Source organism: Bradyrhizobium zhanjiangense (genome assembly GCF_004114935.1).
Lineage (GTDB): Bacteria > Pseudomonadota > Alphaproteobacteria > Rhizobiales > Xanthobacteraceae > Bradyrhizobium > Bradyrhizobium zhanjiangense.
Map to the genome: position 1 here is coordinate 907,743 of NZ_CP022221.1, position 57,671 is coordinate 965,413.

51 protein-coding genes, 1 tRNA gene and 1 pseudogene (2 of these 53 cut by a window edge) are annotated in these 57,671 nt (G+C 62.6%); 19 read left to right on the forward strand and 34 right to left on the reverse strand.

The features are described 5' to 3' along the window. Together XH85_RS04255 and XH85_RS04260 are read right to left on the reverse strand one after the other, a co-directional pair. Positions 1–996, reverse strand: partial view of an AmpG family muropeptide MFS transporter gene (locus XH85_RS04255; protein ID WP_128930884.1) — the 5' portion only. Its footprint begins 363 nt before the window's first position; the window shows 996 of its 1,359 coding nt (coding positions 1–996); the start codon lies at positions 994–996; its stop codon lies off the left edge, out of view. 202 nt (positions 997–1,198) lie between these two features. Next, positions 1,199–2,398, reverse strand: a complete 1,200-nt coding sequence (locus XH85_RS04260; RefSeq protein ID WP_128930885.1) for a DNA recombination protein RmuC — start codon at positions 2,396–2,398, stop codon at positions 1,199–1,201. A 171-nt stretch (positions 2,399–2,569) separates the two neighbouring features. Here XH85_RS04260 and def point away from each other — a divergent pair, with 171 nt between their 5' ends. The 3 genes from def (at position 2,570) to truA (ending at position 5,081) form a co-directional block, all read left to right on the forward strand. Next, a complete protein-coding gene (gene def / locus XH85_RS04265; protein WP_091887295.1) occupies positions 2,570–3,097 on the forward strand; it encodes a peptide deformylase in 528 nt (175 codons plus the stop codon). A gap of 192 nt (positions 3,098–3,289) precedes the next feature. After that, positions 3,290–4,225 (forward strand): methionyl-tRNA formyltransferase, encoded by a 936-nt coding sequence (gene fmt, locus XH85_RS04270; protein WP_128930886.1) that lies wholly within the window; start codon positions 3,290–3,292, stop codon positions 4,223–4,225. Positions 4,226–4,343: 118 nt separating this feature from the next. Beyond that, positions 4,344–5,081, forward strand: a complete 738-nt coding sequence (gene truA, locus XH85_RS04275) for a tRNA pseudouridine(38-40) synthase TruA (RefSeq protein WP_128930887.1) — start codon at positions 4,344–4,346, stop codon at positions 5,079–5,081. Between the two features lie 136 nt (positions 5,082–5,217). On the opposite strand, the gene dapE is transcribed toward truA, so the two are convergent. The 13 genes from dapE to rpmH all read right to left on the reverse strand — a co-directional run bounded on the left by dapE (position 5,218) and on the right by rpmH (position 16,006). Further along, the gene (dapE, locus tag XH85_RS04280; RefSeq protein ID WP_128930888.1) at positions 5,218–6,396 is read right to left on the reverse strand and encodes a succinyl-diaminopimelate desuccinylase; all 1,179 of its coding nucleotides are present in this window, start codon (positions 6,394–6,396) and stop codon (positions 5,218–5,220) included. A 10-nt stretch (positions 6,397–6,406) separates the two neighbouring features. Next, positions 6,407–7,252, reverse strand: a complete 846-nt coding sequence (gene dapD / locus XH85_RS04285) for a 2,3,4,5-tetrahydropyridine-2,6-dicarboxylate N-succinyltransferase (protein ID WP_128930889.1) — start codon at positions 7,250–7,252, stop codon at positions 6,407–6,409. 140 nt (positions 7,253–7,392) lie between these two features. Further along, positions 7,393–7,836, reverse strand: coding sequence for a DUF302 domain-containing protein (locus XH85_RS04290; RefSeq protein WP_128930890.1), 444 nt, complete (start codon positions 7,834–7,836; stop codon positions 7,393–7,395). Beyond that, on the reverse strand, positions 7,833–8,192 hold the full coding sequence (locus XH85_RS04295; protein WP_128930891.1) for a carboxymuconolactone decarboxylase family protein: 360 nt from the start codon (positions 8,190–8,192) through the stop codon (positions 7,833–7,835). Before XH85_RS04295 ends, XH85_RS04290 begins: the two co-directional genes overlap by 4 nt. Before the next feature lie 105 nt (positions 8,193–8,297). After that, the gene (locus XH85_RS04300; RefSeq protein ID WP_206734370.1) at positions 8,298–9,203 is read right to left on the reverse strand and encodes a LysR family transcriptional regulator; all 906 of its coding nucleotides are present in this window, start codon (positions 9,201–9,203) and stop codon (positions 8,298–8,300) included. A gap of 23 nt (positions 9,204–9,226) precedes the next feature. Beyond that, positions 9,227–9,919: a pyrimidine 5'-nucleotidase gene (locus XH85_RS04305; RefSeq protein WP_128930893.1), complete on the reverse strand. Its 693-nt coding sequence runs from the start codon at positions 9,917–9,919 to the stop codon at positions 9,227–9,229. A 189-nt stretch (positions 9,920–10,108) separates the two neighbouring features. Next, a complete protein-coding gene (locus XH85_RS04310) occupies positions 10,109–11,095 on the reverse strand; it encodes a DUF1036 domain-containing protein (RefSeq protein ID WP_164934882.1) in 987 nt (328 codons plus the stop codon). A gap of 182 nt (positions 11,096–11,277) precedes the next feature. Then, complete coding sequence (gene argB, locus XH85_RS04315) at positions 11,278–12,165, reverse strand: acetylglutamate kinase (protein WP_128930895.1); 888 nt, start codon at positions 12,163–12,165, stop codon at positions 11,278–11,280. 250 nt (positions 12,166–12,415) lie between these two features. Next, entirely contained in the window at positions 12,416–12,781 is a 366-nt protein-coding gene (locus XH85_RS04320; protein ID WP_164939772.1) for a DUF423 domain-containing protein, read from the reverse strand. Next, positions 12,781–13,434 (reverse strand): ribosome biogenesis GTP-binding protein YihA/YsxC, encoded by a 654-nt coding sequence (gene yihA, locus XH85_RS04325; protein WP_128930897.1) that lies wholly within the window; start codon positions 13,432–13,434, stop codon positions 12,781–12,783. Before yihA ends, XH85_RS04320 begins: the two co-directional genes overlap by 1 nt. Before the next feature lie 141 nt (positions 13,435–13,575). Continuing rightward, on the reverse strand, positions 13,576–15,429 hold the full coding sequence (gene yidC / locus XH85_RS04330; protein ID WP_128930898.1) for a membrane protein insertase YidC: 1,854 nt from the start codon (positions 15,427–15,429) through the stop codon (positions 13,576–13,578). A 16-nt stretch (positions 15,430–15,445) separates the two neighbouring features. Next, a complete protein-coding gene (gene rnpA, locus XH85_RS04335) occupies positions 15,446–15,844 on the reverse strand; it encodes a ribonuclease P protein component (RefSeq protein WP_128930899.1) in 399 nt (132 codons plus the stop codon). Positions 15,845–15,871: 27 nt separating this feature from the next. Next, positions 15,872–16,006, reverse strand: a complete 135-nt coding sequence (rpmH, locus tag XH85_RS04340; protein WP_008542748.1) for a 50S ribosomal protein L34 — start codon at positions 16,004–16,006, stop codon at positions 15,872–15,874. A gap of 349 nt (positions 16,007–16,355) precedes the next feature. Here rpmH and XH85_RS04345 point away from each other — a divergent pair, with 349 nt between their 5' ends. Both XH85_RS04345 and XH85_RS04350 read left to right on the forward strand, forming a co-directional pair. Further along, positions 16,356–17,858, forward strand: coding sequence for a sensor histidine kinase (locus XH85_RS04345; RefSeq protein ID WP_128930900.1), 1,503 nt, complete (start codon positions 16,356–16,358; stop codon positions 17,856–17,858). 271 nt (positions 17,859–18,129) lie between these two features. After that, a tRNA-Arg gene (locus XH85_RS04350) sits at positions 18,130–18,206 on the forward strand. Between the two features lie 255 nt (positions 18,207–18,461). On the opposite strand, the gene XH85_RS44695 is transcribed toward XH85_RS04350, so the two are convergent. The 17 genes and pseudogenes from XH85_RS44695 to XH85_RS04430 all read right to left on the reverse strand — a co-directional run bounded on the left by XH85_RS44695 (position 18,462) and on the right by XH85_RS04430 (position 37,185). Then, a complete protein-coding gene (locus XH85_RS44695; RefSeq protein ID WP_164940678.1) occupies positions 18,462–18,629 on the reverse strand; it encodes a hypothetical protein in 168 nt (55 codons plus the stop codon). A 127-nt stretch (positions 18,630–18,756) separates the two neighbouring features. After that, positions 18,757–18,867 (reverse strand): annotated as a pseudogene (locus XH85_RS47770) (SEC-C metal-binding domain-containing protein); the annotation flags it as partial. A 691-nt stretch (positions 18,868–19,558) separates the two neighbouring features. Next, complete coding sequence (locus XH85_RS04360; RefSeq protein WP_128930902.1) at positions 19,559–19,891, reverse strand: hypothetical protein; 333 nt, start codon at positions 19,889–19,891, stop codon at positions 19,559–19,561. Positions 19,892–19,970: 79 nt separating this feature from the next. Next, the gene (locus XH85_RS04365; protein WP_128930903.1) at positions 19,971–20,183 is read right to left on the reverse strand and encodes a hypothetical protein; all 213 of its coding nucleotides are present in this window, start codon (positions 20,181–20,183) and stop codon (positions 19,971–19,973) included. Between the two features lie 8 nt (positions 20,184–20,191). Beyond that, positions 20,192–21,496, reverse strand: a complete 1,305-nt coding sequence (locus XH85_RS44700; protein WP_164940680.1) for a hypothetical protein — start codon at positions 21,494–21,496, stop codon at positions 20,192–20,194. Positions 21,497–21,619: 123 nt separating this feature from the next. Beyond that, positions 21,620–22,324: a competence protein CoiA gene (locus XH85_RS04375; protein WP_128930904.1), complete on the reverse strand. Its 705-nt coding sequence runs from the start codon at positions 22,322–22,324 to the stop codon at positions 21,620–21,622. Positions 22,325–22,435: 111 nt separating this feature from the next. After that, positions 22,436–22,873 carry a hypothetical protein gene (locus tag XH85_RS04380; protein ID WP_128930905.1) on the reverse strand — a complete coding sequence of 146 codons (438 nt, stop codon included), beginning with the start codon at positions 22,871–22,873 and terminating at the stop codon, positions 22,436–22,438. A 3-nt stretch (positions 22,874–22,876) separates the two neighbouring features. Then, entirely contained in the window at positions 22,877–23,428 is a 552-nt protein-coding gene (locus tag XH85_RS04385; RefSeq protein WP_128930906.1) for a hypothetical protein, read from the reverse strand. Between the two features lie 47 nt (positions 23,429–23,475). Further along, positions 23,476–27,261: an AAA family ATPase gene (locus XH85_RS04390; RefSeq protein ID WP_128930907.1), complete on the reverse strand. Its 3,786-nt coding sequence runs from the start codon at positions 27,259–27,261 to the stop codon at positions 23,476–23,478. A 2-nt stretch (positions 27,262–27,263) separates the two neighbouring features. After that, on the reverse strand, positions 27,264–28,496 hold the full coding sequence (locus XH85_RS04395; RefSeq protein ID WP_128930908.1) for an exonuclease SbcCD subunit D: 1,233 nt from the start codon (positions 28,494–28,496) through the stop codon (positions 27,264–27,266). 5 nt (positions 28,497–28,501) lie between these two features. Further along, on the reverse strand, positions 28,502–30,628 hold the full coding sequence (locus tag XH85_RS04400) for an ATP-binding protein (RefSeq protein ID WP_128930909.1): 2,127 nt from the start codon (positions 30,626–30,628) through the stop codon (positions 28,502–28,504). A gap of 7 nt (positions 30,629–30,635) precedes the next feature. Then, complete coding sequence (locus XH85_RS04405) at positions 30,636–31,940, reverse strand: SIR2 family protein (RefSeq protein ID WP_128930910.1); 1,305 nt, start codon at positions 31,938–31,940, stop codon at positions 30,636–30,638. Positions 31,941–32,017: 77 nt separating this feature from the next. Beyond that, positions 32,018–32,938 (reverse strand): nucleotidyl transferase AbiEii/AbiGii toxin family protein, encoded by a 921-nt coding sequence (locus XH85_RS04410; RefSeq protein ID WP_128930911.1) that lies wholly within the window; start codon positions 32,936–32,938, stop codon positions 32,018–32,020. Further along, a complete protein-coding gene (locus XH85_RS04415; RefSeq protein WP_164940681.1) occupies positions 32,928–33,548 on the reverse strand; it encodes a type IV toxin-antitoxin system AbiEi family antitoxin domain-containing protein in 621 nt (206 codons plus the stop codon). Before XH85_RS04415 ends, XH85_RS04410 begins: the two co-directional genes overlap by 11 nt. A gap of 213 nt (positions 33,549–33,761) precedes the next feature. Next, complete coding sequence (locus XH85_RS04420) at positions 33,762–34,481, reverse strand: DCL family protein (protein WP_128930913.1); 720 nt, start codon at positions 34,479–34,481, stop codon at positions 33,762–33,764. Then, positions 34,482–36,965 carry an AAA family ATPase gene (locus XH85_RS04425; RefSeq protein ID WP_245473881.1) on the reverse strand — a complete coding sequence of 828 codons (2,484 nt, stop codon included), beginning with the start codon at positions 36,963–36,965 and terminating at the stop codon, positions 34,482–34,484. Then, positions 36,958–37,185, reverse strand: a complete 228-nt coding sequence (locus XH85_RS04430; RefSeq protein WP_128930915.1) for a hypothetical protein — start codon at positions 37,183–37,185, stop codon at positions 36,958–36,960. Before XH85_RS04430 ends, XH85_RS04425 begins: the two co-directional genes overlap by 8 nt. Before the next feature lie 247 nt (positions 37,186–37,432). On the opposite strand from XH85_RS04430, the gene XH85_RS04435 reads away from it, so the two are divergent. The 6 genes from XH85_RS04435 to XH85_RS04460 all read left to right on the forward strand — a co-directional run bounded on the left by XH85_RS04435 (position 37,433) and on the right by XH85_RS04460 (position 48,384). Then, positions 37,433–38,629, forward strand: a complete 1,197-nt coding sequence (locus XH85_RS04435; protein WP_128930916.1) for a DUF932 domain-containing protein — start codon at positions 37,433–37,435, stop codon at positions 38,627–38,629. 172 nt (positions 38,630–38,801) lie between these two features. Next, on the forward strand, positions 38,802–40,943 hold the full coding sequence (locus tag XH85_RS04440) for a ParB/RepB/Spo0J family partition protein (protein WP_164940682.1): 2,142 nt from the start codon (positions 38,802–38,804) through the stop codon (positions 40,941–40,943). A gap of 101 nt (positions 40,944–41,044) precedes the next feature. After that, positions 41,045–41,458, forward strand: coding sequence for a hypothetical protein (locus XH85_RS04445; RefSeq protein WP_128937091.1), 414 nt, complete (start codon positions 41,045–41,047; stop codon positions 41,456–41,458). A gap of 273 nt (positions 41,459–41,731) precedes the next feature. Continuing rightward, entirely contained in the window at positions 41,732–46,063 is a 4,332-nt protein-coding gene (locus XH85_RS04450) for a strawberry notch family protein (RefSeq protein WP_128930918.1), read from the forward strand. Next, entirely contained in the window at positions 46,063–47,130 is a 1,068-nt protein-coding gene (locus tag XH85_RS04455) for a DUF7146 domain-containing protein (protein WP_128930919.1), read from the forward strand. The genes XH85_RS04450 and XH85_RS04455 overlap by 1 nt, the downstream gene beginning before the upstream one ends. A 324-nt stretch (positions 47,131–47,454) precedes the next feature. Beyond that, positions 47,455–48,384 carry a DUF2493 domain-containing protein gene (locus tag XH85_RS04460; RefSeq protein ID WP_128930920.1) on the forward strand — a complete coding sequence of 310 codons (930 nt, stop codon included), beginning with the start codon at positions 47,455–47,457 and terminating at the stop codon, positions 48,382–48,384. Positions 48,385–48,416: 32 nt separating this feature from the next. Here XH85_RS04460 and XH85_RS04465 read toward each other — a convergent pair whose 3' ends face one another. Next, positions 48,417–48,698 carry a hypothetical protein gene (locus XH85_RS04465; protein WP_128930921.1) on the reverse strand — a complete coding sequence of 94 codons (282 nt, stop codon included), beginning with the start codon at positions 48,696–48,698 and terminating at the stop codon, positions 48,417–48,419. Continuing rightward, on the reverse strand, positions 48,698–49,036 hold the full coding sequence (locus tag XH85_RS04470) for a hypothetical protein (protein ID WP_245473882.1): 339 nt from the start codon (positions 49,034–49,036) through the stop codon (positions 48,698–48,700). Before XH85_RS04470 ends, XH85_RS04465 begins: the two co-directional genes overlap by 1 nt. A 740-nt stretch (positions 49,037–49,776) precedes the next feature. Between XH85_RS04470 and XH85_RS44705 the strand changes: the two genes are divergently transcribed. From XH85_RS44705 to XH85_RS04505, 8 genes are all read left to right on the forward strand, one after another. Continuing rightward, positions 49,777–49,947: a hypothetical protein gene (locus tag XH85_RS44705; protein ID WP_164940683.1), complete on the forward strand. Its 171-nt coding sequence runs from the start codon at positions 49,777–49,779 to the stop codon at positions 49,945–49,947. 801 nt (positions 49,948–50,748) lie between these two features. Beyond that, complete coding sequence (locus XH85_RS04475; RefSeq protein ID WP_128930923.1) at positions 50,749–52,032, forward strand: cystathionine gamma-synthase family protein; 1,284 nt, start codon at positions 50,749–50,751, stop codon at positions 52,030–52,032. Between the two features lie 1,191 nt (positions 52,033–53,223). Further along, positions 53,224–54,117 (forward strand): bacterial ammonia monooxygenase, subunit AmoC, encoded by an 894-nt coding sequence (gene amoC / locus XH85_RS04480; RefSeq protein WP_128930924.1) that lies wholly within the window; start codon positions 53,224–53,226, stop codon positions 54,115–54,117. Then, complete coding sequence (locus XH85_RS04485; RefSeq protein WP_128930925.1) at positions 54,114–54,995, forward strand: methane monooxygenase/ammonia monooxygenase subunit A; 882 nt, start codon at positions 54,114–54,116, stop codon at positions 54,993–54,995. Before amoC ends, XH85_RS04485 begins: the two co-directional genes overlap by 4 nt. Positions 54,996–55,020: 25 nt before the next feature. Then, positions 55,021–56,265, forward strand: a complete 1,245-nt coding sequence (gene amoB, locus XH85_RS04490) for a bacterial ammonia monooxygenase, subunit AmoB (protein WP_164940684.1) — start codon at positions 55,021–55,023, stop codon at positions 56,263–56,265. Between the two features lie 78 nt (positions 56,266–56,343). After that, positions 56,344–56,910 carry a hypothetical protein gene (locus XH85_RS04495; RefSeq protein WP_128930927.1) on the forward strand — a complete coding sequence of 189 codons (567 nt, stop codon included), beginning with the start codon at positions 56,344–56,346 and terminating at the stop codon, positions 56,908–56,910. A 14-nt stretch (positions 56,911–56,924) separates the two neighbouring features. After that, positions 56,925–57,284 (forward strand): copper resistance CopC family protein, encoded by a 360-nt coding sequence (locus XH85_RS04500; RefSeq protein WP_164940685.1) that lies wholly within the window; start codon positions 56,925–56,927, stop codon positions 57,282–57,284. Then, positions 57,284–57,671 carry the 5' end (the start) of a CopD family protein gene (locus tag XH85_RS04505; protein ID WP_128930929.1) on the forward strand. Its footprint extends 1,547 nt past the window's final position, so 388 of the gene's 1,935 nt are visible here — the first part of the coding sequence; the start codon lies at positions 57,284–57,286; its stop codon lies off the right edge, out of view. The genes XH85_RS04500 and XH85_RS04505 overlap by 1 nt, the downstream gene beginning before the upstream one ends.

Below are 57,671 nucleotides of genomic sequence, written 5' to 3' on the forward strand. Positions count from 1 at the left end.
CACGCCGCCGATCCAGAGGCTGGTCGCCAGCGAATAACGCCGCGCGACAAAACCGCCGGCAAAGCCGCCGATCAGCGTCGCGGCGAGCCCGACGCCCTTCACGATCGCCGCATAGTCGTTGCGGGAGAAGCCGAGGTCGATCACGAACGGCGCCGTCATCGTGCCGGAGAAGGCATCGGTGAACTTGAACAGCACCACGAAAGCGAGCGCGGCGAGCGCGTCCTTGCGGGAGAGGAATTCGGCGAAGGCGCCGATCGCGGCCTGAACGACGCGAGCGAAGGCCGGCTCTGCGTGCGTCGCCGCTTCCGCCTTTGTCGATTGCTCAGGCTCGGTTGCGACGAGCGCCGTGAGCGTCCCGATCAGCACCATCGCGGCCATCACCACGTAGCCCCACATCCAGGCCGAGTGTCGCGTAATGCCGGTGCCCTCGAAGCCGGAGACGATGAACAGCGCGCCCGCGGTCGACACCAGCATGCCGATACGATAGGCCGCGACATAAGCGGCCATTCCGGCCGCCTGCTCGCTCTCCGGCAGGCTCTCGACGCGGAAGGCATCGACCACGATGTCCTGGGTCGAGGACGTGGTCGCGACCAGCAGCGCGCCGAGCGCGACGTAGAACGGCGAGCGCGCAGGATCGGTCATCGCCAGCAGCAGGATGGCGATGATTAGCAGCAGCTGCGAGAACAAGAGCCAGCCACGCCGCCGCCCGAAGATGCGGGTGAACAGCGGCACATGGATCGCATCCACCAGCGGCGCCCACAAAAATTTCAGCGTGTAGGGCGTGCCGACCAGCGCAAACAGCCCGATAGTCTTGAGATCGACCCCGACCTCCCGCATCCACACCAGCAACGTCGAACCCGACAGCGCCAGCGGCAGGCCTGAGGAGAAGCCGAGGAACAGCACGATCAGCACCCGCGGTTGCAGGTACACGGCAAGGCTGTCACGCCAGGAGGCAGCGGTGGCGCCAGCGGAGGAGGTCGCGTCGGGTGCGGTCATGGGGTGGTATTAGCAGATTCTAGGGGCGCTGCCTCTTCTCCCTCTCCCCCGTTCTTACGGGGAGAGGGTTGGGGTAAGGGGCCTCTCGCCACATTTGAACTCGTCGAGGGACCTGTACCCCTCACCCGGATTGCGCCGGACGATGCTTCGCATCGCCGGTGGCAATCCGACCTCTCCCCGCAAGCGGGGAGAGGTGAAGACGTCACTCCCCCGCCTGGAGCTTCCTCGGAAACAGCTCCGGCGCACCGGTGGCCACCAAATGTGGGCCTTCGGGCGCATCCGCCTTGCTGAAATCGAGCTCCTCGATTCGCCCGGCGCGCTTCTCGATCTTGTCGGCGGAGATCAGCACCTGCCGCACGTCCTCGTTGACGTCGGCAAAATGCTTTTGCAGCTTCAGCACGCGGTCGCGCAGGCGGCCCAAATCGTCGCCCAGCTTGATCACCTCGGTGCGGATCTGGTCGGCGGCATCGCGCATGCGCGCGTCCTTCATGATCTGCTGCATGACTTGGATCGCGAGCATCAGCAACGAGGGCGACACCAGCACGACGCGGGCGCGATAGGCCTTCTGGATCACGTCGTCGAAGCCGTCATGGATCTCGGCGTAGACCGATTCCGACGGCACGAACATCAGCGCCATCTCCTGGGTCTCGCCGGTGACGAGATATTTTTCGGCGATGTCGCTGACGTGCTTCATCACGTCGCCGCGCAGCCGCTGCGTGGCGAAGCGCCGCTCCTCGTCGGTGCGGGCGTCGTGCAGCGCGGTCATCGCCTCCAGCGGAAATTTCGCATCGATGCAGAGCGGGCGTTGGTCCGGCAGGAACACGACGCAATCGGGCCGCCTGCCGGTCGAGAGCGTGAACTGGAACTCGTACGAGCCCTTGGGCAATCCGTCCTGGACGATTGCTTCCATTCGCGCCTGGCCGAAGGCCCCGCGCGACTGCTTGTTGGCGAGCACGTCGCGCAGGGTCGTCACCTGCGTGGTGAGGTCGGTGAGGTTCTTGTGCGCACTGTCGATGATGCCGAGCCGCTCATGCAGCGCGCGCAGGCTCTCCATGGTGTTGCGGGTCGAATGTTCCATGGACTGGCCGACGCGATGCGTCACCGAATCCAGCCGCTCGTTGACCGCCCGCGCCATCTCGGCCTGGCGGCCGGCCAGCGCCTGGGTCATGGCGTCGACCCGGCCCGAGGCCTCGCTCTGGGCCCGCAGCACCTCGCTCAGGCGCTCCTCGAGCTCGTCGGCCCGGATCGCATGCGCCATCGCGAGTTCCGCGCCGCGCCGCCCGGAGCGCGCGATCACGACGGCAATCACTACCAGCAGGATGAGGATAAGGGCGCCGAAGCCGATCAGCGCATCGATCGTGCGCACCGGCCAGTCGCCCAGCATGACAATGATCTCGTTCATGCGTCCCCTTCTACCCGATTCGCCGGAATGCGCGAACGAAGAGGGAACGTCGGTGGTTAACGACCCACTAATTTTTATGGTTAACGAAAGCTGAAGTTTTATGGTTAGCGGAGGGTTAACGAAGTTCCTGGCCGGATTGACCGCATCCGGCGCGCAGCTTAAATCGCCGCCATGGCCCTCAGAGAAATCATCATCCTGCCCGACAAGCAGCTGCGTCTGATCTCCAAGCCGATCGAGAAGGTCACGCCGGAGATCCGCAAGCTTGCCGACGACATGTTCGAGACCATGTATGACGCGCCCGGCATCGGCCTCGCGGCGATCCAGGTCGCGCAGCCGCTGCGGCTGATCACCATGGACCTCGCCAAGCGCGACGAGAACGGCGAGACCAAGCACGAGCCGCGTGTCTTCATCAACCCGGAGATTCTCTCCTCTTCGGAGGAACTTTCGGTGTACGAGGAAGGCTGCCTGTCGATCCCCGAATATTACGAGGAGGTCGAGCGTCCCGCGAAGGTGCGTGTGCGCTTCACCGACCTCGACGGCAAGGTGCACGAGGAGGATGCCGAAGGCCTCTATGCCACCTGCATCCAGCACGAGATCGATCATCTCAACGGCGTGTTGTTCGTCGACTATCTGTCGAAGCTCAAGCGCGACCGCGTGATGAAGAAGTTCGAGAAAGCCGCTAAGCGCGCGGGGGAGTAACCACGTCCTCCGCCGTCATGCCCGGCCAAAAGCGCGAAGCGCGTCTTCAAGCCCAAAAGCGCGAAGCGCGTCTTCAAGCTAACGTGCCGGACATCCGCGTTCTTCGTCCGTCGAGTGAGAAAGAACGTGGATGGCCGGGACAAGCCCGGCCATGACGAGTACTCTGTTCCTTTCCGAGGATTGTCTCGTCCCATGCCCCTCCGCCTGATCTTCATGGGCACGCCCGATTTCTCCGTGCCGACGCTGCTCGAGCTGGTCGCGCATGGCCACGAGATCGCGGCCGTCTACACCCGCGCGCCGAAGCCCGGCGGGCGCCGCGGCCTGCAATTGCAGCCCACGCCGGTCGAGGAAGCTGCGCGAAAACTCGGCGTTCCCGTGCTGACGCCGAAGACGTTGAAGACGCCGGAAGCGCTCGACGAATTTCGCGCCTACGATGCCGATGCTGCGGTCGTCGTCGCCTACGGCATGATCCTGCCGCAGGCCATCCTCGATGCACCAAAACTCGGCTGCTACAATCTGCACGCTTCGCTGTTGCCGCGCTGGCGCGGCGCCGCGCCGATCAATCGCGCCATCATGGCAGGCGATGCCGAGAGCGGCGTGATGGTGATGAAGATGGATGTCGGCCTCGACACCGGCGACGTCGCCATGGCCGAACGGCTAGCGATCACGGACAGCATGACCGCGGCCGATCTGCACGATCGCCTCTCCCGGCTCGGTGCCGATTTGATGGTCCGCGCCATGGCCGCGCTCGGACGCGGCGGGCTTCAGCTCAAAAAGCAGAGCGAGGACGGCGTCACCTATGCCGCCAAGATCGACAAGGCCGAGGCGCGGATCGACTGGACGAAACCTGCACGCGCGGTGCTGCGCCACATCCACGGCCTGTCGCCGTTCCCCGGTGCCTGGGCCGAGCTCGCGGACGTCAGCGAGAATGCGCGCGTCAAAATCCTGCGATGTGAATTGGCGAACGGCTCAGCTGCGCCCGGCGAGGTGCTCGACGACCACCTCACCATCGCCTGCGGCGAGGGTGCGATCCGCATCATCGAGCTCCAGCGCGAAGGCAAGGCCCGGATGCAGGCCGCTGACTTTTTGCGGGGCGTGCCGCTGAAGGCGGGATCGAAGTTCAGCTGACGCTGTCATACCCGGCGAAAGCGGAGTATCCAGTACGCCGAGGCGTCTCGGTCGAACGGAGCTGTCTCAGAGTACTGGATCATCCGCCTTCGCGGATGATGACACCACCCGGATTGAGATGCCCCGCTACAAGCTCACCATCGAATATGACGGCGCGCCGTTCTGCGGCTGGCAGGTGCAGGAAACGCTGCCCTCGGTGCAGGGCGCGCTGGAAGCTGCCGTCAAGGCGATGACCGGCGCGGACGCGCGGGTGCATGGGGCCGGCCGCACCGATGCCGGCGTGCACGCGCTTGGCCAAGTCGCGCATGTCGACATCGCGAAGCAATTTGCGCCGGATCGTTTTCGCGACGGGCTCAATGCGCATCTGCGCCCGCATCCGGTCGCGGTGCTCGAGGCCGAGATCGTCCCCGAGACCTTCGAGGCGCGCTTCTCGGCCATCAAGCGCCATTACCGCTACCGCATCGTCAACACCCGCGCCAATCTCACTCTCGACGTCGGCCACGCCTGGCGCGTGCCGCGCCGGCTCGACGCCGACGCGATGCATGCGGCTGCACAACGCCTGCTCGGCAAGCACGATTTCACCACGTTCCGCGATACCGAGTGCCAGGCCAAGTCGCCGGAGAAGACGCTCGACCAGCTCGACGTCGCGCGCGATGGCCGCGAGATCACGATTCTCACCTCGGCGCGCTCGTTCCTGCACAGCCAGGTGCGCTCGATGGTGGGCTCGCTGGTCTGGGTCGGGGAGGGGCGCTGGACCGCGGACGATCTCTCCGCAGCCTTAGCTGCCCGCAACCGCGCCGCCTGCGGCATCGTCGCCCCGCCGGAGGGGCTGTATCTGGTGAAGGTGGATTATTGACTCTGATGCCGCCACTGGCGTCATGGCCGGGCTTGTCCAGGCCATCCACGATCTTTCTTGTCCGAGGCGCCGAAGAACGTGGATGCCCGGGACAAGCCCGGGCATGACGGTAGAGGGTTTGGCGAGAATTAGCACCTCACCCAAAATACCGCGCCAAAATCCCCCGATACACCTGCGTCAGCTTCTCCAGATCCGTCACCGGCACGCGCTCGTCGATCTGGTGCATGGTCTGGCCGACCAGGCCGAACTCGATCACCGGGCAGTAGCTGGAGATGAACCGCGCATCCGACGTACCCCCGCTCGTCGACAGCTCCGGCTTGCGGCCGGTCACCTCCTCGATCGCGGAGACCGCGAGATCGGTGAATGGCCCGGGCTTGGTCACGAACACGTTGGAGTTCGAGGGCTCCCAGACGATGCGGGCGCGGATGCGGTTGCCGCAGGCTTTGGCGAGGCGCGTCTCGACCAATTCGCGCAGGCTCGCCTGGGTGTGGTTGTCGTTGTAGCGGATGTTGAATTTCGCGCGGGCCTCGCCGGGGATGACGTTGCTGGCCTTGTTGCCGACGTCGACCGAGGTGAACTCGAGGTTGGAAGCCTGGAACTGGGCGCTGCCATGGTCGAGCGGCTCGTCGGAGATCGCCACGATCAGTCGCGCGATATCAGGCACCGGGTTGGAGGCGCGATGTGGATAGGCGACATGGCCCTGCACGCCGTCGACATAGAGCGTGCCCGATTGTGAGCCACGGCGGCCGACCTTGATGGTGTCGCCGAGCGTCTCGACGTTGGAGGGCTCGCCCAGCACGCAATGGTCGAACTTTTCGCCGCGCTCGGCGGCCCATTTCAGCAGCTTGATGGTGCCATTGATGGAGACGTCCTCCTCATCGCCGGTGATCAGGAAGGAGATTGAACCCGAGCCCGATTTTTGGCCGTCGGCGCGCGGCTTGCCGCCATTGGCGGCGAGATGCTCCAGCACCGCGGCGACCGAGCAAGCGATGCCGCCCTTCATGTCGACCGCGCCGCGGCCGTGCAGGAAACCGTCCTTCACCTCGCCCGAGAATGCGCCGACGCTCCAGGCGCTCTCGTCGCCGGGCGGCACCACGTCGGTGTGGCCGGCAAAGGTGATGTGCGGGCCCTCGCTGCCGATCCGCGCATAGAGATTGTCGACGTCGGCGGTGCCGGGTTCGCTGAACGTCACGCGGTGACAAATGAAGCCGGCGGCGCTGAGAGCTTTTTCAAGCACCCCGAGTGCACCGGCATCGGCCGGGGTTACCGAGGGGCAGCGGATAAGATCGCGGGCAATGGAGAGAGCATCGGTCATGCGCGTCCGATCAATCCCGCAGCAGCTCGTTGATGCTGGTCTTGGACCGCGTGCGCTCGTCGACGCGCTTGACGATGACGGCGCAGGCGGCGCTTGGGCCGGGCTGGCCGTTCTTCATCGGCTTGCCGGGCAGGGCGCCGGGCACCACGACCGAATATTCAGGCACTTCGCCCATGAAGATTTCGCCGGTCTCGCGATCGACGATCTTGGTCGAGGCGCCCAGGAACACGCCCATCGCCAGCACCGCGCCCTTGCGCACGATCACGCCTTCGGCGACCTCGCTGCGCGCGCCGATGAAGCAGTCGTCCTCGATGATCACGGGCTCGGCCTGGAGCGGCTCGAGCACGCCGCCGATGCCGGCGCCGCCGGAGATGTGCACGCGCTTGCCGATCTGGGCGCAGGAGCCGACGGTGGCCCAGGTGTCGACCATGGTGCTCTCATCGACATAGGCGCCGAGATTGACGAAGGACGGCATCAGCACGACGTTCTTGGCAATGAAGGCCGAGCGGCGCACGATGGAGCCGGGGACGGCACGGAAACCGGCATCGCGAAAACGGTTCTCGCCCCAGCCTTCGAACTTCGAGGGCACCTTGTCCCACCAGGTCGCCTTGCCCGATCCGCCGGGAATGACGCCCATGTCGTTGAGGCGGAAGGACAGCAGCACGGCCTTCTTCAGCCATTGATTGACCTTCCACTTGCCGTCGCTGCCGCGCTCGGCAACACGCGCCTCGCCCTTGTCCAGAATCTCCAGCGCCTGATCCACGGCCTCGCGCACCTCGCCCTTGGTCGTGGTCGAGATGCCGTCACGCGCATCGAAGGCGCTGTTGATGGTGGATTCCAGGGCGGACAGGGACATCGGAGGCTTCCTCAAAACCGGAGTTATCTGCGGGAAATCGAGGGGGCTTTTTCGGGATTTGGACGAGGAGAGTCAAGAAGGCTCTCGGCCTTGTTCCGGATGGCGCCGACGCACCCGGAACGTGAGCGGGGGCCTGCCCCTCAGGGATCGAGGCCGGCGACGATGCTCTCGCAAACGTCGGCCAGTTCGTCGCCAAGCGCAGCAAGCGCCGGCGATCGATATCGCGCAAAGGCTTTGCCGGGATCGAGCCAGCGCAGTTCGGTTCGTCCTTCGCGGAAGCCGATAACTGCGAACTTCAGGGGGACTTCGAGCAAGGCCGCCGAATCGGCCGCCAGCAGACGCGACATCAGGCGCGGGTGAAAGAACAGGATCTGCCGAGCCGGGCCGATGTCGTATCCGCCGCGATGCAGCAGCATCTGCGGATTGATCTCGTGCAGCACCCAGAGATCGGCAGCGAGGATTCTGTCTTTGAGGCGCGTCACGATCTCCTCGACCGGCAGCGTCGAGGAGAGGGCGCGTTGGAAAGAAGTTGCCGCGGTGCCGCTCTCGGAAAAGGCGACAGTCTGAAGGGCCGCCTTCGTCATCGGACCGCCGCTGGGCTCGCCGCATGGTTCGCCTCGAATGCATCGAGCGTGCGGGCGGAATACACCAGCGCGGCGCCCGCTCCGATCGCGATCGCGACGCCAAGTGCTTCCGCGAGCTCTTCGCGGCTCGCGCCGTGCCGGGTCGCAGCTTCGGCATGGACGGCGATACAGCCATCGCAGCGTGCGGTCACCGCGGCGGCGAGCGCGATCAGCTCGCGGGTCTTGTCGCCGAGCCGGCTGCTCTGTGCGCCCGCGGCGCTGAGCGCGCGATAACCCTTCACCGTCTCCGGGTTGAGCTTGCCGACGTCACCGATGCGCGCCAGCAGTTCGCCTTGATAGGTCTTCCAGTCCAACATTGCAGATCTCCTCGATTGCGGGGGCTCGGGAGACGACATAGGCGGCAGCTGCGCCGATGCCCATCGGCTGCCGGCGTATGATCCCTATACGCGGACCGGAGATCGTCAGCGGAGCCGACGCGTGCGCTCGGCGAGGAAGTCCACAACACCGCGCACCCGGGGAATCCCGCGCGTGTCGCGGTGGAATCCGAGCCACACATCGCGGCTCGGAACAGGGGCCGGCGTCTCGATTGCGCGCAGCTGCGGATATGCGCCGGCGAGACGTGCCGGCAGACAAACCAGGCCGGCGCCGGCAACGGCCGCCGCCGCCTGGCCGTCGCGGCTGTTGCTGCGAAAGGCAATGTGGGCGTGTGCCAAATGGTGGCGGAGCCACTTTGTCTCGGCGACGCTTTCGGCAAGCGCCGCGTTCATGGCGATGACCGTGGCGCCGGCGCCGCCTTGCCGAAAATCCGGGAGACCTTTCGCTTTGAGGTAGCCGGGCGCCGCATAGAGGCCGAACGGAAGGCTGCCGATCTTGCGTTGCATCAGCCCCTCCTGCTCGAAGCGTCCGAAACGCACGGCAATATCGGTCTCGCGTCGGGTCAGGCTTAGCGCCTCGGTGTCGGTGACGAGCTCAATGTTCATTTCGGGATGCAGGGTGCAGAACTCGGCAAGCAGGGGCGACAGAACCCGCGCGCCCAGCCATTCGGCGGAGGTCACGCGGATCGTTCCACTGAGCCCGGCGCTGCTACCGGTCGCTATCCGCTCGGCAGCAAGAGCTGCGTCTTCCATCCTGTCGGCATAGTCGAGGATTTGCCGCCCGGTGTCGGTGAGCTCGAGGCCGGACGGCCTTCGTTGAAACAGCACGGCGCCAAGCTTCTTCTCGAACAGTTCGAGTCGGCGGCTCATGGTCGGCTGCGTCGTGCCGAGGCTGCGCGCCGCGCCGGACAGGCTCTTCTCGCGAGCCAGGGTCAGGAAATAGCGCAGATCGTCCCATTCGATGGCGGGTAGGCCTGGCGGTTTCCGGGACACGTTCGCTCCTTGCATGGTCGCGCTCAGGCGGCGGCGAGCGATTGCAAAAACCCCGTCAGATCATCCGTGACGTGGTCGACATGGACGGCGTCTCGGCCCTCCAGCTCCCAGTCCTCGCGCACCACCTCCTTGGTGCCGTCGGGCACCACCAGCACCGTGGTCATGCCGAGTTCGTGCGGTACGGCGAGGTTGCGCGCGAGGTCCTCGAACATCGCGGCGCGGGTCGGATCGACTGCATGGTCGCTCAGGAACTTCCGGTAGGTCTGCGGCGCCGGCTTTGGCTCGAACTCGGCGGCGATGATGTCGAATACGCCGTCGAAATGCGTTGCGAAGCCGAGCCGCGCCAGCACTGCATCGACATGGTCGACCGAGCCGTTGGTCAGGATCAGCTTGCGCCCCGGCAGCCCGGCGATGGCTGCACCGAGCGCCGGGTTCGGCTCCAGCGGCGAATGGTCGATCTTGTGGACGTAGGCAAGGTAGTCGTCGGCGGAGACGCCGTGCAGGGTCATCATGCCGCGCATGGTGGTGCCGAAGCGCAGGTAATAGTCCTTCTGGATCTTGCGCGCCTCCTCGGGCGTCACGTTCAGCCAGCTCGACACGAACTCGCCGATCCGCGCATCGACCTGCTGCCACAGATTGACGTGATGCGGATAGAGCGTGTTGTCGAGATCGAACACCCAGGTGTCGACATGGGCGAAGGTGCGGGGAGTCGTCACAATGATTCTCTCAACTCGTCGTCCCGGCGAAGGCCGGGACCCATACTCCGTGACCCATCAATCGGGTACTCTCGTCGTCGTTCTTCGCCAAACGCAATTCGGTGGTTATGGGTCCTGGCCCCCCGTGCGCAATGGCGCACTAGGCCAGGACGACGACGGAGTGTGTAGCGCCGTCGTCATCCCCACCCATCACGGCAGCGCAAACCGCAGCGTCTTGCCTCCGCTCGACATGTCCACCGCGCCAAAACCGGTCGCGGCGAAGCCGCGCGCGCCGCAATCGGTCTGCTCGCTCGTCTCGAACTTGGTCTCGCGCGTGCAGAGCTGCTTGTCGCCGCCCCAGTTCAGCGGCCGGTCCTTCAGCTTGATGACGCGGTTGTCGGCGTCGACCGCTTCCGCGAAGCTGAAGATCTGCCTGGGCTGGCCGGTCACATCAGGATGCAGGCACGTCTTGGGATCGATGCGATACCAGCCGCGGCTCGTCACCGACTTGCCGTCGTCGCTCGCGACTGCCGCCATCACCTTGTGCGGCGTGTCGTTGCACCAGGTGAGGCCGGTCGCGGAGGGCGTCTGCACCGCATCGACCATGGTCTTGAACACATTCGGCGACGAGACGACGTCGGACGACAGCCCGCGGCTCTTCAGGAAGGCGGCCAGCGCTGCTTGCGTCTTCGGCCCGTCGACGCCGTCGATCGCGCCGACATCGTAACCCGCGATCACCAGCAGCCGCTGGATGCCGGCAAGGCGCGCCTGCTCGTCGTCATATTCGGAATCCTCGGCGAGATAGGCAATGAGGTTGCCGTCCGCGCCTTGTGTCGGCGTCACCTGCGTAAAGGCGGCCTGGGCCTGGCCGCTGCGGCATTGCCGTGCCGCCGCAATGACGAAATTATCCTGCGCCACGCACAGCATGTCGCGGCCGTTCTGCGGGATCGGGGAGGCGCCATAGACGCCGAGCGCGCGGGCGTTGAGCAGGATGCGGTCGGCCGTCAGCGTGCCCTGCACCACCACGCGGCAGGTGGCGGGATCGATCCTGAACCAGCCCCGCGTCGCGGTCGCCGCCTTGTCGTCGATGCCGATCGCGGCCTCGACGACATAGGACATGCGGTTGCAGATCTTGAGGTCGGCGAGAGCTGGCGCGGAGGAGAAGAAGAACGAGACGGCTGCGGCGGGCAGCGTCATCAGGAAGCGGGTCAGGGGAGGACGGCGAGGCTGCCGCTCTCTCCGCTCGTCATGCCCGGCCTTGTGCCGGGCATCCACGTTCTTGGCGCGCAACGAAAGATCGTGGATGGCCGGGACATCTTCGCGAAGACGCGCTTCGCGCTCTTGCCCGGCCATGACGGCTTTCTTTGTCCGCTCCCGCTTCACTTGTGGATCAGCGTTCCCGTGCCCTGGTTGGTGAAGAGCTCGAGCAGTACCGCATGCTGCATCTTGCCGTCGATGATGACGACGCCCTGCACGCCCTGTTCGAGCGCGTAGATGCAGGTCTCGACCTTCGGGATCATGCCGCCGGAAATGGTGCCGTCGGCGATCAGCTTTCGCGCGTCCTTGACGGACAATTGCGGGATCAGCTTCTTGGACTTGTCGAGCACGCCTGGCACGTCGGTGAGCAGCAGGAGACGCTTGGCCTTCAGCGCGCCGGCAACGGCACCGGCAAACGTGTCGGCGTTGACGTTCAGGGTCTGGCCTTCTTTGGAGGTTGCGAGTGGTGCCAGCACCGGGATCAGCTCGTAGCCGATCAGCTGGTTGAGCAAAGTGAGGTCGACCTTCTCGGGGTCGCCGACGAAGCCGAGATCGATCGCCTTCTCGATGTTCGAGCCCGGATCGATGATGGTCCGCGTCGTCTTCGACGCTTTCACCATGTTACCGTCCTTGCCCGACAGGCCCACGGCCTTGCCGCCGGCTTCGTTGATGTAGCCGACGATCTGCTTGTTGACGGAGCCGGCGAGCACCATCTCGACGATCTCGATGGTCGCGGCATCGGTGATGCGCAGGCCTGCGGCGAATTCCGAGGCGATGCCGAGGCGCTTGAGCATGGTCGCGATCTGCGGCCCACCGCCATGCACCACCACCGGATTGATCGCGGTCTGCTCCAGCAGCACGATGTCGCGGGCAAAGTTCCTGGCGGTCTCCTCGTCGCCCATGGCATGGCCGCCATATTTGATGACGATGGTTTCCTCGTCATACTGCTGCATGTGCGGCAGCGCTTCGGACAGGATGCGGGCCTGGTCGAGCGGGGAGATGTCGGTCATGAGGCGGATCTCGCTGGCGGGACTAACGCGGCCTGCGTTCTATCTGATTGGCGGGCGCGGCGCAAAGTGTGGCGTTCGCTCTTACCCTCCCCTGGAGGGGGAGGGTCGATCGCGCGTAGCGCGAGCGGGGTGGGGTGATCTCTCCGCGAAGAGCAGTGCCCGAGTGGAGAGATCACCCCACCCCGGCTCACATTTCGCTTCGCTCAATATGAGCCGACCCTCCCCCTCCAGGGGAGGGTAAGAGCGAGCGTCACTTCTTCGCCACCGCCGCCGCCACACTCACCGCCAACCAGCCCAAGATCATTATCGTCCCACCCGTCGGCGCCGCGTAGGGAAACAGCGCGTGCCCTGCATATTGCCGCAAGGTCAGGTCACCCGCGAACAATGCGGCGCCAGCTGCGAAGCCGAACGCGGCGGCAAGTCCAATTCCGCCGTGCAGAAGGCCGCGCGCGAGCAGCGCGACGGTCGCAAGTATGGCAGTTGCATGAAACAGCAGCATGGCGCTGGCCGTTGCCAGCCGGCTCGCATCGGCGCCATGCGCGGAGGCGGCCGCCAGCGCGACGCCGGCGGCGCCCATCAAACCGGCAAGCCCAATCAGCAGGCGTTGCGCCGCCATCACGAGGCCCGCTCCTCCAAGAGCTTCGCCATCGCGGCGCGCAAGCCCTCCATGCCGGTCGAGCTCCGCGACGAGGTCGCGAGCACGTTCGGGAACGCGGCTGGGTGCTTGGCCAGCGCAGCCTCGGTCTCGGCGATGCGCGCCTGCAGCTCGGAGGCCTTCACCTGGTCGGCCTTGGTCAGCACGATCTGGTAGCTGACCGCGGAGCGGTCGAGCGTCTTCAGGACTTCGAGATCGACGTCCTTGATTCCATGCCGCGCGTCGATCAGCACATAGACGCGCGCGAGTGAGGCACGTCCCAGCAGGAATTTGTGGATCAGCTCGGTCCAGGACGCGACCTGGCTCTTGGGCGCCTTGGCATAGCCGTAGCCGGGCATGTCGACGAGGCGCAGGTCACTCTTCCCGGGGACCTCGAAGAAGATCAGCTCCTGGGTGCGGCCGGGCGTATGCGAGGTGCGCGCCAGCGCATTGCGGCCGGTCAGCGCGTTGATGAGACTGGACTTGCCGACATTGGAGCGTCCCGCAAAGGCGATCTCCAGCCCGGCCATCGGCGGCAGCGTGGCAATCGAGGGCGAGGCCCAGATGAACTGCCAGTCGCGGGCGAACAGTTTTCGCCCGGCCTCGATCAGTCGCTCGTCGGTCTTGTCGTTCATGCGAGCGGTCTATCCTCTCGTCATGGCCGGGCTCGTCCCGGCCATCCACGTCTTAGTCACGAAACGAGCCTCCAAAAACGTGGATGCCCGGGACAAGCCCGGGCATGACGATGTGGAGGCATTTGCGCCCGGCAACGGCGCCTACGTCGCCTTTCTCGCGAACGTCGCCTTGAGATTGTCGAACAGCTCCACCTTCACGCCGTTGCGACGCATGATGAAGCTCTGCTGGACCACCGAGAGCAGATTGTTCCAGGCCCAGTAGATCACGAGGCCCGCCGGGAAGCCGGCCAGCATGAAGGTGAAGATCAGCGGCATCCAGTTGAAGATGATCTGCTGCGTCGGATCCGGCGGCGTCGGGTTCAGCTTCATCTGGAACCACATCGTGATGCCCATGATGATCGGCCAGATGCCGAGTGCGAGGTAGTGGCCGAACACGGGGATCGTGGTCGGGTCGACCGGGATCAGTCCGAACAGGTTGAACAAATTGGTCGGGTCGGGCGCCGAGAGGTCCTTGATCCAGCCATAGAACGGCGCGTGCCGCATCTCGATGGTGACGAACAGCACCTTATAGAGCGAGAAGAACACCGGGATCTGGATCACCACGGGAAGACAGCCGGCGACCGGATTGATCTTCTCCTTGCGATAGATCTCCATCATCTCCTGCTGCTGCTTCACCTTGTCGTCGGGATAGCGCTCCTTCAGCGCCTGTAGCTGCGGCTGAATCGACTTCATCTTCGCCATCGAGGCGTAGGACTTGTTCGCCAGCGGGAAGAACAGCAGCTTCACGATCACGGTCACGAGCAGGATCGAGATGCCGAAATTGCCGAAGAAGCGGTAGAAGAAGTCGAGGCCGAGGAACATCGGCTTGGTGATGAAGTAGAACCAGCCCCAGTCGATCAAGAGATCGAAGTGGTTGAGCCCCAGCGCCTTGTTGTAGCCGCCGAGGCCGGCGAACGGGAACACGCCGACGACGCCGGCTTCCTTGGCGCCCGCGAACAGCCGCGCGTTTGCAGTGGCCGTGCCGCCGATCGCGACGGTGACGGGATCGAGCAGATAGTCGGTCTGGTAGGTGTGGACGTTGCCGACCGGGTTCGACGAGAAGCGCGCCTGAAGCTGCGCATTGGTGTCGGGCAGCAGCGCCGAGGCCCAGTACTTGTCGGTGATGCCGAGCCAGCCATTGGTGGCCTTGAAGTTGACCGTCTTGGCTTCGTCGATCTTCTTGTAGGCGTATTCCTGCAAGCCCTGGTCACCGAGATAGCCGATCAGGCCTTCATGCAGGATGTAGTAGCCCGAGACCTGCGGCGCGCCGTGGCGCGAGATCAGCGCGAACGGATAGAGCGTGACCGGCGCGTTGCCGACATTGCTCACCTCGTCCTTGATGGTGAAGAGATAATGGTCGTCGACCGCAATGGTGCGGCGGAAGGTGAGGCCCTCGCCATTGTCCCATTTCAGCACCACCGGCGTCGATGGCGTCAGGCTGCCGCTGCCGTCCTGCTGCCAGACGGTCTGGGCATCAGGCATCTTCGCCGTCACGCCCGTCGCCGCCACCCAGCCGAACTCGGCGTAATAGGGCTCCGCCGTGCCCGAGGGCGAATAGAGGATGATCGGCGGCGACTTCGGGTCGACGGTTTCGCGGAATTGCACCAGCGCGATGTCGTCGATGCGGCCGCCCTTCAGCGCGATGCTGCCGGCAATCCGCGGCGTGTCGATCTTCACGCGCGGGCTGGCCGCAATCGCGGCGTCCCGGGCAACGACCGGCTGGGCCTGCTGCTGGTTCGCGGCCGGTGTCGAGGGCTGAGTCGCGCCGCCCGCCTGCGGCGTGGTACCCGGCGTTGCGGACGCCGTCGGCTGCGGCGTGGATTTCTGGAGCTCGGTCTGTGCCTGCTGCTGGGCGCGTTGCTTCTCCATCTGCGGCACGTTGTAGAAATACTGCCAGGCGATCAGCACCAGGCCGGATAGAATGACGGCGAGGATGGTATTGCGATTGTCGGTCATCTCGATTGTCTCGTCATCAATCCGGTTTGCGGCTGGTCGCTGTGGCGCGATCCGGCCTCTGGCCGCGCGCCTTGGCCGGTCCTTTGGCCGTATGCCGCGCCGGCCTCGTGAATGCTATGCGCAGATCGTCGAGCATGGTCGCGAAGTCGCACGAGAGCGCGTCCCTTCGTCCGACCAGCACATAATCATGATGGGGTTGCATCGACACCGGATCGAGCCGCTTCACCAATTCGCGAAGCCGGCGCCGGATACGATTGCGCTCGGGGGCGTTGCCGTTCTTTTTGGAAACGGTGAAGCCGATCCGGATCGGGCCGCCGTCGTCCCGGCGGCGGCTTTGCAGGACGAACGCGGGATTATTCACCCGCGCGCCATTGGCAACGGCGAGGAAATCCGCCCGCTGCCTCAGCCGATCCATGATGAAATCCCAAAAAGGGGGTCCGGCTCAGGCGCTCAGACGCTTGCGGCCGCGGGCGCGGCGGGCGGCGAGAACCTTGCGGCCGCCGGCAGTGGCGAGACGGGCACGGAAGCCGTGACGGCGCTTGCGCACCAGTTTGCTGGGTTGATAAGTCCGCTTCACGGGTTTTTCTCCGCTGACCGGGCAATTTGCCTGTAGAATTGATGGTAAAGTCCCGAAGATGCGGCCCAAAACGGGCCGTTTCCGGCCCCAAAAGAGCCGCTCCCGGTGTCGCACCGGGTCATCGCGGACAATTCGCGCGGCTTATAAGGGAGCGCCTTGTTTTCGTCAACGCCGCACAAGCGCGCGTTTCCGGTGAATATCGCTGTTTGTGCGGGGTTTTTAACCCTTGAGGTGGCGACTCGCTTTACCAGGGCTTACATCTCACCTTGGCAGATTAGCGATCCGTAATTTGACCGGACCCGGGACGGGTCGCATCCTGCATCAGCCAAGGTCAACAGGGGCGAATTTCGTGGCAGCCACAGATCGCCAGCCGATCCAAGATCTGGATCAGCCGGACCAGCCGGCGATGCGGCCGCGCGGGTCGGGCGGGCTCGGGCTGTCAGGCAAGCTGCTGCTGCTTACCGTCCCTCTGGTGATGATCGCGGCCAGCCTGCTTTACGTGCCCGCCATCGCCAACTTCTGGGTCAACCGGCTCAACGACCGGGTGGCGGCGGCCAATACGGCAGCGCTGGTGCTGGATGCCGCGCCGCTTGGCATGGTTCCCGATTCGCTGTCGCGGCAGATCTTGAAAAGCATCAATGCCCGCGCCGTCGCCATCAAGATGGGTCAGCAGCGCCGGCTGCTCGCCAGCGATAACCTTCCGACAGCCATCGAGCACGACATCGATCTGCGCGACATGACGGCCTGGGACGCGATCACTGGCTCGTTCCGGATGATGCTGGAGACGGGCAACCAGGCCATCCGCATCGTCGGGCCCGGCGTCGGCAATGCCCAATTCATCGAGATCGTGACCGACGAGCTGCCGCTGCGGCAGCAGATGTACCGCTTCTCGCGCAACGTCGTGGTGGTCGCGCTGATCATCGCGGCGCTGACCGCGGGCCTCGTCTATCTCGCCCTGCATTACCTGTTCGTGCGCCCGATGCGGCGGCTCACCGCGAGCCTGGTCGGCTTCCACGAGAACCCGGAGAGCGCGGCGCGGATCATCGTGCCGAGCCAGCGCAGCGACGAGATCGGGGTGGCCGAGCGCGAATTGTCGGACATGCAGCGCGATCTGATGTCGATGCTGAATCAGAAGAGCCGGCTCGCTGCCCTCGGCCTCGCCGTCTCCAAGATCAACCATGATCTGCGCAACCTGCTGGCCTCGGCGCAGCTTTTGTCGGACCAGCTCGCCAGCGTGCCGGATCCGCGGGTGCAGCGCTTTGCGCCGAAGCTGGTGCGCTCGCTCGAGCGCGCCATCGCCTTCTGCCAGTCGACGCTGTCCTATGGCCGCGCCCAGGAGGCCGCGCCCGACCGCCGCATGATTCTGATCGAGCCGGTGGTGCTGGAGGTGCGCGAGACCGCGGGGCTGGCCAGCGATGCCACCATCGCCTGGGTCGCCGCGATCGAACGCGGGCTTGCGGTCGATGCCGATCCAGACCAGCTGTTCCGCGTGCTGCTCAACCTCGTCCGCAATGCCGCCCAGGCGCTGGAAACCCATGCCCAGTCCGGCGATGGCGGCGTGCAGCAGATCCGGATCACCGGAAAACGCGAGGGCGCCGTCGCCATCCTGGAGGTTTCCGATACCGGTCCAGGCGTTCCCCAGAAGACCCGGGAGCACCTGTTCGAGGCGTTCCAGACCTCCGGCCGCCCCGGCGGCAGCGGCCTTGGCCTTGCCATCGCGGCCGAGCTCGTCCGCGCCCATGGCGGCGACATCCACCTCGTCGAAGGCACCATCGGCGCCACCTTCCGCATCGTCATCCCCGATCGCCCCGTGGAACTGCTCTCCATCCGCAACGAGCGGGCGCGGGCGTAAGTCGGCCAGCGGCCGAGCTGCGTCCGCCATTCCGGGGCGGCGCAAAGCGCCGAACCCGGAATCCAGAGGTTTTGGGCGCGAGATTCCGCACTTCTCGCTCCGCGAGTTCGGGAATGACAGGGAAGAGGCCGTCATCTCCTTGCAAAATCTCCCCATCCCGGACCTTGCCAACGCCGGCAAGAGCGGCTAGTCAGAGCGCTCTTTCGCACCCCTCCCGGCCCTCCGGGAGATGCGTCGCGGGTCACCCCCGCCATCGCTGTTTGCGAAAAACGCGCCCGTAGCTCAGCTGGATAGAGCATCAGACTACGAATCTGAGGGTCGGACGTTCGAATCGTTCCGGGCGCGCCAGCTAACTCCTTAAAATAACACGGGTTTCGAGATTGGCCTGGAGCAACCCCGGACTAGAATTTCCATTTAGTCTGGGATTTAGTCTGGGGATTTTATTGCGATTGCGGACCCCGTGACGGAGAACTTAAGAGGAGCGCTGGATTTCCCGAGTCGCGTAACCGACCATCGAAGATCGTGCGGCGGCGCCATCAGAAAATATGGCTGGGTCGGTCTGCGAGAAGGTCCACCGGCTGAAAGTTGCTAGTACCTCGCCACTCAAGCCGCCAGCGGTTGCTTTTCACTTTCGGAAAGCCACTTCGCATCGTCGATTCCATTGCTGAGAAAGGACAGAATGACGAAGTCGAGGATTACAGCCGGAAGAGCCTCGATGATGAACATCCATTGCCAGCCGTGCATTTCCTCAGCCTGCGAGAAGACATCCATAATCCAACCGGAGAGCGGTGCGCCAAGTATGAGGGAGATCGGCTGCGCAACGAATAGCAGGGCGGCGACGCGTCCCGGACGTTGCGAGGGATGCCAATAGTTGACGATGGGCGGGTGCCGTTGTCGATCATCGGCCGTGACAATGCTTGTATTTCCGGCCTGACTGGCACGGGCACCGCTCGTTTCGGCCGACCTTGGTTCGACGCTGCTGGGGTGGCGCCGCTGGCCCGTTGCGCGCTGCAAGAAGCTTCTGCATTGCCGGAGGAATAACAACCTTTCTCTGCGGCGGCGGGCCGGACCGGCGAAGGCGTGTAATGAGGCGGCGCTGATCCTGTAGCTCACCCTTGCCGGCGGGACTAAGGCCCGCCTCATACGGTGCGAGCCGGCGCATTTCATTGTCGGCGGCGTCAAACTTCCCTGAATAGGCAAGGACGACCGCGTATTGGCTGCGGACCGGCACCACCCAGGAAACAAGGTTCAACGCCTGGACGGTCGGCAATAGCGTCTTCTCGATGACGTCCCGCGCGCTCTCAAAGTCGTAGTGAATGCAAAAGTCGTCTACGAGATCCTGGCCCACGCGGATAACCGACTGCGGGGCGTGGGCAAGTTCGTAGAACTTCATCGCGTGTATGCGTGCGAACGGCGATGATCGACCGGATCGCTGTAGCGCCTGTGCGTGGAGGTCCAACGTGTCGGCGAGATGTTTCAGGTCATCTCTGTTGTCCCGACCCTTGGGGAGCAGCGGGCGGATGGCTGGCGGGTTTCTGCCAATGACCTGCTCTGGCGATAGGCCAAGGAGGTCATAATACTCTTCACCGAGCCGTTCCGTTTCCTGGAGCGTGAGGTCGTAGGCCCCGAGCTTGAACATCGCCAGTGCTCGGTTGTGGCGAAAGATGCGATGGTGCTGGTCGCTTTTTGGAAGGCGCTCCTCAACCTCGGCAAGCATGTCCCGCATTCAATACATAATAGGGCAGCCCGCCGGTGAGACGCGACAGACGCTCGCAATCCGCGTAGTCGGCCACGCAGCCGGCCTCGGCGACCGCCGCCGCAATGGTGTCATCGTCCCAACCACCCAGCGTTTCATGCTCGACGCCGACGAGTGCCGCGATCTCCTGTGTCACGATGCCCGGCTGGCACAGCAGAAGAAAGCGGACGTTCTGCGCCTGGTCGACAATCGGTTTCAGGTCCGCCGGCGTCAGGCGATGGGCATTGTCGATCACGACATCGACACTCAGCGCGTCCTGACCGAGCTTGATGTTCAACGCGCCAAGCGTCTCCATGCCCGACGCGCCCGGGAGGAGCCCTTGATGTCGCCAGCTTCCAGGAGTCCCTGGCGCGTCTTCACCTGCACATAGAAGCAGTCGGCCGCCCGATGCGTTCTACGTCCTCGTCTCCTTCGACGACGATTTTGTCGACGCCGGCTGATCCGGCGCGCAGCAGGCAGTTCGCCAGATAGAGGTGCTGATACAGGAAGCCACGATGCACCGCTTCGATACGCACCAGTTGGCGCGGATCGAGCACGTTTGGTTTTGCCTCCTCGTTCTGCTGGGGCATTCCAACGCCTATTTCGATAGCGGCGCAATCGCGGCTGCTTGCTCGAACTCTGTAATGGAGCGCGCAGGCGGCCGACCGTAGGCGTCCATCAAAGCATTCCAGAATCGGAACAGGAGCGCCCGCCGTTCGTTCGGCGTCCAGGACTCAAGTTCTTCGCCCACATCCGCACGCCCGCTGACAGCCGGGAAGCGTTGCGATTGGTATTGGCCAGGCAAGACAGTGTCGGTCAGATCGCCAGCACCCAGCTTGATCCCGATCGGGCCTTTACCGCCCATGGCTCTGATGGCGGCAATGCCCTTACGAAGAAACTCATCCAGCGGTGTGAACGGCAGCGCGGACGCGAAACACAGGCCGCCGCTGTTTTCAGCGAAGCAGTTGCTGTTGACCCCCCAAAGCTCGCCGTTCGACTGGAACCATTGCGTCGCATTCGTGACGTCCGTGTCGTCAGCGTTCCCCGCGATCCGCCCCCAGACTGACAGCGCGCCATCGCCATTGAGGCCCCAATCACCGTCCCGCCCCCGAATGTTCAGTCCCACGTCGGAGATGCGCTGTTCAAGCTCGACCCGGGCCGGCGCTGACCATTCGCTAGGCGCGATGCGTGCGAAGATCCGCGTCCCTTTTCCCAGTTGAACATTCCGGCGCTGCTCCTCCATTGCATTGTTGCGAAATTCGAGCTTCTTCTCAGCCGCCGGCCAAATGGTCGGATCGCTACTGCTCGACGGTTGCCAGGAAATTGGGGGTGGTGGTGCCTTTAGCGGAGCCTGCTCAGCCAGGATGGGCATGATGCAGCTCTTCAGCACCTCCGCGAAGCGCTTCTGCTCGGCCTTGATCTCCTCCTTCGTGGCTCCATCCTTGAGGGTGTAGACCTTCGCGCCGCTTCGGTGACGCCAATCAAAGGGAAGCGCCACGGGACCGGGATAGTGCGCGCCGTTCGCTACGAGAATAATGCGGCCCTGTGAGAGCGCATGCTCGGCGTAGCCGAGTTCGGACATGACGTTCGGGTTCTGGAGGTATTTGGGCTCGGAACGCTTTTCGGCAGGTATGTTGGGCTGAAGTGCTACAGGGGCCGTCATGCCCACCGGGGTCATGTCCGCGACAAAGACGTTCGCGCCGGCGATCTTCTCCAGGATGGTCTTCGTGATGTCCGGGGTTCCAGCGACATTCTTGGTATCGTGATCGACCTCGGGACGCTCCGCCTCCTCATAGTCGGGATCGATGGCGATGAGCTTGCAGGCGTCCTTCAGCGCATCGCGCACAAAGTAGTGATGCAACTTCGGATCGCGATCACTCTGCCATGACCAAAATATCTTCATTGAAAAACATCACCTTCTACTATCAGCGAGCTTTGTCCCGAGCGCTCGCATTGTGTATTAATCAGGAATACCGGCAGCCATGCAAAGTGCTCTGGCGTGGCGCCGCTCAATACGAGCACGCCGTCAAGAGGGAGCAGTATCCTCCCAGCGGATAGCTCGAAGAAACTCATCGCGGGTCAGGGCGCAGAGAGCGAATTCGCCGCGCTTCAAGGGGCCTCCAAGACGAGACGCTACGCCGGGGCCTGCAAGGTAGAAGATGTAAGGCCCTGCATTGAAGAAGACGTGGGCTACCGCACGCTTCCACTTCTCGATGAACTGCTTGTTCGGGCCCACCCAGCGCATGATCGCGAATTCCTTGCCGTCGAGATTTACGACCCGTGATCCGAAATCGAGCGACATGTTGAAATACGTCCCAAGGAACGAGCTTTCGCTGTGAATGTGGACCAGCCAGAACATCCGGTGTCCGCGCCGATAGAAGGCCTCCCGCGCGTTTCGCTCGTCCTCGCTGATCGAGGAGTGCTGCAGCTCAAGGACGGTCGCGCGCGGGGTGCCGCTGCCGACGAGGACGTCTGCGCGGTGCAGCTCTCCTGTCGTCGGGTCGCGGAGAGCGATCTCGCGGCAGGACATATCGAAGAGTTCTTTCCAGCCGAGGTGCCAGGCTCCCTCCGGCTCGCTCCAGGGATCGCAATCACCCGCCTTGTGCCGCCAGTGGGACGTGTTCTCGACGGGCATGACGGCGGTGAGCAAGCCGCCGCAGTCGCGACACGTGGTCCGTTCACCCTTCGCGACGGGGGCGCGCTTCTGGTCGCCGACCCAGGCATAGAGCACGTTTATGGCTCCCCTTTACGCATCGCTAAACCCAACAAGCACGACAATGGCGCTGCCGCCAGCCGATCGGCCGAGCCTTTGGTCAAAATGCATCCTCCCCCAGCAGACATCCTATCTCGCCGTCATTAGTCGACAGGCGAGCTCCTGCTCGCCCCAACGCGCAGCGAAAGTATCGGATACCTCGAACCAACTGCCGTCATTTCCGGCGCCGTGATAGAGGCCCATGCAGGAGCACTGGCACTCATGCCCAGTCGCATTCTGGCACGCAGGAGAGCATTTCTCCTGCTCACGGTAGGGCTGAATAACGTAGACTTTGCCATATTCGGCCAACGAGCGTTCGACGAGATCGTTGAACCAAGCTTTCGGCAGTTCCCAGTATTTCTTGCCGGCAATCCAAATAGGCGACGTTCGTCTACCATTCTGAAGCCACTGGCAATTCGTTTCCGCGAAGGGAAGTCGAACGCGCAAGCGCTGCCCTCTTCCCGTCCGCCGCAGTACGACCGGTATCCGCTCCTGCCCCCAGACGTAGTTCAGCGTCAGTTTGTCCATGTTCTATCGAATTTGTTTGACCGCCCGCATGACGCTCTCGGCTGTCGTCAAGCTAAGCCCCATGTCGAGGCAAAGTTTAAAGAACTCTTCTGGTGCATCCGTCTTGTCCAGACGATATTGGCGGGTGAGATCCCGAGCAAACTTGCCGATCGGAATGACCTCACTAGAGGAAACCCACTGTGGGTTACCGACTTTCTCCTCAAATGCTGCAATGACGTCGTCGGGAAGATCGGCACCAAACAGAAAATATCGAAGATAACGGATAAAATGTGGATGCGTGTAAATGTCCGTACCTCTGCAACCATTTCTCTCGAATAGACCCTTGCGCGACGCTTTGATCCTCCCCTGATGGTATCGGGGGTCATTCCAGTAATTCAGCCTTTCTTGGGGAACTGCGGACCTGTCGCTCAGAGATTGGAGCAAGGTAAGGATCGGCTGCGCATTGGCTTTATAAGCTGCGTGGCCCTCATCATGATTGCAATGAGATTCCCTGAGATCGATCTTCGCGAGTGTCGCGGCCTCGCTCTCAGTCAGCTTGATATGATATTTCTCCATGTATCCCCTCTTCCGGCCTGAACACTCCGAGGCCGCTTCGCCTGATATTATTGTGCGCTACTCGTCGCAGGCCACGCGGCTCCCATGCCATCAGAAACTCTAATCTCGGATCGACCTGCACCGCGCTTTTCCACGCGCACCTGCACGGCAATCCGCTCGATCATGGCAGCGACGTGCGTGATGACGCCAACCTTCTGACCTCTACCCTGTAAGGTCTCCAGCGCATCTACTGCTAAGTCGAGGGTCTCCGCATCGAGCGAGCCAAAGCCTTCATCGATAAACAGCGTGTCGACAAAGGACGATCGACCCTCAAGACCTGACAGCGCCAACGCCAGCGCAAGGGAGACGAGGAAACGTTCACCGCCTGACAGGCTTCGGGTGCCGCGGACCTCGTCGCCCATGTCGCGATCAATAATATGCAGCGTGAGATCGGACGCAGCCCCCCGCGCGAGCCTGTAGCGGGGTGTCAATGCATGGAGATGATCATTCGCCAATTGCACCATGTGGTCGAGCGTGATGCCCTGCACAAAGCGACGGAAACGATCACCGCTAGCCGAGCCGATGGCATCGTCGACTGCTTGCCAGATTACGAGTTCCGCTTTCGCAGTTTCGATTTGCGCGGATAGATTTGTAGCGGCGCCGCGCGCCTCGTCGTCTCGCGCGAGCGTAGCGGCAAGTGCACCTGTCCGTTGTTGCAAGTCTCCGATTTCGGTTCCCAACGCCGCGACGACTGCGGCCAACTCCTCGACATCGGTGGTCTCGTCGAACCCTTCTAACGCCCGGTGTAAGTCATTCTGACGCGTCAGCACTGCGGTGCCCGCATCGTTCACGCCTCGATCGATCTCCCGAATTCGGACCCGTAACGCTCCGCTCAATGCTGGCTCGGTTGCGATCAGCGCCGCAACCTGATCTGGCGGGCGAGCAATATCCATGCAGGCCGCGTTGAATGCCTTTTCGGCTAAAGCGTTACGGCCTTTGGCGGCCTCCAATCCAGCGGCGGCCTCGTCGCAACGAGCGCCGGCCGCCTGGAACGCTGCATCTGTAGTGGATTTTGTCTCGCGCGCGCGAGCAAGAGCTTCACGAGTGATCTGGCAAGCCTCGGCGATCCGAGCCCGATGACTTGCTGTCGCCTCGCCATCGAGGAGTTCCGCTCTGGCACGCGCCTTCTCTCCCTCGGCCAGGCGACGCTGATCGAGAAGAAGCGCCGCTGCCGTTACGTGGGCCTGGGCGTGCCGAAGCGAGGCGTCCGCCGCCGCACGCTCGGGCGCCAAGCGCTGGAGCGTCATTTCAAGCTGGCCAACCTGCTCGCGCAGGGCGGCATACTCCGTCGCAACTCTCGACAGCGTGACGCCAACACCGGCGGGATCGACATCGAGGTCGTCGACGGCCAGACCAGCGGCAGCAAGAAACGGCGTGATTTCACGGCTAATTGAAATGAGGCGCTCAGCAAGGCCCGCCGCCTGGACCGTGTACTCAGTTGCCTTCAATTGCGCAGCGTGGAAATCAGAACGTCTTTGGTCGATGGAGCGCGCGGTCGTCTCGATCACCTCACCGAGCGCGTCATGCTCCCGCTGCAAACTGTCGATCTCTGTCCGAAGACGCCGGGCGCTTGCGAGCGGAGACGCAATGGCTGATCGTTCTGCGATCGCGACTGAGATGAGGGCCGCCAGTTTCAACGCAGCCTGGTCATCGAGAACGGGAGGTATGTTCCCCTCGATCCCAGCCTTCGTGCAGAGATCGTCCAACGACGACCACTGTTCGCCAAAAGCGCTGTTGGCAGCCAGAACTTGTCCGCGCGCCACATCGATGCCGCGATTTGTCTCCGCCTGGCGCGCTTCTCCAGCGGAGAGCGCGCGCGTTGCGGCATCCAAACGTTGGCCTGTCGCGGTCAACGCGGTATCAAGTTCTTCGCGCCGACGGCGAAGCCTAGCAGCTATTTCGTTCAGCGCGCTTGGATGCGCAAGATGGGGATGGTCGGTGCTGCCGCACACCGGGCAGGCCAAATTTGGAGCCAGCAGGCTGCGCAGATGAATGGCCTCAGATGAGACCGCCTCGTCGGCGAGCTCTGCGATCGGAACAATTTCCGCACGCGCAGTCCGATCGCGGAGCTGGTCCGCTTCAGCTTCAACGATCTGCCCTTTTGCTGTGCTTACCGCCTGCGCCGCCAGCGTGTGTTCCGATGCTCGTCGTGCTAGATCTGCCGATGCCCGAGTATACTGGTCGGAGACGGTACTAGCCTCGCGCAGAGCCTCGAGCGCGCGTTGCAGGTCGATGTCTCGTTCGTGGAGCGTCGCCTCATCGATGCCGGCGAGACTGGCTCTACGATCAGCGATTTCACGACTTAAGCCATCCTTTCGCTCGCGATCCTGGGTGAGCTTCTCCAGCAGCGCAGTTATTTCATTTTGCGACAGCGTAGCTGTTTCTTCCGTTGCAGCGGCCGCCTGCCTGGCTGCAGCGTGCTCCTGTTGGAGCGCTCCTCGCTTCGCTAACAAGTCCATCGCATCGCCAAGACGATCAGCAAGAAGAACGCGATCCGATCGGCTGTTTAATTGCGCCGCAGTGGTGCGGTACGATTCTGATGTTTGACCGAGAGTCTCATCAATCGTTGCCAGCGCATCGGCCTTCTCGCGCAGTGTCGCTTCCGCCTGCTGTGATTTTTCCAGCGTATCAATAAACTCAGTCCGAGCTGCCGCCAGCTCGGTGTCGAGCCTTTCGGCTTCGCTCCACAGGGGACCAAAATTCTTGAGGACCTCTTCTGCCGCTGCGTTGGCGGTTATCGCGTCCGCCAGTTGCGTTGTAGATTCCGAGTGTAGTTTCTGCGCTTCCTCGCGTGCAACAAGCAAACCGTCGAGGCGGGTTTGGGCCTCCGCTGCCGTCCGCCGTGCATTTTGCAAATCGCCTGCTAGGGAACGAAGCGGCTCGACAAGATCGAGTTCGGCAAGAGATTGATACTCATCAGCGGCTGCCTCGCGCGCCGCGTGCGCTGCGACCGCTTGAGCCTCAGCCCGTGCGAGGTCGCTGCGGGCGGCGGCGACGCGCTTGAAATGATCTAACCGCCCGCTGTGTTGATCGCGCTCCGCGCCTTTCTGTGCAATGGTTGAAGCAAGCTGCCTCTGCTCGTCCAGCAGCGCCTGCCTGGCTTCGTCATCAAGAAGCCCGATGTGGTCTCGACGCCGCTCCAAGTGCTCGACAATTCTTCGTCGTGCGTCCGTTCCATCGTGAACGCGGACCGAGATCGCTGCGTAGATTTCAGTACCGGTGATCTTCTCCAGCAATTCTGCGCGCTCGCTCTCGGCGGCGAGCAGGAAAGCGTCGAACTCGCCCTGTGCGAGGAGCACCGTTCGCCGGAACTGGTCGAATGTGAGGTCGGTTCTCCTCTCCACCGCCTCACGGACCTGAGTCTTACCAGTCGCCACCGCGCTGCCGTCGTCGAGTCGATACAACGAACGCTGCTCATTCTGCAGCCGCCCATTTGCACGCCCTCGCGCCCGATTGGCCTCCCAGCGGACGCGATAGCGCTCGCCGTCCTGCCCAACGAAATCCACCTCGGCATATCCGCTGCCGGCGCCTCGGCGCAGGATCGCCCGGCCATCATGAATTGAAATCGCCTCCCCACTGGGATCGGGCGCATTCTCCCGTCGACCGACGGAGACTCGTGGATACTCGCCATAGAGCGCGAGGCAGAGCGCGTCGAGGATGGTCGATTTCCCGGCACCGGTCTCGCCAGTGATGGCAAAGAGGCCGGAACCTGCAAGAGGTTCTGCGGCAAGATCGATCTCGAAAGGAGCACCAAGACTTGCCAGATTCTCGCCGCGGATAGCTAAGATCCGCATGGCTATGTCTCCGCCTGTGCGCGGTGGAAGACATCGAGATGCGTGGCATCCGGGGCTACGCCGAAGGTGCGCTCAAATGCGAGCTTGAACAGATCCTCCGGATCTCTTTCCGCAAGGCGGATCATAGGATCGGCGGAAGTCACGTCGTTTGACGCCTCGGGTATTGCCGCGACACGGGTGTCGACGATGCGCGCCGGAAAGCTCTCCGCAATGCGGTCGACCTCCTCTCTGAACCCGGGCGATAACCCTTCTCTGGCAAGCCTGATCTGGACGAATGGCTGTTCATGAAGCGGCAGGTCCGATGAGAGGTTCATTGCCGTCAGATGATCACCAAGTTCGCTCAAGCGCATATCTTCCGCCTCAGGAAGGCGGACGAAGGCAACTGGCCGGTCGATCGGGATATGTTCGGATAGAACCGTTGTTCCGTCGAGGCTCACAAGAGTGACCCCGTGCGCGTAAGGCATCTCCGTCGCCGACAAGGGGATCAGTGAACCAGAATAGCGGACGGTATCACGACCGATGGCCTGAGCCTTATGCAAGTGGCCAAGCGCCACGTAGCTCGCTTCCGCCGGGAACACGTCGTGCGGCACAGCATGCTGGCCACCAACTAGAATTCTGCGCTCCGCGCCTTCCGACTCAATGCCGCCCGCAACATGGAGGTGTCCCGTCAGGACGAACGGTAGACCATCCATCGGTCCCCGTAACGTGTCGACCAATTCGGCATAGAGGCTCCGCACGCCAGCGATGACGGGCGAGCCTACTTCACCATCGAGCCGCGTCAAATTCGGAAGGCAGGCTGCGGTTGGGTAGGAGACTGCAAGCACATGAGCAGCCACCGAACCGCTTGCATCAGCGATGGGAACGAGATGACGGGCCGCCTCGACTCGCCCTTCGCGCCGCCGCACATTGCCCACGACACGGATGTTGAATGCCTCCAACAGAGGCCGCGGCGCTTCCAACCGACCAGCTGCATCATGGTTGCCAGCAGCGATCACCATAGCCATGCGCGGATGCGCGCGGCTGAGCCGCACGAGCGTATTGTAGAAGAGCTGTTGCGCTTCCCCGGAGGGGTTTTGGCTGTCAAACACGTCGCCGGCGATGACGAGGGCATCGACATCCCGCTCCACAACGATCTCTTCGAGCCGCTCAAACACCCTGCGGTGCTCGTGCTCCCGAGAGAACCCGCGTAGAGTTTGACCGATATGCCAATCAGCCGTGTGAAGGATACGGATCATTGTCTTTATTCCGCCGGATCTTGCACCGGAGGAGCGCCCGACCATTCTTCAGAGATTGCGCCCCAATCGACGCCACGCTCTTCGGTCAGCGTCCACACCTTCCAGAAATCCGGGTCCGCCGACTGCGGTCGCTGCGCATCGGGCAATTCATCGACCTCAACTAGCACCGGGATCGGCGCTGCCCAGCCCAAAAGAACCGCCTGGCGGGACGGAAGACTCGGCAGTTCGCGCAGCAGTCCCCCGACGTTGTCTGGGACAAGACGGGCTACGAGGTTCTGGTCGGAATCGTTGACGATTCGATGCAACAGAAATGTGTTGCACTGTGCGAGAACCGTTGGAGAAAGCTCCGACGGTCGCTGCGACGACAGGACTAAGCCCAATCCAAATTTTCGACCTTCGCGAGCGATCCGCTCGAACGCTTCGCGGCAGAGCCGGGATGCTGAAACAATATTTGCGTCATCCCCACCACCCCCGCCGCGCACGAACGTGTGCGCCTCTTCAAGCACTAAAACCGTTGGAAGTGCCTTGCCCTGAGCATGTTGCTTTCGATATCTCTGAGATGCCTCGAAAACCAGTCTCGCGAGGACGGCAATTACGATGTGAGTGGTTTCCGAGGGTACCAGCGACAGATCTACAATCGCAACTTGACCGTTTTCAGCGTTAGAAATTCCGAGCAAGCCCGAGAGCCAATTCTCGAGAGTCGGCGGGTTCTCGGGCGCTATCACTTGCGCGAGCTGCCGATCGGCCAGCATTGAGCGTATTCGCAATGTTAGTGTAGCAATAAAGTTCGCGACGTTCGGGTTTGCTGAAGTGTCCGCCGAAAGGGCTTCGACATGGTCGGCAATTTGCCGAACATCAAATGGCGAGGGAGCGTCTTCGCTGATTTCTTCTTCAGCCGCTACCGGTGGCAGAGCCTGCTCGATAAGATCAAATAAGGGAAGAAAAGCGCCAAATTCCGCGGCATTTGGCGCGTTGTAGTAGAAGCGTTGGTTTTGATTATTCCAAACCGCGTGTGCGTCGAAGAAGGCCTTTGCGGCGGTCGCCAAGGTATCAAGATGTGCGCTTGCCAAATCTGCGGCCGGGATACGCCCATGAAAGTCCCGCATCACTTCCGATAGGTTCTTGTACGCTTGGCAGCAGCCGAGCAGCCCAACATAATCTGTGTAAGATGCGCCCGTACCATCGGCGATATATGCGAGAATGCGAGACCGATAGAGACGAACTTGCCTTACTATACCAACGTGGATGGGCTCCCGGAGTGTTCGCCCTGCACGCAAATTTCTCAGAGCTTGCATAAGCAGCGGTCGCTGCGCTCCCGGCTGGGCTTGGGTGACTGCGCCCCATTCATGGCTGTTCCACATCCACGCCGGCAGTGTTAGTGGGTTGTGCTGGTCTCCAGGCTTGAAGACACGCACCCTATCGGGCAGATCGGTAAACGCCCGAGCATATTCACCATTGGGATCTAACACGATGAAACGCATGTTCGGCACTTTGGTCGAATCACCAATTGCCTTGCTAGCTGCTTCCATCGACCACCGAATGAGTCCGGCAACCGTGCAGGACTTTCCACTGCCGGTGTTGCCCAACACGGCGAGGTGGCGCCCAAACAACTTATCTGGGTCCACCATGATCGCCGCATTTGCTGCCATTGGCGACGAGCCAATTCTAACTCTCTTGTCGTCGCCTCGCGCTCCGACAATGGCTTCGATCTGTGCCGACGTCGGTATTAAGACCTGATCCCCGACCGATGGAAATGCGACGACGCCGCGGGTGAGTTCGTATTTGGTCGTTCCCGAGCTGCGTTCGCGCCGGAAGGTGAGGGTTCCGACCGGGGATAGCGACATTTTCCGAAGCGGAAACGGCAGATCGATCAGGCCGAAATCTTTGAGCCCAGCGCGCTTCGGATAGGGAGAGCGCTCGATGCCAATCCAAGTGATGTAAGCAACCGTCGCTCCAGCTTCGTTAGGGATAAGTACGTATCCGTTCAGACGTGGAAACCCGGCCGGTACGCCGGTATTCAACGCCGTGGAGTGCGGAGCATCCAGCTCGAGAATCGCCCGAACCTCGTCAGGCGCGACCGACTCGACCACACCTACCACAAGACCCGACAAACGTTCGATAGGAGTCGTCATGATCGCCTCACGCCAAGCCAATTGAGGACGCCGGAGGCGGTACCGCTGGCGGATCGCTGGCTTTCGGATCGCCCGGACGATGCTTCAACAGTTCGGTCATGCGGCCGGATATGTAGTCGAGCGCCGGTTTTGGCAGGTAGTTTGCGACCAACGTTGCAAGATCCGAGAAATGCGGCCCGATCAACAGCGAGACCTGTGCATCGCGCGTCTTTTCAACGAATGCTTTGAGGCGATCGTCGGCCGAGTAGGCCATGATCACCAAATGGGTCGACGGGATCGTGAGCATATCGAGCAGCACTCGATTGACATGATCGTCGCCGAACCCATAGCCGTAGGTCACGACAACGGCGTTAGGTCGGCAAGCTGCGGCCGCAAAATCGCGAAACAGCTCCGCATATGGATATTGCGTTGTTTCGACGTCCTTCGCAGGATTGGGATAGATCATGACCGTATCGACGGGTTCTTTGGGAATGTCGGTATGATCCGCAGGCGCTCCGAATGGGATGCCCTTGCGATAGATCCGCCGTTCGTCCTTATCAAAAAACCAGTCCAGTGAACCATGGAGCTTAGTCAGGCGAATGACGCCCTCCATGAACCGCGGCTCTCCCCGAATGCCGGGCGGATTGTAGTGGACATCAACTTCAACGCGCGACGCTCGGAAGACCGGGTTCAGGGCACCGACAAATCTATCGATGATCCGAAGACCTGCAAAATCGCAACCATGTTCGATCAGGCGGTCGTAGTTTGTTGTGAAGACGTGCAAACGTTCACGAGATGCAGCGCGGCTCGCAAAACTCAGCAGGAATGATTGCAGAGCACCTTGGGCAGCATCTTTTGAAGCGGGATCCTTTCCAGCAACAATCCCGCTTTCCGTCTTCAATAATGAAGTGAGAAAGCCAGATATCTGGGTGTCGATGCCCTTCTTGAGGGTTTTTTCTGCTGTCTTGTCGATGACCCCCAGCCCCTCGAGCAGAGCAAGCGCACTTCGAAACTGATCTTCGATGTTTGCCGCACCTCTTTTCATCGCCGTTGCTCCGGCCTGGGCGTGCGCATCGATCGCGGCGTCATATGACGTGCCAAATGTAATCTTGGCCATGCCTGTGGCCCCTACACCCGCCAGGTAACCAACCGCTGTGGTGAACCCACTGCCGAGCAGCAGGTTGAGGTGCTCTGCTTGGAAGACAGCAGAGAGCCACGGCTCGATATGCTTTCGAGCACTATTGGTCAGGGTGTCCAGTTCATCTGGGTCAGCGGGCAGATCGTCCCAGGCGCCTGAGTGACTGCCTACGCGATAAAAGTGCTTCTTATCCATACTTCCCCCAACCGCGTCTGCGGCTCTATTCTTCGCCAATCGCGCGCCATTCGGAATGGAGTAAATTTATCATCCCGCTATGCCTCATCGATTGCTGCTCCCGGCGACCATGGCCCGCTCGGCGGCCAAATTCGTTCTTCTTTCGATCCGACAACCAGCGGCATCAAGAAGAGGCGGAGATCGGCGACGGTAACGGCAAAAGCATCCGGTGCGGCTGCCATCCGATCGCGCCCGAGGAAGGCGTGCCACTGAGCAGCCCATGCTTCCGCAAATTCATCGGTCAGACCGATCGGGGCAACGGATGGGAGGACCGTTCCGCGACGCTCGAAGGTCCGCTGAATTGCCTCGGCAACAGCGGCCCGGCGAAGTTCGAATGTTCGGGAGATTACCCAGAGATCATAGAAATCCTTGAGCCGACTGTTGGCGACGCCGAGCGTCACGAGCGCTTCGAATTTCTCAGCCACCACTGTTTCGACCGGATATGCGCGAAGGTGCGGCGTTGGGGCGTCCAGCAGGGTGGGATAGTCGATCTCGACGGCCGCGGGTGTAATGGCGTCGCCGAAACCGATGTCGACCTGGATCGGAATTCGCGCCCCGGCGATAGTTGCCGTTGTGCGGACCCGCACGCCACCATATTCCAGCTCCTCACGAATCGGGGTCGCCATCAGCGCTGCGGCATCAAACGTCACACCGTCATCGACGACCGGCTGCGCACAAACGGCCCGGAAGGTTTCGGCAATGGTTTCGGAGTCGCGGTCGCCGTGGCCAAGCAGATCCAGATCGCGCGTAGGCCGAAACGGATCGGCTATCCAGGTCACGAAGAGCATCGCACCTTTGAGGATGAAGCGGTCGCGGTGCGGCGACGCGCTTAGCCGGTAGAGCAGACGCTCGAGCGCATATCGCGTCAGGAGAATCTGGAAATCCGATCGCTCGGCACGTGCCCGATCGAGGAGCCGCGCTCGCACTGATGCGCCGATGTTGCGAGGCTCACGCGCCATCGGACGCCATTGCTTCGACGTAGGGACGCAGGACCGACCAGACCCGCGCCTTGCGTGCGTAGTGCCAGAGTTGATCCGGCTTGCATCGGCGACGGCGGAGGCCTTCGCGCAGCCCCTCCATCGCGACGTCAAGGCCGATCTTGGTCCGGTAGCGAAAGCAATCGACAATTGTCCTCGCCGGATCCGTGATAGGAACGTCGACATTCTCAATGCGGTGACGCTCGATCCCTTCGGTAAGCGCCGATCCGGTGAATCGCACGAACCGGATAGGTGGATAATCGATCTTGGGTCGCCAGGCGGAGCGATCGATCGCCATCCATACAGCCGACGGCATCTGCAGCGTCAGTTCGTGGTATTGGAGGGCCGAGGTAAGACAGACCACACCCTTTGGAACCAGAACTGCTGCCTCGGCGAGGGTATGGGCAGCCTCGAGGTGGGCGTCGGGGAGTTGATAGAGGCCACGTGCTGGGCGGACGACTGCCTCCTCCCGAACAAGACGGGCAAGCGTCTCCGGGCCGATGCCTTCGGCGACGAAATCCTTCAGCCGGAGCATTCCTCGGGTCTTCAGGAGGTCGAGCGCGCGAAGTCGTTGGGCGCTGGTGGACGGCATGGAGTGTGACGTTTCCTCTGGTCTGAAAAGATATAGCAGAGTTTTTATCACAAGGTCGTTGGCTTGGAAATCCCCGAATCCTCGCCCGTCCCCGTCCTTACTCGAAGCTTGACCGAGAGGTGTCGGACGACGACGACACCGTCGCCGACCTAATATTTTCTTAGTGCCCGAGGAGACGGGAACGCGCGGGGAAACTCTCATGACCGGCGGTCGCTATCCTGTCAGCGTAATCCGGCCGTCCTTCAGCCGATGCCGACTGGCTTGTGCCAGATTGACCGTATTCCGCACGAAATCGAGCCGCGCAATCCCAGCGTGGTAGGCTCGAAACGCCTCGCTCAGGGCGTTATCCGTCACCTCAGGCGAGACTTGATCATCCTTGCCTGTCGTGAGCGGCACATCGTCGAGTGATAGCCCGCGCCCGCAAAGAAACGTCGTCACGATGACCTCGAAGGTCATCGGTGGACGGTGATCCATATGCGCCTCGTCCCGCGCGATGCGTTCGCCTGTCACGGCGCAGGAAACCAAACCGTCAGAACCGCTGTGGGTGGCGAAGAAATTATCGCGGGCCTTGTAGAGATCGAAGCGCACCGCACGTCGAAAGGCTTGGGCGACCTCCTGCTTACGGCTGGGTGGTCGCTGGGAGATGCAGTGCGGATAGGAGAAATCGGTGCCGCTGCCGTCGGTGCGGATGATCCGGAAGCATTGCGTCCCATGCTCGGTCATCATGACCTGAAAATGGCTGACGCCACAGCCCACCTTGGCAACATATTCGGTGTGGCGTTCGAGAAGAGCGGCAACGTCGAGGCCATCCTCGTCGCTCACTCGCTCACCGGGCTGGTAGCGGTTCAGCATGGCCTTGAAGAACGCCGTTGCGTCGCCTTGCTTCTCGAAGCTGCGTGTCGCCAGCTCGACGGGTTTCGAACGCCCCGCCATTCAAGCCACCCTTGCCGGTGCTGCCGCAAACTCGAACTGCGCCTCGCAGCCATTATGCGCGCATACCGGCTTTTTGAGAGTAAAGGGTCGCTGGAATTTCGTTCGACTGCACTTCTTGCAGGCAAACTGGCTGCGGAAAGTCTTAAACTCCTCCCAGCGCGCTTTCTCGTCACCAATCGAACCGTCGCCATAGGGCCCGTCCTGGAAGTGGCTGCCGAAATTTTCGATCTCGCCCTTCACCAAACTGTCGAGGAAGCGATTGTTGACGCCCGGCACCAGCGCAGGCACCAGCTTGGCATCCTTGAGCAGGCCGGCGAGCGCAGAGGCCAATTCGCTGCGTTCGTAGGAATAGGCCCTCTCCAGCGGTCGGATGCGGACGCTGACCCCGAAATCCCGACAGATGCCGAGAAGCCATTCCTCCTCCGCCTGGCGCATTTCGTTGGCCGCCGACTGGCCAGCCGCCCAACGCGCCTCGATCATCTCATCGCTGACCTTGTGATCAGCGAAGCGCGGCCCGTAGGCCGGATCGAGGCCAATGATCCGGGTGAAGTGCCACGCTTTCGCCTCGAGCTGATCCTTCAAATAATTGAAGAACCGCTCGTCGTGCGTGGTGATCAGGATCTGGCAGTCTCCGAACATGGTGGCGATGAGTCCGGCAATGGTGCGCCTATGATCCGCATCGTAGGAGGTCACGATGTCGTCGAGCGCGATGATGGGCGCGCCAGCATTAAATTGCTTGATTGCCGCCATGCGCAACGCCAGCGCCACCGAATGGATCTGGGAATCGCTCAAATAGCCACCCGGCTGCACGCCCGTGCGGTTCTTGGCGAAATCGATCAGGAGGTTGAGCCGCTGCTGGTTCGTGTCATCTTCCGCCGGCAGCTCCAACCGGATTGGCGCGGCGCCCGCGCCCTGGATCAGCTTGTAGATGTCGTTCATCGGCGTCTGAAGCTTGTCGAGCAGGGCCTGCACCTTCTTGCGGATCTCGGCCGAGATTATCGTCGCCTGCGCCGTCAACGCCTCGGAGAGTTTCCCCAGCTGAGTTCGCGTCCGCAGGGCGAGGTCCCGCTCGCTCAGTAGCTCCAGCAGCCGATCGATCTTCGTCTTGGCTTTGATATAGGTGTGGTCGCCTTGCTTCGACTCGATGTCGACGATGGCCTGATCGAGCATAGCGAGCAGCTTGGCGATCGAGGCAACGATATCGGCCGACGCTGGCACGGCAGCTTGAGGCCAGCCGGCAATGCCAGTTTGATATGCGATGAGATTGGCTTTTAGTTCCGCTTGATCGTCTCCGAGGAGGCCAATAAGCCCCGGTAACGCCGCCACCAATTGGGTATGAGCTTTGGTCGCCGCAGTATTGGCTGCGTCGAGCGTCTTCTTGGCGGCGGCATAATCGGCCAGCTCTTCCAGATGCTTGGCGATATGTCGTCGGATGGCCCCGGCATTGCCCGCCGCCGTGTCGGCTACGGGCGTTTCACAGACTGGGCATACAGCAGGCGCCGGTACACCTTCGGCGAAAAGCGGCTCTGCGGCTTTCCACAAAGCCTGAAACATAGTGCTCGCCGCCTTGCCGCGCTCCTCCGCTTCCTCCGCGACTGCGGCCGACAGCGCCCCCAAGGCCGCATCAAAGGTCGGAATCGCGCCACTGACGACGGTCTTGCCGCTCTCCGCGTCCGTTACCTCCGACCACAAAGCGGCCGCGGCGTTGCTGATCTGACGCAGGCCTGCAAGCCCTATCTTGTTCTCTTCGGCCTTGGCTCGCACTTTCAGCTCGATATAGGCCGGATCACCAGCCGTCAGCGCCACCAGCACTAGCGCCGCGTCGAGCGGAGCCAGGACCGACGTGTTGGCGTAAGCGAGGATCGCCACCGAATCCCAGGCTTTCACCATCTGGGCCGTCTCCCGAGCAAGCTGGGTGTCTGCACGCTGCAGTGCCGTGCCGTCCTCCGAGGCAGCCTTCACCTGCGTGCGCAGCGCGCGAATATTCTTCTGCACCTCGACCAGCGGGCCAAGCTGCAGCCAATTTGCGACATCCGTGTAGCGCTGTTCGGGCGTATGGATTTCGACGAACGTGCGCAGCGCATGCCCGCGGATGATCGGCGGCACCGCGAAGCAGGCGTTCAAAGTCGTGGCCACCGCCGGTATCGGTCGCTTCGCCCCCGCCGCCGCTCGGCTACCGTTGGTGGCATCCTTGCCCGAAACGACGCCAATCGTGACCGCCGGAGCGATCTTCGCTTCCTCCGACAGATTGTGCGCCATTGCGACGGGGCCGGCCTGGTTGTTGATAGTGCGCTGCCCGAGCCTTTCGAGTGTGCCATCCTTGGAGAACATGAATTCCAGCGCATCGATGACACTGGACTTGCCGCTGCCATTCGGCGCGAAGATCGCTAGGCAACGCTTCTTGCTGAAATCGAATGTCTTTGGTTGGAGATACGCGCGGAATCCAGAAAGTCCCAGGGACTGGAGGAAGTAAGGATCAGCCATTGGCCACCTCCGGTTTCGGAGGATTGGCACGTTCGCCTGCGAGTTTTAGGATGGCATCCTTGGCCTGAGCGACGGCGTTCTGTGCGGGCGCCGCTTTCAGGATGTACGTCCTCAGGATCTCCGCTAGGCCGGTATCGACACCTTCTCTCTGCTTCAGGCTCTCTCCCAATGTCATAAGAAATACCTCCGGCGAATCTGCCGGTTCTGCTTCACCTTCCACGCATTTAGCCCCCAGTTGTTTGTTTCTGACAATACACCGCGATTCACCAAAGGAGAATGACGCTTCGCTTGAAACTACGTGCCTTTATGGGGAAAGCTTTCCCCTGCGCCCGAGCCTATGGTCTCGGCCGACCCCTTCTGCGGGGAAACCCCGCAACGCCCCTTTAGAGTGAGAGGGCGGGCCGGCTTCGCCATGACGGGTTGGAGAACGGAGGAGAGGCCTCCGGCGCCTGTCGTGGAGATGAACCATGACCCAAGTCGAAGTTCTGAGCGCTGGCCGCGACCACGTCGGCGGCTACAAGGTGGACGTGACCCGCGGCGAGCGCGTCGGCCGAGTATCGTCGGAGTGGTTCTCGCGACCAGCGGATGAGCGTTATCTCTCGCTGTCAGACCTCTACGCCGCCGTGCACCGCCGGACCGAGCGTAGCCGGATCCGAACGGTCGACAGCGCTGCGATCGGGGTTGAGGCCAACCGCGACAACGCCGAGCGCCTGGCGCTGACTCTGCCCGGCTCCGATGCGCCGATCGCGCCGACCCACTGGAGCTTCGGCCAACTTGCCAGCCTGGTTGGAGCGCCGGCGGCTTACCTCCGTCAGCTTCCGGCGCCGCTGGCCGGTATTAACCTGCAATACGGCTTGACCTCTCATTCCGCGGAGCAGATGAAGACGCTCGAGATCGAAGACGGTCGAGTCGAGCTACGCGCAGTCACCGGGCCCACCTACGGGCGTATATTTGACCACGAACTTGTGGCGGCCGTGCAACGCATCGCCGGCAATGGCACAGGAGATACGCGCTGGAAGGTGCCGGGCGTGCTCAACTGGTCAACCGGAGTCTACAACCCGCGCGTCGACATCACCCAGGACACCACGACGCTCTACGCCTCCGATCGGGACGTTTTCCTCTTCCTGGTCGACGACCTCAACCCGATCGAGGCCGGCAGGCTGCGCGATGGCTCGCCGGACCTCTACTTTCGCGGCTTCTACTGCTGGAATTCCGAGGTGGGCGCGAAGACGCTCGGGATGGCGAGCTTCTATCTTCGCGCCGTCTGCCAGAACCGCAATCTTTGGGGCGTCGAGGATTTCGAGGAGATCACCATCCGCCACTCCAAATACGCCGCCTCACGGTTTGCCCACGAGGCGGCCCCGGCGCTGGCCAGCTTTGCCAGTTCCTCACCGATGCCCTTCGTCAACGGCATCAAGGCCGCACGGCAAAAGATCGTCGCCCGCACCGACGACGACCGCAACGAATTCCTGCGCAAGCGCGGGTTCTCGAAGACCGAGACAGCGAAGATCATCGAAAAGGTGCTATCCGAGGAAGGGCGCAAGCCTGAGAGCGTGTTTGATTTCGTGCAGGGCATCACAGCGGTTGCGCGCGGCAAGACCCATCAGGACGCACGACTCGATCTGGAGGCGCGCGCGAAGAAGCTGCTCGATCGCGCAGCCTGATACCGGAAAGCCGGAGATACGGAATGGCGTGTCTGGCGGCTTCGTGCCTTTCCGTTTCTCCTGATCGTCCATTTGCGGCGCGGCCCTTGAGAGGAAGAGGGCCGCGCTGCGCTTCGTGACGGGTTGGAGGACCAAAGAGAGTCTTTGGACCGCCCGTCGCGGAGTATCACCTATGGCTAACGCCGTTCAGAAGATCACCCTGTCGTCCTCGCGCGACATTCCCTTTAATAAGCTGGTGCTCAGCCAGTCGAACGTCCGGCGCGTGAAGGCCGGCATCTCCATCGAGGAGTTGGCCGAGGACATCGCCCGGCGTACCTTGCTCCAAAGCCTCAACGTTCGGCCGGTCCTCGACGCCGAGGGGGCCGAGACCGGCATGTTCGAGATCCCGGCTGGCGGACGGCGCTACCGTGCGCTGGAGCTGCTCGTGAAGCAGAAGCGCCTGGCCAAGACCGCGCCGGTGCCCTGCGTCGTACGCGATCCAGCAACCACCATTCTCGCCGAGGACGACTCGCTTGCGGAGAATATTCAGCGCGCGCCGCTACATCCGCTTGACCAATTCCGGGCATTCCTGGCTTTGCGCGAGAAGGGGCAGTCCGAGGAGGACATCGCCGCTGCCTTCTTCACGTCGGTTAATGTCGTGAAGCAGCGGCTGCGCCTCGCCGCGGTGTCGCCAGCGCTGCTCGACATCTATGCCGACGATGGCATGTCGCTCGAGCAGTTGATGGCTTTCACCGTCAGCGCAGATCATGGACGCCAGGAGCAGGTCTGGCAGGCCATCTCCGGCTCTTGGCAGAAGGAGCCCTATCAGATCCGCCGCATGTTGACGGAGAAAACCGTGCGCGCCTCCGAGCGGCGCGCTATATTTGTCGGCCTCGACGTTTACGAGGCGGCTGGTGGCGTAATGCTGCGCGACCTATTCCAGTCCGACGATGGCGGCTGGCTTGAGGACGTCGCTCTGCTCGACCGTCTGGTCGCTGAGAAGTTGAAGGCGGAGGCGGAAGCGATCGCTGCCGAAGGCTGGAAGTGGATCGAGGTCGCGATCGACTTCCCTTACGGCCATACGCGCGGCTTGCGCGAGCTGGACGGCGTATCCGCCGATCTCACCACCGAAGAACAGGCGACCATTGAGGCGCTCGAGGCCGAATATGCCAAACTCGAAGCCGAGCATGACGGCGCGGATGAGCTACCCGACGAGGTCGACCAGCGACTTGGCGAAATTGAGACGGCTCTCGGCGCCTTCAACGATCGATCCGTCATCTATCAGCCGGCCGACATCGCCCGCGCGGGCGTGTTCGTCGGCATCGACGCCGACGGCAAGCTCTTGGTCGATCGCGGCTACGTCCGACCCGAGGACGAAGTGCCCGTGACCGAACCAGAGCAGGGCGGGGGCAGCGAACCCGATGCCGCGGCCCTCGACGGCGCCGAACCATCACCGCCCGTTGTCCAGCGCGCAGTCATCACCATCGGCGGGCAGGTTGCGGAGCCCGAGGACGAGGATGACGATGCGGTGAAGCCGCTGCCGGACCGCCTGCTGACCGAGCTCACGGCGGAGCGGACGCTGGCGCTGCGCGACAAGCTGGCGATCACGCCTTCGGTCGCTTTCCAGGCGGTGCTGCACAAATTCTGCCTGGACGTGTTCTCCCGCTATTCCTCCTACGGAACGGCGATGGAGGTCTCCGTGCGCAGCGCGAGTTTCCCGGTGCAGGCGCAAGGGTTGAAGGACACCCCGGCGGCCAAGGCGATCGACGCGCGCCACAAGACATGGGAGGAGCGCCTGCCCAAGGACAAAGCCGGTCTCTGGGACTGGCTCACCGGGCTGACGGGCGACGAGCAGGCGGCGCTCTTTGCGCACTGCGCCTCATTCGGCGTCAACGCGCTCTACGAGAAGGGCAACCCCTACGGCGGCGCCACCCCGCACGCCGTCGAGCAGCGGATCGCGGATGCCGATCGCATCGCCCTTGCCGTCGACCTCGACATGGTGGCGTCCGGTTGGCGCCCGACCGTCGAGAACTATCTCGGCCGCGTGCCGAAGCGCCGCATCCTGGAGGCGGTGCGCGAGGGCGCCGGCGAGCGGCCCGCCCAGCTCATCAACCATCTGAAGAAGGGCGACATGGCCAAGGAGGCCGAACGCCTCCTGGCCGAGACCGGCTGGCTGCCCGAGCCCCTGCGAATGGCCGATGCCGACCAGGCGGCGACCGTCGACGCCGCGGAGTCCCAGGGCGATGACGAAGCGCTACCGGAATTCCTCGCCGGCGACGACGACGAAACCCCGGCTGACGAAGCGGACGAACCGCACATGATCGCGGCCGAATAGCTCGAGCACGCGGGACGGCTTCCGCCGTCCCGCGTCTCTTCACTGTCCCTCCCCCAAAGTCCGGCCCGTGCCGGGCGTTTTATATTATTATGGAGGCTCTCGTGCCCCTCTTTACCATCGAGACTACCTATCGTCTGCCGATCCATCGGCAGCGAACTTACGAAGCCGAAACGCTAGACCAAGCCTGCGATCTCGCGATCACCGACGAGGGCTGGGACGACAGCAAGCTGGACGTTGAAACGTCCGGCGATACCTATGTCACTGGTGCCTGGGAAGGCCGCGACGCCGCCTATATCGGCCGGCCCCTGTCGTTTCCCTCACGTTTTGACGAGCAGGTCCAGCGCAAGGCCGATCATTTCGAGGTGCTGCTCGGTCTGCTCAAGGTACTCACCCACGCTCCGGAGGGAGGCTCAGCGGATGTCAAGCTTTGGCGCCGGCGGGCGGACGCCGCCATCGCGAAGGCCGAGACCATTCTCGCGCGCGAAAACGATCCGATCGAGGGAGCTGCGTCATGAGCCAATACATCGTCACCGTCGTCGAGCACGATGCAAGCTACCTCGCAGAAGCGGCCGCCGAGGCTGACGACGGCTAAGGTTGGCTTCTTGGCAGTTCGGATACTGACGAACGCTCTGTGCGCGGCGCGCCGCCATCCGGTGGGGCGCCGTTTCTCATGTCGGGCACCGCCTTGATGCTGAGAGGGAGAGGGCGGCCGGAACGGGTTTGAGCCGGCGCGGTCAGAGAGAGCGCCGATCGGCTCGCCCGTTCCCGCTCTCCTTAAGGCTCCCCTCATGAACCACCTTTTCTCGATTGCGGCCGACGAGGCTGCCCCGATCTCGCCTGTGCGCGCTCCCGAGGGTGCCAGCGTCATCATCGCTGCGGCTGAGCAGCTTCTCCCGCATCTCGAGCGTGGCCGACGCATCGACCCCGCCATCCTGCGCGTCGCCATGGAAGTGACCTTCGGCGCATCCGATGCGACGGGCGCCTGGGATTGGAAGACGGCCTATGACGCTTGTGAGGTCGCCACCGTCCTGTTCCTGCGCAAATACGGGAAGGCGCTCTTCCGCAAGGCCGCTTCTCCGGCTTCACGACTTTCCGCCTTGGACAAGATCGCAAAGCTTCTGCCGACCCACACGCGCCGCTCTGCCGAGAGTGAGGCTTTCCAGCAATTCTCGACGCCGATTCCGCTCGGCCTGGCTGCGCTGACCGCGGCCGCCATTACGCCGGCGGATCGCGTGCTGGAGCCGTCCGCAGGCACAGGGCTGCTCGCCATCCTCGCCGAGATCGCCGGCAGCGAACTCGTGCTAAACGAGCTGGCCGAGAGCCGGGCCATGTTGCTCTCTTCCCTCTTTCCGGCCACTTCCGTCACGCGTTTCGACGCGGCCCAGATCGACGACCACCTCGATCCCACGGTGGTCCCGAGTGTCGTGCTGATGAACCCGCCGTTCTCGGCGATGGCGAACATTTCCGGCCGCGTGGCTGACACGGCGTACCGTCACATCGCCTCGGCCCTGGCGCGTCTCGCCGATGGCGGCCGGCTGGTCACGATATCAGGCGCAAACTTTTCGCCCGAAGCCTCGGCTTGGCGTGACGCCTTCGGCCGGTTGCAGGAACGCGGCCGCGTGGTGTTCACCGCCGCGATCGCCGGCGCGGTCTATGCCAAGCACGGCACAACGATCGAAACGCGGCTAACGATCATCGACAAGGCGCCGGCCGATGACCCGAACGCGTTCCCGGAATCGCCGGGAATAGCGCCCGATGTTGCGACGTTGCTCCGCTGGATCGACGAACACGTTCCACGTCGTTTGCCAGTCGCCTCGACTGGTGTGCTTCCCGTGTCAGCCTCGTCAGCGCCTCGCACCGTGCGCGGCTATCTCGCACGGGCCGCCGCACAGTCGGTCAACGCGTCGGTCGCCGACCCCGAAGCGGTTGATCTCGTCTATGAGACGATCGATTGGACGCCGCCCGAGGGCGCACGCCTCAGCGACGCCATCTACGAAGAATACCGGCTGCAATCGATCCGGATCCCCGGCGCGCAGGCGCACCCTACCAAGTTGGCGCAGTCGGCCGCGATGGCCTCGGTCGCGCCGCCGAAGCCGAGCTATCGGCCGCGCCTACCGGCCAACCTCGTCAGCGACGGCATTCTGTCTGACGCCCAGCTCGAGACCGTCATCTATGCTGGGGAGGCGCATGGCAACTATCTCGCCGGCGCCTGGACAGTTGACGAGACCTTCGATCTCGTCACGGCTGCCCGCGATGATGCACCGAACGCCGTCCGCTTCCGTCGAGGTTTTATGCTCGGCGACGGGACCGGCGCCGGCAAGGGCCGCCAGTCCGCCGGCATCATTCTCGACAACTGGCTGCGGGGCCGGCGCAAGGCAGTCTGGATCTCGAAGTCCGACAAGCTGCTCGAAGACGCCCAGCGCGACTGGTCGGCGCTCGGCATGGAGCGTCTCTTGGTTACGCCGCTCTCGCGCTTCCCTCAGGGGCGCGACATCCGGCTGGCCGAAGGCATCCTATTTTTAACCTACGCTACGCTGCGGTCCGACGACCGCGGCGAGAAGCTTTCGCGCGTCCGGCAGATTGTTCAATGGTTGGGCTCCGACTTTGACGGCGTCATCATTTTCGACGAGAGTCATGCCATGCAGAATGCCGGTGGCGGCAAGGGCGAGCGGGGCGACGTCTCGCCCTCGCAGCAGGGGCGTGCGGGCCTGCGCCTGCAGCATGCGCTGCCCAATGCCCGCATCGTCTATGTCTCGGCGACCGGCGCCACCACGGTCCACAATCTTGCCTACGCCCAGCGCCTCGGCCTGTGGGGCGGTGAGGATTTTCCGTTCGCCACCCGCGCCGAGTTCGTCGAGGCGATCGAGGACGGCGGCGTCGCGGCGATGGAGGTACTCTCGCGCGACCTTCGCTCGCTCGGGCTCTACACCGCCCGCTCGCTTTCCTACGACGGGGTCGAATACGAACTCCTTGAGCACCAGCTCACCGACGAGCAGCGGCGCATCTATGACGCCTACGCCGGTGCCTTCAGCGTCATTCACAATCATCTCGACGCGGCGATGCAGGCCGCCAATATCACGGGCGCAACCGGCACGCTCCATCGCCAGGCGAAGTCGGCCGCGCGCTCGGCCTTCGAGTCCGCCAAGCAGCGCTTCTTCGGCCATCTGCTCACCAGCATGAAGACGCCGACCCTGGTCCGCTCCATCGAGCGGGACCTCGCCGAGAGCCATGTCGCCGTGATCCAGATCGTGTCGACTGGCGAGGCGCTGATGGAGCGCCGCCTCGCCGAGATCCCACCTGAGGAATGGAATGACGTGCGCGTGGATATCACGCCGCGCGAGTACGTGCTGGATTACCTCACCCATTCCTTCCCTGTGCAGCTCTATGAGCCCTTCACCGACACCGACGGCAATCTCTCGTCCCGGCCTGTCTTCCGTGATGGCCAACCGGTCGAGAGCCGCGAGGCCGTCGCCCGCCGCAATGAGCTGATCGAGCGACTCGCTTCGCTCCCGCCCGTTCCCGGCGCGCTCGACCAGATCGTGCAGCGTTTTGGCACGGACCTCGTGGCCGAAGTGACGGGACGTTCGCGGCGCGTGGTGCGCAAGGGGGCCCGCCTTGCCGTCGAGAACCGTTCGGCCTCCGCCAATCTCGCAGAGACCGCCGCCTTCATGGATGACCTGAAGCGCGTGCTTGTCTTCTCCGAGGCGGGCGGCACCGGCCGCAGCTACCACGCCGAACTCTCGGCGCGTAATCGCCGGCTTCGGGTCCATTATCTGCTCGAGCCGGGCTGGAAGGCCGACGCCGCGATCCAGGGTCTCGGTCGAACGAACCGCACCAACCAGGCGCAGCCACCTCTGTTCCGCCCCATTGCGACCGACGTCAAGGCGGAGAAGCGCTTCCTCTCGACCATTGCCCGCCGGCTCGACACGCTCGGTGCCATCACGCGCGGCCAGCGCCAGACCGGCGGCCAAGGCCTGTTCCGACCCGAGGACAATCTTGAGAGCCACTACGCCCGAGATGCGCTGCGCCAGCTTTATCTCCTGCTCGTGCGCGGTAAGGTCGAAGGCTGCTCCCTCCAGACCTTCGAGGACGCCACGGGCCTGAAGCTCGTCGACGAAAACGGCATCAAGGACGAGCTGCCGCCGATCACGACGTTCCTGAACCGGCTGCTCGCGCTCACCATCGACCTGCAAGGTCTGCTGTTCACGGCCTTCGAGCAGCTCCTCAATGCCAAGGTCGAGGGCGCCATTGCCAGTGGCGTCTACGACATCGGCCTGGAGACGCTGCAGGCCGACAGCTTCGTCGTCGCCGATCGGCACCCGATCTACACGCACCCCGCGACCGGCGCGGAAACCCGGCTGCTCACGATCACCGAACGCCGGCGTAATCACCCCATGACGCTGGATCAAGCGCTCGATTATCTCGCCGATGCTCGGGCGGTGCTGTTGGTCAACGAGCGCTCGGGGCGTGCTGCGGTGCAGATTCCGGCGCCGAGCTTCATGCTCGATGACGGCGAGATCGAACGCCGCGTGCGGCTAATCCGCCCCATGGAGCACCATCATGCTTCGATGAAGATGATGGACGAAAGCCACTGGCAGCCTGCGGATCGCCAGGCGTTCGCCGCAGCATGGAACGGCGAAGTCGTCGACGTGCCCGAGTTCGCTGAGAGCACCCTCCACATCGTCGCCGGTCTGCTGCTGCCGATCTGGAAGCGGCTGCCGAACGAGTCGACCCGAGTCTATCGGCTCCAGACCGACGATGGCGAACGCATCATCGGTCGCAGGGTCTCGCCGGCCTGGGCGGCGAATGCTTGCGCGACCGCGACCTGCAGCTTGACCCCACACGAAGCGTTCTTCGCGCTGATGGAGGGACGCACCATCCTCGACCTCGCCGAGGATCTGCAGCTCCGTCGTGTCCGCGTGATGGGCGCCCATCGCATCGAGCTGTCCGGCTTCAGCGACGCGATGCGTGACCGGCTGCGCACCTATGGCCTCTTCAGCGAGATCATCTCGTGGAAGCTGCGCATGTTCGTGCCGACAGACGAGACCGGCGCCGGGGTGCTGACGAAGGTGCTCGACCACTACCCGGTCGTGCGCATCGGCAAGCGGGAGGCCGCCTGATGGCCCGCGATAACGCTTCCGAACTGGCCCGCCGTCTCGCGCGTGACGCGGAGGCGGTGTGCCGCCATTACCTGTCCAACGGGCGGCGCCAGGGCCGCTACTGGATGGTGGGCGACGTCCGTAATACGCCGGGCCGGTCGATGTTCGTCCGGCTCAGCGGACCGGAATCCGGTCCTGGCGCCGCCGGGCACTGGCGAGATGCCGCCTCGGCTGAACATGGCGATCTCCTCGACGTGATCCGTGAGAGCTGTGGTTTCACCAACTTTCGCGATGTCGCCAAGGAGGCCCGACGCTTTCTGAATCTGTCGCGTCCAGAACTGGACGTAGAGCTAAATCGGCCCCCGTCACGAAAATCGCCCGTGCCCCTCGGATCGCCGGAGGCGGCGCGGCGACTCTTCGGCATGTCTCAGTCGATCGCGGGCACACTCGTAGAAGCGTATCTCCGCAATCGCGGCATTACGGCTTTGCACGAAACCGGCTGTCTGCGTTTTCACCCACGTTGCTACTACCGGCCCGATGACCACAGCCCGACCGAGACCTGGCCGGCGATGATCGCCGCCGTCACCGATCTGAACGGCCATCTGACCGGCGCGCATCGCACCTGGCTTGATCCCGACGGCTTCGGTGAGACGACGCTCGGCAAAGCGCGGATCGACACGCCGAAACGGGCGATGGGCGACCTGCTTGGTCACGCCGTTCGATTTGGCGTCGCTGGCGAAGTCATGGCGGCCGGCGAGGGCATCGAGACGATGCTGTCGCTCCGCAGCGTCCTGCCGGCCATGCCGATGGTCGCGGCCCTCTCAGCGGCGCATCTCTCCGCCATCCTCTTCCCGGACACGCTCCGCCGGCTCTACATCGCTCGCGACGACGATCCTGCAGGTAGCGGCGCCATGGCGACCTTGATCGATCGGGCGCAGGAGGCCGGGATCGAAGCAATCGTGATCTCGCCACGGCTCGGCGACTTCAACGAGGATCTTCGCCTGCTCGGATTTGACGCCCTTCGGGCCGCGAGCCGCGTGCAGATCGCGGTGCAGGACGTCGCGCGCTTTATGGAGCTGGCGGCATAGCCGGAACGGGGAGGGGTGACGCGGCCGCTTCGTTACCGCGAGGCCGGTGGCCATGCTTCCCTCGGCGCCGGAGAGGACCGCCCCACGGCCTTCTGAGAGGGCGATCGGGCGGCAAGCGGCCCGGACCGGCAACCTCGTGGGCCGACTATTTTCCGTCGGCGGCAGAGCCGCCTTTACATCGCGAGGCAAAATAGTCGGCCCCCTTCGGTCCTCCGCTCCGCTTCGGCCCTTCGCTTCGCTGCGGGTGCAAGTCCGTTCCGCCTGCCGCCGTCGTCGCCATGAAGGCCGCGATGGGCGCGGTCGATCCCGGCGAGGAAAGCCGCAATGACCACCGACCACGACAACGATTTCGAGCCGCACCACAGCTCATCCCCGACCGACCAGATCCTCCAGGAACTGCAGCTCTATGGCTACCGTGCCTTCCAGGACGAGCCTGATCCGAGGCCGCTCCCCGAAGGTCACATCCTCGCCGGCAGCGTCGCCGACATCTTCGAGGCCTTGGTGGTGGCGCTGTCCGACACCCGTCTCGAGCCCGACCTCGAAGACCTGCTCTGGTCGACGGTGAACGTCTTCCATCGTGCCATCGACAGGATCGAGCGAGAGCTCGACGACAACGAGCTGGCGCAGCAGCGCTCACAGCGGGAGCAGGACGGCAGCGAGGTCAAATCCGTCGAGCTGGAGCGACTGACGGCGGAAGGGCAGACGCTGATCGAGCGACGAGGCGCCTTCGAGCTGATGCGCGACCAGGCCGCCGACGAATTCGAACGCCACACCCGTACCGCATGGCGGCCTCGCAACGGGTCGAAGGTCAATCACCACAATCTGACCTCCGCGATGATTGACAGCCGCGATTTCTTGGCCGCGAAGAAGCGAGCCGACAATCAGGTGCTCATGCCGCCCGGCCCCAAAGTCGCGCTGACCGGCGGTCTCGAATTCAACGATCACCGGCTAGTCTGGGCCAAGCTTGATCAGGTTCACGCGAAGCACCCGGACATGGTGCTGTTGCACGGCGGATCGCCCAAGGGGGCCGAGCTGATCGCCGCCAAATGGGCCGACAACCGCAAGGTGCCGCAGATTGCCTTCAAGCCCGACTGGACGAAGCATGCTAAAGCGGCTCCGTTCAAGCGCAACGATGCAATGCTGGAGACGCTACCGATCGGCGTGATGCACTTCCCCGGCACGGGAATCCAGGACAATCTCGCCGACAAGGCAAAGAAGCTCGGCATCCCGGTCTGGAGGTTCGGCGGCGCGTGAGCGCTGCCGCAAATTCTAAGCCCCCAACTCGCTCAATGCCGCTGGTTGTTCGACGGGCTGCGGCCCCCACGGGCGGCCCGCCCGGTATAGGGTTCGCTCAAACCTTCATTCAGATCACAATTTCGAGCGAGGCTCCGACTCTCGTCCTCGCGCGCAGCCTTTATTACGTCTCTGACGTCGAGGGCGGTGTTGGTGATGGTCCATCCTTGCAAGCCGGAGGTCTGCCGTACCTCCTCATCGCTCGAGGCAAGGATTTCCTCGCCCAGTGCTTCGAGCAGGCGGGCCAGATCGCGGCTTGGATGCCAGCGAGTCATCACTTGCTCCAGTTCCGTTGGTCGCGCAGCAGGGGGCGTCGCATTCGTCGTCGCGTCGTGTCGTAGTCGAGCTCAGATACCCCGTTGCTCTTGCAGATCTCCCTGGCCGCCAGGCCATCGGCCATGCCCGCGATGATCTTCAGCGCCAGCAGGTCGGATTCGAACAGCCGATAGACGTTGGCCAGTGTCTGTGCGGCGGCTAGGATCCGCTCCTGATCGGGCGCCGCATCGGCCTCGTGATCGGGCCCGCTGCGCTGGTCCGGATCATCGCGGCTTACAAGTAGCCTTCGCTCGAGTCGCGCACGCCGCCAATGGTCGTTGCAGATGCTGCGCATCACGCCCGACAGGAACGCTAGAATGGGGACGTAGGCTGGCCGGGGGCGGGAGCCGTCGAGGACGCGGGCAATCGCCTCGTGGAGGATGTCGCTCCAGCCGAGGCCGAGCTGGTGCGGCTAAAAGCGCTGGCGCGGTTGCTGAGCCGTGACCTGCGCTGCATCGGCCGCGTCATTATAACGTTTAAGCGCTTCAGGTTTTGAATTATCCTGAGCCGCAGAATGAGTAATCACGCTATCGATAAGGTTTCGGTCCCCTGTAGACAAATAGGGGCTGCTCAAATTGCACGGCCTCGTCCGTCTGCGGCGCTTCGGAGACCGCGTGCTGCACCTGCGACGAAGCTGGTGCATTGAATGGATCAAACTTTTGCGGGTCCACGTTCGCCTCATGTTCAAGCTCGCCTGAGCAGGTCTCCTACTGTGCGCAAGCTCTCGAGAACCTAACGTGGTCGATGGTGCGCAGGACGCGCCGGTTGTCGCGACATAGGCGCAGCGCTCGTCGCGAAACCATTTCTGATCGCAGCCGACATAGCCTGCCGCCTTGCGCCAGACCTTGCGATACATCTCGCCCGATCCGGCGAACGCATCGACCATCGCGCCCGGCGTCGTCGAGCACGTTCTGCCTGGTCAGGACCTTGGCGGGCTCGCCGTGCCGGTGGTTCGTCACCTTGGCGACGTTCCGCAATCCGCCGGACCAGCGCGCTATTACGGCTCAAGCCCGATGGTGCCGAGCTCTAGGTGGCGCCATGACCCAGCTTGAGCCGCATCCCATCGAGGGCGACGCCTATGCCGAGTTCTTGGCCGACATCCGCGAAAAAGGCGTGCGCGAACCGGTCAGCGTGTTCGAGAGAAGTTCCTCGACGGCCGCACGCCGTCGAGACCGGCACCGATTGCCCGACGCGCAACTATTACGGTGACGATCCGCTGGGATACGTCATCAGCTGAACTTGAAGCGTCGACACCTCGCCGAGAGCCAGCGCGCGATGTGTGCGGCGCGGGCAGTCTAACAGTTCAGGCAGCGACAGGGGGCGGCCGCGCAGACCAAGGGGGCGGTGGCACGGTGGGACCCGCGAGGAGGAAATCAGGCGGCTCCACGCGGATACGTCCCTGTCTTATGATGATCGTGCCGAAATGGTCGCGCAGCTTCGGGCAGGCGCAACCATCACCGCCTTTCCAACTCCGAGTCGCCACCTGGTGATAGCTTCTTCGTCAGCTTACCGACAGGTAAATGCTTCAGAGGTTACAACGTATCGTAGTGGACTGAGTCTACTGAGTCCTGGCAAGGGAGTATGGAATGGATTCTCTTGAGGCAGGACAGATTCTGCGCGGTCGAGGATGCCAAGGGAGAATTAGGTGCCGAGGTCCGTAAGGAAATTGCCCGCGAGATCAAGGGCGCTCTAAGGGATAGGGTACTCAATGATCACGGCCTCGGGCTGTGAAGCAGCCTTGACTGCAGGAGGCTGTTAATTCGCATGAGACGTAGTGCTGTACATCAGGCTGCGGAGCGCCGGCCTAGAGGCCGGCGCATTGCTCAGGTGAGCGGCTAAAATTCGTGCAAGTAGCGGTGAGAGTGGGACTCCCTTCCCCGATGCCACAACTGCGCGAAAACCGCCGGAAAACAAGGATTCCAAAAAGGCCGGGGTCAATTTTGTGACCCCCGCCATTTACCACCAATTCGGCCCGCAACGCGCGGCAAGCATCAGAACAGCGAGGCAGCCATGGTAAAGCCGTTCCCGTCGAAGACCCATATCGGCAACCATATGCTGCATCCGGAAACCCTGATGCTGACCTATGGCTATGATCCGCAATTGTCGGAAGGCGCCATCAAGCCGCCGGTGTTCCTGACCTCGACCTTCGTGTTCAAGACCGCCGAGGACGGGCAGGACTTCTTCGACTACGTCGCCGGCCGGCGCGAGCCGCCGGAAGGCATGGGCGCGGGCCTGGTCTATTCACGCTTCAACCATCCCAACAGCGAGATCGTCGAGGACAGGCTCGCGGTCTACGAGCGTACCGAGAGCTGCGCGCTGTTCTCCTCGGGCATGGCGGCGATCGCGACCACGATCCTCGCCTTCGTCCGCCCCGGCGATGTCATCCTGCACTCCCAGCCGCTCTATGGCGGCACGGAAACGCTGCTGACGAACACGCTGGCGCGCCTATCGATCGGCGCGGTCGGCTTTGCCGACGGCATCGATGAAGCATCGGTCAGGCAGGCCGCGGAGGAGGCGATGGGCAAGGGTCGGGTTTCGATGATCCTGATCGAGACCCCGGCCAATCCGACCAACGGCCTCGTCGACATCGCGATGATCCGCCGCATCGCCGATTCCGTCGGCAAGGCCCAGGGACACACGCCGATCATCGCCTGCGACAACACGCTGCTCGGCCCGGTGTTTCAGCAGCCGATCGAGCACGGCGCCGACCTGTCGCTGTATTCGCTGACCAAGTATGTCGGCGGCCATTCCGACCTGATCGCGGGCGCCGCGCTCGGGTCGAAGGCGATCATGAAGGGCATCAAGGCGCTGCGCGGCGCCATCGGCACCCAGCTCGATCCGCATTCGTGCTGGATGATCAACCGCTCGCTCGAGACCTTGAGCCTGCGCATGGAGAAGGCCAACAGCAACGCGCGGCTCGTTGCGGATTTCCTGCGCGACCACGCCAAGGTGGCGAAGGTGCATTATCTCGGCCATCACGAGGAAACCTCGCCCGCGGGGCGCGTGTTCGCGCGGCAAAGCCTGGGGGCGGGATCGACGTTCTCGTTCGACATCGTCGGCGGCAAGGACGCCGCGGTGAAATTCCTCAATGCGCTGCAGATCTTCAAGCTGGCGGTGAGCCTTGGCGGCACCGAGTCGCTCGCGAGCCTGCCCGCGACGATGACCCATTCCGGCGTTCCCGCCGACATCCGCCAAAAGATCGGCGTGCTCGATGCCACCATCCGGCTGTCGATCGGGATCGAGAACCCGTCGGATCTGATCGCGGACCTCGCGCAGGCGCTGAACGCGGCTTGAGCGAGGGAATCAAAGCGGATTGGACGCGCGGCACGCTGACATGATCGCCGCCGCGGCCTCATTGCTCTGCGCGCACGAGAGCTGCCGCACGAGGCAGACGTAATAGCCCTTGCTGGATGCGTTCAGCAGGAAATCGCCTGCAGGCCGTCAATCTCACTCGATTTCGAGCCATTCGAAGACGGCGCGACCCGTGGGCCAACGAACGAAACCAACCGCAATCACCGCCTGATCCCGTGCCCGACCGCGATCACGGTGCTCCTGTTTTCCATCCAGTTGAAGCAGTTCAGCCTCGGCTCAGTTATGGTCCTCACCCTGATCGCCGTCGCGCAATCCAACGTCGCTGGCCAGATGAAGCGGCCACGGTCCAGCCGCTTGGCGTACAGCGATAGCCCGACTCCGTCGGCTGGCTTTCCACGTGGGCACAAAAGGGGATCTCTTAGGTTGCCACCATTGTTAGTGCGGCGATTTGCGATGAGAAGCCCACACCCGCTGCCTCCAATGCGGCGGACCACTACGCGGCACTAAATGGACACGATATGCTCAGGATGGACGGCTTGGTGCGAGCTTCACACGAAGAGTTGGCTTGAACTCCAGGCCGCGCTGGCCAAACTGAACATTTCACATTCCGATCACATTTCGATCATTCTCATCATCGGTCATGGCGACCGTCCACGTGCGTGCGAGGCATGAAGCGCCCGTTGGAGCGAAGGGCGTCAATGCCGTCAGGATTGCAAGGCTCCGACGTGGTCTGACACTACCTGATCTGGTAGCTGCTCAAGCCGCCTCGTCGGTGGTTGAGTAAGGCGATGATGGACGAAGTAGACAAAACCGAAACTGAACGACGAAGTTGTGGTCACCTCGTGCAGATTAGGAGGATGCAGAACCGCCTGCTCGAGGCGATCTCCATCTGACCGAACGTCCTCAGGCTATCTGCAGGGGTAGGATGTTTACGCGTGGAGACGCACTGAATGACCGAGCGGGATACGCACTCATCCTTGGCCGGCTGCCGACGGCTTGGCAACTCCATCATCAGGCCGGGCATTCCGCACCAATGCGTGCTCATCGGAGAGCGGGTCCGCCGTGCAGGCCGAAGTGCAGGTCCCTGCTGAGCGGCTATGCGTCTTGGATTCCCCAGCCGATCAGTCAGTGCCTCTGTGTCGATATTTGTTAGGATAAAGTCGAGAAGCAAAAATGTCTGGCGATGCGTTACCTCGCAGGGCGAATGTCACGGTCATCAAGACCTTTGATATTGATTATGGATTGTTCGCGTTTGCGATGGTCGCGCTGACGATTCTGTACATCAGCGCGCGTCTGTATCAGCAGGCTTTTGGTTTCTCCATGGGGCTCGATGCGAACTCGCCGGAATTTGACCGATACTGGATGACGCTCTTCAGAATCGAGTTGCCGGTTCTATACGGCGCGGGCGTGCTCTGCTGGTCGTATCTCTTCCTGACGCGTGACAGGAGCATTGAGACCGTCACGCCCGAGACCGAGTTGCGCAGGTACTTCTATCTGGCCATGTGGCTCGTCGTGTACAGCTTCTGCATCTTCTGGACGGGCAGCTTCTTCGCCGATGGAGATGGCGTCTGGCATCAGACAACCCTGAGGGACACGCCGCTCACCCCCAGTCACATCATTCTGTTCTATGCGACCATCCCGATCTATCTCTTCTTTGGGGTCGGCAGCTTTGTCTACGCGATGACCCGGATCCCGGCCTTCTGCAGGGGGGTCTCGCTTATGCATGTGATTGCTGTAGTGGGGCCTTTCCTCATATTGCCGAATCTCGGTTTCAACGAATGGGGACATGCTTACTGGCTGACTGAGGAAATCTTCTCGCATCCGCTGCATTGGGGTTTCGTCGTTCTTGGATGGTGTGCACTCGCGTTGGCGGGCGTTTTGATGCAGATCGTCGAACGGTTGAGAGAACTCATACCACTCGTGTTCAAGCAGGATGCTGCGGGAAGCCCGACGGACGCGAACCCGTTTCGCGACGCGTCGAAAAAGTGCGGTCCGGAAGCGCAGCGACAACGATACAAGCCAACGACCGTTTCTGGACGGCGATCTATCTCCGGGAAGAGTAAGTGAACCCCAGCGGCGAGGGAAGAGTGACCTCAACGGCCGACATCGATGCAGCGGCGAGTCCGAGAGAGAATACCCGCTTCAAGGATAAGAAGGATGAGACGGTCATTTCTGTCTCTGGTCTAACGCCCAGTGCAGCCAGATACTCTCGCCTGTTCGACGTCCTCGTCGTGGCGGCTGTGGTGACTATCTTTGCGGGAGCAATCCATCTGCATGTTATGCTCACGGTCGGCGATTGGGACATGTATGTCGACTGGAAAGACCGGCAGTATTGGCCCCTGGTCATGCCTGTCTCCATGATCATGTTTCCTGCTGCCCTGCAGGCGATCTTCTGGGTCAACTTTCGTTTGCCGATCGGTGCGACGGTTGGCGCAACGGTGTTGCTCATTGCCACCTGGATCGGTCGTTACGCGAATTGGTGGATATGGACAGGTTTTCCCTTCACGGAAGGCGTGCCGTCACAGGCGCTCGCGGGGGCATTGTTGATGGATATGACTTTAATCGTCCTTCGCAATAGCCTGTTCACATCCATCATCGGCGGCTTTGCGTTCGGTTTCGTATTTTGGCCATCGAACTATTCCGCATTGGCTCCGTTCTATCTCCCTGTCGAGCACCAGGGAATGGTCGCATCGTTGGCCGACATGATCGGTTACACATTTCCGCGTTCGAACATGCCAGAGTATCTGCGTATCATTGAGCGCGGCACCCTCCGCACTTTCGGTAGCTCGGTGAGTTGGGTATCGGCGGCATTCGCGGGCTTCATCTGCATATTCATGCACCAGCTTTGGTGGCGGCTTGGACTTTTTGCGTCCCAGGCAACGTTCCTCAAGAACAGCGATGTCGTCAAATCCTTCATGGGTATAAAAAGCAGCGTCGCGTCCTAAGGACATGAGCACGGGGACTATAGGCATGCTGCTGAAGCTTATCAAATTCGCTGCCGTTTGCGTCGCATTCATCGCCGGCGTGTCTCATGCGGCGGCTCATGGCGAACGCGCTCAGGAGCCATACCTGAGGACCAGAACAGTGCAGTTCTACGATGTTCATTTCTCCAAAACTGACGTGAAGGTGAACGAACGTTTCGAACTGACGGGAAAATTCAGGTTGATGCAGGACTGGCCGGATGCAGTGACCCCGCCGGACATCGTTTTCCTATCGAGCATATCGCCGGGGCCGACCATTGCCAGGGTCGAAACATACCTCAACGGGGAGCCAGCGAGGCAGTCTTTCGCGGGGCTGGAACTTGGCCGAGACTATGAGTTTCGAATGGTTCTTGAGGGACGCACACCGGGCAGTAGCCACATTCATCCCTCGATCTCGATCAAGGGCTCTGGTCCGCTGGTCGGACCGGGGCAATGGGTAAACATCTCGGGTGAGGCGCATTCGTTCGCATTTCCGATCAAGACGATGACAGGTCTGCAGATCGAGGACTTGCAGACGTTCGGGCTGGCTCATGCGGTCGGATGGCATTTGGCTTGGCTGGCTGTGGCTGCGGCTTGGTTGTCGTTCTGGTTGGCTCGACCGCTGATTCTACCTCGATGGCTTGTCCTGCAGAAGGGGCGGGAGGATTTGTTGATTTCGTTGAGAGACACTGGAGCTGGGATCATTGTGGCGGCGATTGTTCTCGTCATGGTCTTCGGTGGCTATGTCCGGGCGAGCGCGGAATATCCATACAATGTGCCCCTCCAGAGCGGCTTGAACAGGGTCGCGCCGCTTCCGGCAAGCCCTGCTTACGTAGAAATCAAGGTCATATCGGCCACCTATGACGTGCCAGGCCGTTCGATGAGGTTGGCGACCCAGATAACCAACAAAGGGTCAGAACCTCTCTCGATTGGCGAGCTTACGACCGCAAACATTCGTTTCCTCAATCAGAGCCTCCCAGTGGCAATGGCCGATGTCGATCCGTCCTACCCAAGAGACCTCATCGCACGCACGGGGCTTAAGCTCAGCAGTGATACCCCGATCAATCCCGGTGAAACGAAAGAGGTGCGCGTTGAGGCAACGGACGCCGTGTGGGAATTGGAGCGACTTGTCAGCTTCCTCACCGACGTGGACTCCAAGTTCGGCGGGTTGTTGCTGCTCTATGCCCCCAATGGGGAACGCGTCATAGCAGAGATGGGCGGACCAATCGTGCCCGTATTCACCGAACTCAAGTAGGGTTTGGGTGTGTGAATGTTGCGAAGACGCCAGGCGCGAACGGCTGCGAGCCGAAGAGGGGCGTTCCGGACCGCGCGGGTGATGGCACTGGTCGCTCACATTATTCCTGCCGTCGTCCGCGAAGGTCATGCGCACGGAGCGGTGTCCATGGAAGCTGACCAATGCAAGCTGAAAGTGGACAGCTATTTCATGCATTTTACTGGCTATCAGCCGCAGAGCTCGAGAGCCGAATTTTGTGAGGACATACCGGAGGTCGGGCGAACAATCATTGTTCTCGATTTCGTCGACCAGTCCCTTCGAGACATCCCGGTCAGCGTGAATCTGGCTCGAGATGATGGCGCCCGAACGGGGGACACGATGAACACGCCATCCAGCATCCTCTACATTCCACCGAAGAAGTATCCGAACGGAACGATCAAGATCGACGTCAATTTCGAGCAAGCCGGCAGATATATCGGGATGGTGGCGATCGAGAATGGCGAGCGAAACGTGGCGAAATTTCCGTTCGACGTGGGACGAGGCTGGAGTCTGATACGCCTTTTGGCCTGGTGTCTGGTCCTCGTATCAGCCGCCATCGGAACGTTTCTATGGGCCTTGCGACGAAGCGCGATAGCACAAAATCTACCTGCGGCGAGCGAGAAGTGAAGGCGAGTAGTTCAATGAAAAGGTTCGTGATTGTGCTGATGGCTGCGCTGATCGGAACGCCAAGTGCAGTCCTCGCTCATGCGCATCTCATGCGCTCGACGCCGCAAGATGGCAGTCGAATTTCAGCGCCGATCAAGGCAATCGTCCTCTCCTTCACCGAAGCGCTCGAGCCGCTGCTCATCAATGTCACCCTCTTTCGCGATGATAAAGCCGTGTCAGGGCTTTCGCAGCCCTTGCTAGCCGACAATGGACGAACCGTGACTATTTCGCTGCCCCATCTTTCTGCCGGGCTCTATACCGTCAGTTGGAACGTTGTCTCCATTGATGGGCATCGCACGGAAGGCAAGTTTAAGTTCGTCTACTGGGGACCTTGATGGAAACGGTCCTCTCACTTGCGCGAGGGACTGCTTTTGCCTCCACGGCAGCTTTCGGCGGGGTTTGCTCGGGTCTGGCGCTGTGGCGCGATGGACTTGAAAGCCGCACCCGGTCGCTTTTCACGACGATCGCTTCCACCGCAGCATTCGCAGGATTCGCCCTTGGTGTCCTGTTCTTAACGGTTCGGACCGTTGCGCTTCTTGGTAAGCCGCCCTCGGCTATCAACTTCAGCGACGTGCTCTTTATCATTCTTGGCACCCGGTTCGGGAGAGCTCAGCTTGCAGCGCTTGGATGTGTGCTCGTTGGTGCCGCGAGCTTGCGACTTCTGCACAAGCCAGGTCTTGCCGCGATTGTCAGCGTATTGTCGCTGCTGATGGGATTGTTCT

Coding starts and splice junctions, on each gene's coding strand:
- rnpA (WP_128930899.1), bottom strand. CDS start 15,844: ATGGATCGGCTGAGGCAGCGGGCGGATTTCCTCGCCGTTGCCAATGGC.
- amoB (WP_164940684.1), top strand. CDS start 55,021: ATGCTGCTGAAGCTTATCAAATTCGCTGCCGTTTGCGTCGCATTCATC.
- amoC (WP_128930924.1), top strand. CDS start 53,224: ATGTCTGGCGATGCGTTACCTCGCAGGGCGAATGTCACGGTCATCAAG.
- XH85_RS04405 (WP_128930910.1), bottom strand. CDS start 31,940: ATGGATAAGAAGCACTTTTATCGCGTAGGCAGTCACTCAGGCGCCTGG.
- def (WP_091887295.1), top strand. CDS start 2,570: ATGGCCCTCAGAGAAATCATCATCCTGCCCGACAAGCAGCTGCGTCTG.
- XH85_RS44695 (WP_164940678.1), bottom strand. CDS start 18,629: ATGGATGTCTTCTCGCAGGCTGAGGAAATGCACGGCTGGCAATGGATG.
- XH85_RS04310 (WP_164934882.1), bottom strand. CDS start 11,095: ATGACGCTGCCCGCCGCAGCCGTCTCGTTCTTCTTCTCCTCCGCGCCA.
- XH85_RS04500 (WP_164940685.1), top strand. CDS start 56,925: ATGAAAAGGTTCGTGATTGTGCTGATGGCTGCGCTGATCGGAACGCCA.
- dapD (WP_128930889.1), bottom strand. CDS start 7,252: ATGTCCCTGTCCGCCCTGGAATCCACCATCAACAGCGCCTTCGATGCG.
- XH85_RS04390 (WP_128930907.1), bottom strand. CDS start 27,261: ATGCGGATCTTAGCTATCCGCGGCGAGAATCTGGCAAGTCTTGGTGCT.
- XH85_RS04385 (WP_128930906.1), bottom strand. CDS start 23,428: ATGGAGAAATATCATATCAAGCTGACTGAGAGCGAGGCCGCGACACTC.
- XH85_RS44700 (WP_164940680.1), bottom strand. CDS start 21,496: ATGAAGATATTTTGGTCATGGCAGAGTGATCGCGATCCGAAGTTGCAT.
- XH85_RS04290 (WP_128930890.1), bottom strand. CDS start 7,836: ATGACGAAGGCGGCCCTTCAGACTGTCGCCTTTTCCGAGAGCGGCACC.
- XH85_RS04420 (WP_128930913.1), bottom strand. CDS start 34,481: ATGGCGGGGCGTTCGAAACCCGTCGAGCTGGCGACACGCAGCTTCGAG.
- truA (WP_128930887.1), top strand. CDS start 4,344: ATGCCCCGCTACAAGCTCACCATCGAATATGACGGCGCGCCGTTCTGC.
- XH85_RS04410 (WP_128930911.1), bottom strand. CDS start 32,938: ATGGCGCGTGAGCCTCGCAACATCGGCGCATCAGTGCGAGCGCGGCTC.
- XH85_RS04415 (WP_164940681.1), bottom strand. CDS start 33,548: ATGCCGTCCACCAGCGCCCAACGACTTCGCGCGCTCGACCTCCTGAAG.
- XH85_RS44705 (WP_164940683.1), top strand. CDS start 49,777: ATGACCCAGCTTGAGCCGCATCCCATCGAGGGCGACGCCTATGCCGAG.
- XH85_RS04425 (WP_245473881.1), bottom strand. CDS start 36,965: ATGGCTGATCCTTACTTCCTCCAGTCCCTGGGACTTTCTGGATTCCGC.
- XH85_RS04320 (WP_164939772.1), bottom strand. CDS start 12,781: ATGGCGGCGCAACGCCTGCTGATTGGGCTTGCCGGTTTGATGGGCGCC.
- XH85_RS04400 (WP_128930909.1), bottom strand. CDS start 30,628: ATGACGACTCCTATCGAACGTTTGTCGGGTCTTGTGGTAGGTGTGGTC.
- XH85_RS04395 (WP_128930908.1), bottom strand. CDS start 28,496: ATGATCCGTATCCTTCACACGGCTGATTGGCATATCGGTCAAACTCTA.
- XH85_RS04475 (WP_128930923.1), top strand. CDS start 50,749: ATGGTAAAGCCGTTCCCGTCGAAGACCCATATCGGCAACCATATGCTG.
- XH85_RS04440 (WP_164940682.1), top strand. CDS start 38,802: ATGGCTAACGCCGTTCAGAAGATCACCCTGTCGTCCTCGCGCGACATT.
- XH85_RS04295 (WP_128930891.1), bottom strand. CDS start 8,192: ATGTTGGACTGGAAGACCTATCAAGGCGAACTGCTGGCGCGCATCGGT.
- XH85_RS04455 (WP_128930919.1), top strand. CDS start 46,063: ATGGCCCGCGATAACGCTTCCGAACTGGCCCGCCGTCTCGCGCGTGAC.
- XH85_RS04460 (WP_128930920.1), top strand. CDS start 47,455: ATGACCACCGACCACGACAACGATTTCGAGCCGCACCACAGCTCATCC.
- argB (WP_128930895.1), bottom strand. CDS start 12,165: ATGACCGACATCTCCCCGCTCGACCAGGCCCGCATCCTGTCCGAAGCG.
- XH85_RS04435 (WP_128930916.1), top strand. CDS start 37,433: ATGACCCAAGTCGAAGTTCTGAGCGCTGGCCGCGACCACGTCGGCGGC.
- fmt (WP_128930886.1), top strand. CDS start 3,290: ATGCCCCTCCGCCTGATCTTCATGGGCACGCCCGATTTCTCCGTGCCG.
- yidC (WP_128930898.1), bottom strand. CDS start 15,429: ATGACCGACAATCGCAATACCATCCTCGCCGTCATTCTATCCGGCCTG.
- XH85_RS04450 (WP_128930918.1), top strand. CDS start 41,732: ATGAACCACCTTTTCTCGATTGCGGCCGACGAGGCTGCCCCGATCTCG.
- dapE (WP_128930888.1), bottom strand. CDS start 6,396: ATGACCGATGCTCTCTCCATTGCCCGCGATCTTATCCGCTGCCCCTCG.
- yihA (WP_128930897.1), bottom strand. CDS start 13,434: ATGAACGACAAGACCGACGAGCGACTGATCGAGGCCGGGCGAAAACTG.
- XH85_RS04260 (WP_128930885.1), bottom strand. CDS start 2,398: ATGAACGAGATCATTGTCATGCTGGGCGACTGGCCGGTGCGCACGATC.
- XH85_RS04380 (WP_128930905.1), bottom strand. CDS start 22,873: ATGGACAAACTGACGCTGAACTACGTCTGGGGGCAGGAGCGGATACCG.
- XH85_RS04465 (WP_128930921.1), bottom strand. CDS start 48,698: ATGACTCGCTGGCATCCAAGCCGCGATCTGGCCCGCCTGCTCGAAGCA.
- XH85_RS04365 (WP_128930903.1), bottom strand. CDS start 20,183: ATGCCCCAGCAGAACGAGGAGGCAAAACCAAACGTGCTCGATCCGCGC.